General features: G+C 53.5%; 60 protein-coding genes, 1 other RNA gene and 1 riboswitch (1 of these 62 running past the window's edge). Of the genes, 2 read left to right on the top strand and 59 right to left on the bottom strand.

The genetic code is table 11. From position 1 onward, the window contains the following. From BM181_RS08095 to rnpB, 48 genes are all read right to left on the bottom strand, one after another. Positions 1 to 197, bottom strand: a 197-nt coding sequence (locus BM181_RS08095) for a helix-turn-helix domain-containing protein (RefSeq protein ID WP_143092145.1), incomplete at its 3' end; no start/stop codon positions are given. Positions 198 to 265: 68 nt separating this feature from the next. Then, positions 266 to 1,102 carry a hypothetical protein gene (locus tag BM181_RS08100; protein WP_143092146.1) on the bottom strand — a complete coding sequence of 279 codons (837 nt, stop codon included), beginning with the start codon at positions 1,100 to 1,102 and terminating at the stop codon, positions 266 to 268. Positions 1,103 to 1,107: 5 nt separating this feature from the next. Further along, positions 1,108 to 1,425, bottom strand: coding sequence for a hypothetical protein (locus tag BM181_RS08105; RefSeq protein ID WP_082336241.1), 318 nt, complete (start codon positions 1,423 to 1,425; stop codon positions 1,108 to 1,110). Positions 1,426 to 1,462: 37 nt separating this feature from the next. Further along, positions 1,463 to 3,136, bottom strand: coding sequence for a DUF342 domain-containing protein (locus tag BM181_RS08110; protein ID WP_075443736.1), 1,674 nt, complete (start codon positions 3,134 to 3,136; stop codon positions 1,463 to 1,465). A gap of 27 nt (positions 3,137 to 3,163) precedes the next feature. Further along, complete coding sequence (locus tag BM181_RS08115; RefSeq protein WP_075443876.1) at positions 3,164 to 3,916, bottom strand: FliA/WhiG family RNA polymerase sigma factor; 753 nt, start codon at positions 3,914 to 3,916, stop codon at positions 3,164 to 3,166. 52 nt (positions 3,917 to 3,968) lie between these two features. After that, positions 3,969 to 4,352 carry a hypothetical protein gene (locus BM181_RS08120; RefSeq protein WP_075443738.1) on the bottom strand — a complete coding sequence of 128 codons (384 nt, stop codon included), beginning with the start codon at positions 4,350 to 4,352 and terminating at the stop codon, positions 3,969 to 3,971. 35 nt (positions 4,353 to 4,387) lie between these two features. Next, positions 4,388 to 4,873, bottom strand: coding sequence for a chemotaxis protein CheD (locus BM181_RS08125; RefSeq protein WP_075429718.1), 486 nt, complete (start codon positions 4,871 to 4,873; stop codon positions 4,388 to 4,390). A 1-nt stretch (position 4,874) separates the two neighbouring features. Then, positions 4,875 to 5,489 carry a chemotaxis protein CheC gene (locus tag BM181_RS08130; protein ID WP_075443740.1) on the bottom strand — a complete coding sequence of 205 codons (615 nt, stop codon included), beginning with the start codon at positions 5,487 to 5,489 and terminating at the stop codon, positions 4,875 to 4,877. 65 nt (positions 5,490 to 5,554) lie between these two features. Further along, positions 5,555 to 6,022: a chemotaxis protein CheW gene (locus BM181_RS08135; protein ID WP_033169888.1), complete on the bottom strand. Its 468-nt coding sequence runs from the start codon at positions 6,020 to 6,022 to the stop codon at positions 5,555 to 5,557. A gap of 15 nt (positions 6,023 to 6,037) precedes the next feature. Next, the gene (locus BM181_RS08140) at positions 6,038 to 8,119 is read right to left on the bottom strand and encodes a chemotaxis protein CheA (protein WP_075443742.1); all 2,082 of its coding nucleotides are present in this window, start codon (positions 8,117 to 8,119) and stop codon (positions 6,038 to 6,040) included. Between the two features lie 22 nt (positions 8,120 to 8,141). Next, a complete protein-coding gene (locus BM181_RS08145; RefSeq protein WP_075443744.1) occupies positions 8,142 to 9,356 on the bottom strand; it encodes a protein-glutamate methylesterase/protein-glutamine glutaminase in 1,215 nt (404 codons plus the stop codon). A 24-nt stretch (positions 9,357 to 9,380) separates the two neighbouring features. Further along, positions 9,381 to 10,073, bottom strand: a complete 693-nt coding sequence (locus tag BM181_RS08150; protein WP_075443746.1) for a flagellar brake protein — start codon at positions 10,071 to 10,073, stop codon at positions 9,381 to 9,383. A gap of 18 nt (positions 10,074 to 10,091) precedes the next feature. Then, positions 10,092 to 11,006, bottom strand: a complete 915-nt coding sequence (locus tag BM181_RS08155) for a MinD/ParA family protein (RefSeq protein ID WP_075443748.1) — start codon at positions 11,004 to 11,006, stop codon at positions 10,092 to 10,094. 1 nt (position 11,007) lies between these two features. Next, complete coding sequence (gene flhF / locus BM181_RS08160; protein WP_075443750.1) at positions 11,008 to 12,378, bottom strand: flagellar biosynthesis GTPase FlhF; 1,371 nt, start codon at positions 12,376 to 12,378, stop codon at positions 11,008 to 11,010. Beyond that, positions 12,379 to 14,466, bottom strand: coding sequence for a flagellar biosynthesis protein FlhA (gene flhA, locus BM181_RS08165; protein ID WP_075443753.1), 2,088 nt, complete (start codon positions 14,464 to 14,466; stop codon positions 12,379 to 12,381). Positions 14,467 to 14,501: 35 nt separating this feature from the next. Further along, positions 14,502 to 15,620 carry a flagellar biosynthesis protein FlhB gene (flhB, locus tag BM181_RS08170; protein ID WP_075443755.1) on the bottom strand — a complete coding sequence of 373 codons (1,119 nt, stop codon included), beginning with the start codon at positions 15,618 to 15,620 and terminating at the stop codon, positions 14,502 to 14,504. Further along, positions 15,583 to 16,365, bottom strand: coding sequence for a flagellar biosynthetic protein FliR (gene fliR, locus BM181_RS08175; protein WP_075443756.1), 783 nt, complete (start codon positions 16,363 to 16,365; stop codon positions 15,583 to 15,585). Before fliR ends, flhB begins: the two co-directional genes overlap by 38 nt. Positions 16,366 to 16,376: 11 nt before the next feature. Further along, positions 16,377 to 16,646, bottom strand: coding sequence for a flagellar biosynthesis protein FliQ (fliQ, locus tag BM181_RS08180; RefSeq protein WP_075443757.1), 270 nt, complete (start codon positions 16,644 to 16,646; stop codon positions 16,377 to 16,379). A 26-nt stretch (positions 16,647 to 16,672) separates the two neighbouring features. Then, positions 16,673 to 17,374 (bottom strand): flagellar type III secretion system pore protein FliP, encoded by a 702-nt coding sequence (fliP, locus tag BM181_RS08185; RefSeq protein WP_075443878.1) that lies wholly within the window; start codon positions 17,372 to 17,374, stop codon positions 16,673 to 16,675. A 97-nt stretch (positions 17,375 to 17,471) separates the two neighbouring features. After that, positions 17,472 to 17,975 (bottom strand): flagellar biosynthetic protein FliO, encoded by a 504-nt coding sequence (gene fliO, locus BM181_RS08190; RefSeq protein WP_371263021.1) that lies wholly within the window; start codon positions 17,973 to 17,975, stop codon positions 17,472 to 17,474. A 20-nt stretch (positions 17,976 to 17,995) separates the two neighbouring features. Then, complete coding sequence (locus BM181_RS08195; protein WP_014423701.1) at positions 17,996 to 18,358, bottom strand: response regulator; 363 nt, start codon at positions 18,356 to 18,358, stop codon at positions 17,996 to 17,998. 92 nt (positions 18,359 to 18,450) lie between these two features. Then, a complete protein-coding gene (gene fliY / locus BM181_RS08200; RefSeq protein ID WP_075443761.1) occupies positions 18,451 to 19,677 on the bottom strand; it encodes a flagellar motor switch phosphatase FliY in 1,227 nt (408 codons plus the stop codon). After that, positions 19,670 to 20,674, bottom strand: a complete 1,005-nt coding sequence (gene fliM, locus BM181_RS08205) for a flagellar motor switch protein FliM (RefSeq protein WP_075443763.1) — start codon at positions 20,672 to 20,674, stop codon at positions 19,670 to 19,672. The genes fliY and fliM overlap by 8 nt, the downstream gene beginning before the upstream one ends. A gap of 34 nt (positions 20,675 to 20,708) precedes the next feature. Continuing rightward, positions 20,709 to 21,215, bottom strand: a complete 507-nt coding sequence (locus BM181_RS08210) for a flagellar basal body-associated FliL family protein (RefSeq protein ID WP_075443765.1) — start codon at positions 21,213 to 21,215, stop codon at positions 20,709 to 20,711. A gap of 62 nt (positions 21,216 to 21,277) precedes the next feature. After that, entirely contained in the window at positions 21,278 to 21,478 is a 201-nt protein-coding gene (locus BM181_RS08215; protein WP_075429692.1) for a flagellar FlbD family protein, read from the bottom strand. Positions 21,479 to 21,668: 190 nt separating this feature from the next. Continuing rightward, positions 21,669 to 23,672, bottom strand: coding sequence for a flagellar hook-basal body complex protein (locus BM181_RS08220; protein ID WP_075443767.1), 2,004 nt, complete (start codon positions 23,670 to 23,672; stop codon positions 21,669 to 21,671). A 110-nt stretch (positions 23,673 to 23,782) separates the two neighbouring features. Further along, positions 23,783 to 24,166: a TIGR02530 family flagellar biosynthesis protein gene (locus tag BM181_RS08225; RefSeq protein ID WP_082336236.1), complete on the bottom strand. Its 384-nt coding sequence runs from the start codon at positions 24,164 to 24,166 to the stop codon at positions 23,783 to 23,785. 36 nt (positions 24,167 to 24,202) lie between these two features. Further along, complete coding sequence (locus tag BM181_RS08230) at positions 24,203 to 24,724, bottom strand: flagellar hook capping FlgD N-terminal domain-containing protein (RefSeq protein WP_075443769.1); 522 nt, start codon at positions 24,722 to 24,724, stop codon at positions 24,203 to 24,205. Positions 24,725 to 24,745: 21 nt separating this feature from the next. Continuing rightward, positions 24,746 to 26,806 carry a flagellar hook-length control protein FliK gene (locus BM181_RS08235; protein WP_075443771.1) on the bottom strand — a complete coding sequence of 687 codons (2,061 nt, stop codon included), beginning with the start codon at positions 26,804 to 26,806 and terminating at the stop codon, positions 24,746 to 24,748. A gap of 109 nt (positions 26,807 to 26,915) precedes the next feature. Further along, a complete protein-coding gene (locus BM181_RS08240) occupies positions 26,916 to 27,557 on the bottom strand; it encodes a MotE family protein (protein ID WP_075443773.1) in 642 nt (213 codons plus the stop codon). A 52-nt stretch (positions 27,558 to 27,609) separates the two neighbouring features. After that, positions 27,610 to 28,254 carry a lytic transglycosylase domain-containing protein gene (locus BM181_RS08245; protein ID WP_075443775.1) on the bottom strand — a complete coding sequence of 215 codons (645 nt, stop codon included), beginning with the start codon at positions 28,252 to 28,254 and terminating at the stop codon, positions 27,610 to 27,612. Then, positions 28,251 to 28,715 carry a flagellar export protein FliJ gene (gene fliJ / locus BM181_RS08250; RefSeq protein ID WP_075443777.1) on the bottom strand — a complete coding sequence of 155 codons (465 nt, stop codon included), beginning with the start codon at positions 28,713 to 28,715 and terminating at the stop codon, positions 28,251 to 28,253. The genes BM181_RS08245 and fliJ overlap by 4 nt, the downstream gene beginning before the upstream one ends. Before the next feature lie 5 nt (positions 28,716 to 28,720). Then, positions 28,721 to 30,061 carry a flagellar protein export ATPase FliI gene (fliI, locus tag BM181_RS08255; protein WP_075443779.1) on the bottom strand — a complete coding sequence of 447 codons (1,341 nt, stop codon included), beginning with the start codon at positions 30,059 to 30,061 and terminating at the stop codon, positions 28,721 to 28,723. Then, the gene (locus BM181_RS08260) at positions 30,058 to 30,843 is read right to left on the bottom strand and encodes a FliH/SctL family protein (protein ID WP_075443781.1); all 786 of its coding nucleotides are present in this window, start codon (positions 30,841 to 30,843) and stop codon (positions 30,058 to 30,060) included. Before BM181_RS08260 ends, fliI begins: the two co-directional genes overlap by 4 nt. Beyond that, positions 30,836 to 31,864, bottom strand: a complete 1,029-nt coding sequence (fliG, locus tag BM181_RS08265) for a flagellar motor switch protein FliG (RefSeq protein WP_143092147.1) — start codon at positions 31,862 to 31,864, stop codon at positions 30,836 to 30,838. The genes BM181_RS08260 and fliG overlap by 8 nt, the downstream gene beginning before the upstream one ends. Then, positions 31,865 to 33,454 (bottom strand): flagellar basal-body MS-ring/collar protein FliF, encoded by a 1,590-nt coding sequence (gene fliF, locus BM181_RS08270; protein ID WP_075443783.1) that lies wholly within the window; start codon positions 33,452 to 33,454, stop codon positions 31,865 to 31,867. A 48-nt stretch (positions 33,455 to 33,502) separates the two neighbouring features. Beyond that, complete coding sequence (gene fliE, locus BM181_RS08275; protein WP_075443785.1) at positions 33,503 to 33,805, bottom strand: flagellar hook-basal body complex protein FliE; 303 nt, start codon at positions 33,803 to 33,805, stop codon at positions 33,503 to 33,505. Between the two features lie 45 nt (positions 33,806 to 33,850). Further along, a complete protein-coding gene (gene flgC / locus BM181_RS08280) occupies positions 33,851 to 34,297 on the bottom strand; it encodes a flagellar basal body rod protein FlgC (protein WP_075443787.1) in 447 nt (148 codons plus the stop codon). A 30-nt stretch (positions 34,298 to 34,327) separates the two neighbouring features. Further along, positions 34,328 to 34,750, bottom strand: a complete 423-nt coding sequence (gene flgB / locus BM181_RS08285) for a flagellar basal body rod protein FlgB (RefSeq protein ID WP_075443789.1) — start codon at positions 34,748 to 34,750, stop codon at positions 34,328 to 34,330. 192 nt (positions 34,751 to 34,942) lie between these two features. Beyond that, a complete protein-coding gene (gene codY / locus BM181_RS08290) occupies positions 34,943 to 35,719 on the bottom strand; it encodes a GTP-sensing pleiotropic transcriptional regulator CodY (protein WP_075443791.1) in 777 nt (258 codons plus the stop codon). 160 nt (positions 35,720 to 35,879) lie between these two features. Next, positions 35,880 to 37,271, bottom strand: a complete 1,392-nt coding sequence (hslU, locus tag BM181_RS08295; protein WP_075443793.1) for an ATP-dependent protease ATPase subunit HslU — start codon at positions 37,269 to 37,271, stop codon at positions 35,880 to 35,882. Continuing rightward, positions 37,271 to 37,813 carry an ATP-dependent protease subunit HslV gene (hslV, locus tag BM181_RS08300; RefSeq protein ID WP_075443794.1) on the bottom strand — a complete coding sequence of 181 codons (543 nt, stop codon included), beginning with the start codon at positions 37,811 to 37,813 and terminating at the stop codon, positions 37,271 to 37,273. Before hslV ends, hslU begins: the two co-directional genes overlap by 1 nt. Positions 37,814 to 37,817: 4 nt before the next feature. Further along, positions 37,818 to 39,152 (bottom strand): methylenetetrahydrofolate--tRNA-(uracil(54)-C(5))-methyltransferase (FADH(2)-oxidizing) TrmFO, encoded by a 1,335-nt coding sequence (gene trmFO, locus BM181_RS08305; protein ID WP_256211331.1) that lies wholly within the window; start codon positions 39,150 to 39,152, stop codon positions 37,818 to 37,820. A 2-nt stretch (positions 39,153 to 39,154) separates the two neighbouring features. After that, complete coding sequence (gene topA, locus BM181_RS08310) at positions 39,155 to 41,422, bottom strand: type I DNA topoisomerase (RefSeq protein WP_143092148.1); 2,268 nt, start codon at positions 41,420 to 41,422, stop codon at positions 39,155 to 39,157. Continuing rightward, entirely contained in the window at positions 41,385 to 42,482 is a 1,098-nt protein-coding gene (gene dprA / locus BM181_RS08315) for a DNA-processing protein DprA (protein WP_075443796.1), read from the bottom strand. The genes topA and dprA overlap by 38 nt, the downstream gene beginning before the upstream one ends. A 166-nt stretch (positions 42,483 to 42,648) precedes the next feature. Beyond that, positions 42,649 to 43,011, bottom strand: coding sequence for a dihydroneopterin aldolase (folB, locus tag BM181_RS08320; RefSeq protein WP_075443797.1), 363 nt, complete (start codon positions 43,009 to 43,011; stop codon positions 42,649 to 42,651). A 268-nt stretch (positions 43,012 to 43,279) separates the two neighbouring features. Beyond that, positions 43,280 to 43,930 (bottom strand): C40 family peptidase, encoded by a 651-nt coding sequence (locus tag BM181_RS08325; protein WP_173371176.1) that lies wholly within the window; start codon positions 43,928 to 43,930, stop codon positions 43,280 to 43,282. Between the two features lie 17 nt (positions 43,931 to 43,947). After that, positions 43,948 to 44,095, bottom strand: a riboswitch (cyclic di-AMP (ydaO/yuaA leader). 171 nt (positions 44,096 to 44,266) lie between these two features. Continuing rightward, an RNA gene (rnpB, locus tag BM181_RS08330) (RNase P RNA component class A) lies at positions 44,267 to 44,623 on the bottom strand. 206 nt (positions 44,624 to 44,829) lie between these two features. Here rnpB and deoD point away from each other — a divergent pair. Beyond that, entirely contained in the window at positions 44,830 to 45,540 is a 711-nt protein-coding gene (gene deoD / locus BM181_RS08335; protein WP_075443799.1) for a purine-nucleoside phosphorylase, read from the top strand. A 209-nt stretch (positions 45,541 to 45,749) separates the two neighbouring features. Beyond that, the gene (gene scpB / locus BM181_RS08340; RefSeq protein WP_177207186.1) at positions 45,750 to 46,559 is read left to right on the top strand and encodes a methylmalonyl-CoA decarboxylase; all 810 of its coding nucleotides are present in this window, start codon (positions 45,750 to 45,752) and stop codon (positions 46,557 to 46,559) included. Positions 46,560 to 46,627: 68 nt separating this feature from the next. On the opposite strand, the gene BM181_RS08345 is transcribed toward scpB, so the two are convergent. From BM181_RS08345 to BM181_RS08395, 11 genes are all read right to left on the bottom strand, one after another. Continuing rightward, positions 46,628 to 48,013, bottom strand: a complete 1,386-nt coding sequence (locus BM181_RS08345) for an aminopeptidase (RefSeq protein ID WP_075443801.1) — start codon at positions 48,011 to 48,013, stop codon at positions 46,628 to 46,630. An 18-nt stretch (positions 48,014 to 48,031) separates the two neighbouring features. Beyond that, positions 48,032 to 48,988, bottom strand: a complete 957-nt coding sequence (gene dusB, locus BM181_RS08350; protein WP_075443884.1) for a tRNA dihydrouridine synthase DusB — start codon at positions 48,986 to 48,988, stop codon at positions 48,032 to 48,034. Between the two features lie 2 nt (positions 48,989 to 48,990). Then, entirely contained in the window at positions 48,991 to 49,806 is an 816-nt protein-coding gene (locus tag BM181_RS08355; protein ID WP_075443802.1) for a type III pantothenate kinase, read from the bottom strand. 21 nt (positions 49,807 to 49,827) lie between these two features. Further along, positions 49,828 to 50,808: a biotin--[acetyl-CoA-carboxylase] ligase gene (locus BM181_RS08360; protein ID WP_075443804.1), complete on the bottom strand. Its 981-nt coding sequence runs from the start codon at positions 50,806 to 50,808 to the stop codon at positions 49,828 to 49,830. A gap of 103 nt (positions 50,809 to 50,911) precedes the next feature. Further along, entirely contained in the window at positions 50,912 to 52,954 is a 2,043-nt protein-coding gene (ftsH, locus tag BM181_RS08365) for an ATP-dependent zinc metalloprotease FtsH (protein WP_075443806.1), read from the bottom strand. A 61-nt stretch (positions 52,955 to 53,015) separates the two neighbouring features. Further along, positions 53,016 to 53,561, bottom strand: a complete 546-nt coding sequence (gene hpt, locus BM181_RS08370; RefSeq protein WP_075443808.1) for a hypoxanthine phosphoribosyltransferase — start codon at positions 53,559 to 53,561, stop codon at positions 53,016 to 53,018. After that, positions 53,548 to 54,960, bottom strand: a complete 1,413-nt coding sequence (gene tilS / locus BM181_RS08375) for a tRNA lysidine(34) synthetase TilS (protein WP_075443810.1) — start codon at positions 54,958 to 54,960, stop codon at positions 53,548 to 53,550. The genes hpt and tilS overlap by 14 nt, the downstream gene beginning before the upstream one ends. 83 nt (positions 54,961 to 55,043) lie before the next feature. Next, a complete protein-coding gene (locus BM181_RS08380; protein ID WP_075443812.1) occupies positions 55,044 to 55,523 on the bottom strand; it encodes a S1 domain-containing RNA-binding protein in 480 nt (159 codons plus the stop codon). Positions 55,524 to 55,602: 79 nt separating this feature from the next. Next, on the bottom strand, positions 55,603 to 55,899 hold the full coding sequence (locus BM181_RS08385) for an FtsB family cell division protein (RefSeq protein WP_075443814.1): 297 nt from the start codon (positions 55,897 to 55,899) through the stop codon (positions 55,603 to 55,605). A 76-nt stretch (positions 55,900 to 55,975) separates the two neighbouring features. After that, on the bottom strand, positions 55,976 to 56,476 hold the full coding sequence (locus BM181_RS08390) for a hypothetical protein (RefSeq protein ID WP_255449296.1): 501 nt from the start codon (positions 56,474 to 56,476) through the stop codon (positions 55,976 to 55,978). A gap of 74 nt (positions 56,477 to 56,550) precedes the next feature. Continuing rightward, positions 56,551 to 57,671, bottom strand: the 3' portion of a protein-coding gene (locus tag BM181_RS08395) for an MGDG synthase family glycosyltransferase (RefSeq protein WP_075443816.1). The gene runs 13 nt beyond the window's last position; 1,121 of the gene's 1,134 nt are visible here — the last part of the coding sequence; the start codon falls outside the window, past its right edge; it ends in the stop codon at positions 56,551 to 56,553.

The raw sequence follows: 57,671 nt of genomic DNA on the forward strand, positions 1-57,671 counted from the left end.
AATTGGAAAGAATAGGTTTCATTTTTTCTTGACCGTTGAAGCCCATCTTTCCCCATTTTACGATATTTTCCGACCCACGCTTGAATGCATTTTGAGGAAGGGATGTCATATTTTTTTGTTAAGGCAGTATATCCTATATGTCCATTCAAATACTCTTGGACTACCTTACATTTAAATTCTGCACTATATTTTGCCATAAAAAGACCCCCATAAGTTAGATTCCTTGGTCTAACTTATGGGGGTCTCTACATATCACGCGACTTTTTTATTTGTTTTCCAGTTCGCGGCGGTTCATCTCACGCAGCAGCTCAATGGCTCCCTTGCCGATTCCTGTCTCCCGCGCAGTTTCCTCCACACTGTAGCCACTCAGAAGCAACGCTCTGGCCTTGGCCGCATTCGGGGAAATATCAAGCCCTTCATCAGCAGGTGCAATCACCTCAGCACTTTGACCGCCCTCTTCTACGGGCTGCCGCTCATCCATAGCCTGGGCCGAGCGGCTGCTCATGGCCTCTGCCAGTCCGGCTGCCTGCTGGACACTCACAGGTGGCGTCTCAACAGGGGCAGCCTGCGCCAGCTCGTCCCGCTCCATCGACTGCTGCAAAACCTGCGCAAAGTCTTGGGCATCGACGCGCTCTGGCTCCCGTGCAACCACTGGCGAAGCAGCCATCGGCGCACTGGCTGCCGGAGCTGGAGCCGCCGGCATGACCGCGGATGGCATCACCGGCGGTACAGCCTGCCAGCGGGCGGCCAGCTCATCGGCTACGCGGCGTGCTGTCAGCGTATCCGATGAAAGCTGCCGCAGCTGCTGCTCAAGGTCAAGGCCAGCTCTCCTGGCCTCATCCAGCTGAGCTTCCAGCTTGCGATTGCGTTCATCCGCCTCCTGCAGCAGCCGCTCCAGATGCTTGATATGGCTGCCCATACGGCTGATAACGGCATCCGCCGAGCGCTCGAGTTCCGCCTTGAGCTGATCCGTCGACTGCCGGAGCGCCTCACTGTCGATCTGCTGCTGCTGGCGGTGTGACAACCAGCGTGCTCCCATGACGAGAATGAACCCTACGATAATAAGTAAACCTAATGTTAAGACCATGACTGACTGCAACATGCCTCCTATAGGCTGATATCCAGAAGATGTCCGCGCGATGGATCCTTGGCAAAATGCTCGGGCTCCGGCTCAGTCTGCTCGGCCGCCGCCATGTGCCGCCGGCGCGAACCGCCGCCACCGCCCTGCTTCTGCTGGCGATCTGGCTCGTCCTTGATGCGGCCATCCTCCAGTTCATCCTTTTCGCGGACCTGTTCCTGTTTCAGCTTATCTTCTTCTTTCTGTTTTACGGCTTGAAAATCCGACTGCATGGCATTTGCCTGATTCAGGTTATGCTGAACCTGTGTCGCATCAGCCGCCCGCGGAACCATCATTTGCAAACTCATCGGCGTGACATCCATCGGATTCCCTCGCTTTCTTCAATCAGTATGGACCAATGTCCACCCGTTCATCTTTGACGGTCAGCGTCGTGCGCTTGATTTCCGACTGCACATTCATGATGACCGAATTGATAGAAATCTTGACACCTGGATAGATTGTATCACTTACGCGGATTTTGCCATTCTGCATCTGCGAAAGCTCTTCGCCCAGTGCCTGTATTTCCTGCTCATCCCGCTTGATCTTGCCAGCCAGGGGGAACTGCGAACGCGTCAAAGCATTGATCTGGTTGATGCGCTCCTGCGGCAGACGGCTGATGTCAATCTTGCTGAGCGTATTGAGCATCTGATTGATCTGTCTGAGACGCTCCTTCGACTCTTTATACTCCCGGCACAGATCGCGGTATTTCTTTTCAAGCTGAGGATTAACACCCACAGACAACCGCGTGACTACCGAAGCTGGGTTCCCGACGATCTTGCAGCGGATCTCCTCACCAGCAGCACATCTGCCGCCCGTGAGCATGCCCCGCTTCTCCTCCATGTAGATGCGCTTCCCAGCCGTAAGCGCTGAATGCAGCGACACATCGCGGATATAGATATCACGGCCGGCTTCGATCTCCGCATTCTCCGCAAAGGATGCATGCACATCCTCATCTGCCCGGATCTTGCCTCGGTTCATACCATTCACGCCGCCATTGACAAATACATTCCTGCCCTCGACGTTGCCGCCGCTGACCATTCCGCCGATCTGGACATCGCCTGTGGCCTTGACATTGAAGCCTGCCTCGACATTTCCCTTGACCTCGACGCTGCCAATGAAATCGATATTGCCAGTGCCGACGCCGACACCGCCTTGAATCAGCAGATGCGGATCGACTGAAATCTTTTTGCCTGTATCGACAATCTGTCCATCGATCAAGGCAATGAGCTCATTGTCTCCCGTGATTTCCGTATTGTTTCCCTGTGGCATCGGAATGGGCTTACCATTGCGGGCATTGATTTCCCGGCCATATACATCCCGTCCTGGCTCTCCCTGAGTCTGCGGAATACGGACCGCCAGCAAATCACCTTTTTTCGCCAGCACGAACAGATTCATGTCCTTGAAGTCAACACGATCATATTCGTCAACCTTGGGACGTCCTTTGATACCTAAATCAAAATGACGCTCAATCCGAGCATTCTCACCATGCCTGGGAGACTGTCCCTTCGCCGCCACAAATGGCGACAAGCTTTCTATTCCCCTGCGGATTGCATCCACATCGATACCGAACACGACGCCAGTATCCGTCAACGCCTGCCGGACATCCTCATAAGTTGGCAGCTTCCGCCCCACATTCGTATCATAACGGATCGTTGCTATCATTTTATCATGACTGATGTCGACGATGATTCCCGCGGGCTTCTGCTCCTCTTCCACTGGATTTTCCTGCTCCGGCTGCGCCTGCTGATTTTCCTGTTCAGCAATCTCTTCCGGCAGTCCATATGAGGTTGCCAATTTCCGCGGCTCACCAGCTGCTTCGCGCAGAATCTGCGACAGCGTTATGATATCGTAATCAATAACACCATGGTCATGCAAAACCTGGCGTATATCCGACAACTCAAAAGCAAGGCCGTCAGCAGCATCGGGATAAATCGTCAGATAGACACCATCTTCCCGAAATTCAAACAAGTAGCCTGCTTCTTTGCTGCCTACCGCCGGGCGTAATGTCTGGTCATCCATGATACGTCCCCCCTAAGGCTGAATTTGCTATACCAAGCTTGCCTTCATCCGTGCCAAATATCCCCGCAACCTGAATACTGCCTTGGTATGCAGCTGCGAGATACGCGCCTCGGATAAATTCAAAATCAAGCTGATTTCTTTCAAGGTCAATTCTTCGTAATAATAAAGCGCTACAACCTTTTTTTCCTTCTCTGGCAAACGCTCAATCGCCGCTGCCAGTGTATTGCGGAGCTCCGCCTTTTCCAGGCGCTCAGTCGGCCCTTCTTCAGCCGAAGCTGGCGAATCGGTCCGCAGATAATCATCCAACGGAATCACAGTAGCCACGCTGATCTGGCTTTCCAGAGCACGAAGTTCTTTCTCGGTCAGACCTAATGCTTCAGCGAGTTCCTGGTCATTCGCTGGCCGCCCCAAACGGGTCTCCAGCTCATAGACGGTCTGTTCATAGCGCCGTATCTTCTGCCGGATAGCAACCGGAAGCCAATCCTTCGAGCGCAGGTAATCGAGCATCGCACCACGGATCCGTACCCCTGCATACGTTTCGAACTTATTCTTGCGCTCCATGTCATACCGGTCAATCGCATCCATCAGACCGAAAAAACCGCTGGAAAGCAGGTCGTCACGATCTACATGGGCGGGCAGACTGATAGCCAGCCTGCCCGCAACCAGCTTGACTAAGGGCAAATAATGCTCAGCCAGCTGATTGCGAAGCTCGACAGTCTTATTTTCCAGATAGCTATGCCAAAGGGAAGTGACATCGGCCAAATTTTCATCCTGGTTCATTCCCACAGAATCCAACGGAACGTCCTCCCTCCATCATTTTCTGGAGGCACCATCAATTCTGCGATGGAGCCTCCATATGCCTGAGATCCTCTGAGCCCAGCGGCTTGAATTCCGCCTGCTCATGTTCTTGTTCTTCTTCTGCCGACTGCGTTTCAGCTTCAGCAGCAGCTGCCGCATCCTCAGCCTCATACTCTTCCGGACTCTTGGGCTCCTCTTTTTCCATCTCTTCGATGAGCTCGAGATTCTTGTCGAAACCGACTATGTCCTTTGTCTCCAGGATGAGCGTCACCAGCCAAACCAACGCTCCAGTCAACAGAAAGCCAATCAGGCTGCGGAGCAGCACCGTTGTCAGTCTGGCCTCACTGCTAAGTCCTGTCAGGACGATGATCAAGGCCGAAATAACACCAAATACCAACGACATTCCCAATTTGAACAACGCTGCTTCACCTCCTAACGGCATTATTCCCTTGCTTAGATTTCCTTTTCACCTTTGTCTATGGTCTTGACTTTGTACACACCAGTCTCCATATCGATGGAAACCGTACGGCCATACGTGCCTCCCGTATCCTCGGCGATCAGCCGGATATTCAGATCCTTCAGGATCTTCTTTGCAGCCTCTGCATTGCGTGCACCCACGCGCATGATGTCCGTCGCATTGGCAAAAGCAAACATCTGCGCACCGCCAGCAATCTTAGCCACGAGACGCGTCCGTGAAGCACCTAATGCCAAGACATCTTTCAGCATCAGCGGCAAGCCGGTATCGGCAAATTTTGCCGGATTATCGGTTGGCCTGGCCTGGGTGCTGTCCGGCAGCATGATATGCAGGAGTCCGCCCACTTTTGTCTGCGGATCGTACAAGGAAATGCCGATACAGGAGCCGAGGCCATAGCTGATGATTGTCGACGGCGCCTGGCCTACTTTGTAGTCTGCCATGCCGACTCGGATAAGATCTGCCATATCACTCAACTCCTACCGCGTCAATAATTGTATTCAACGAGCCTGGATCAGGGACCAGGAAGAACTGGCCATTGATGCCATCATCCTCAGAAAGGAATTCTGTCTCAATGACGAGTGCCTGATCGCCCATCTGGCCAAGCTGTGCCAAAACGACGTTGAGGATTGCGCCTGCCATGTCCATAGCCAAGGCGGGGATGGATGGCAGCATCGTAATCTTCGTGAACGTAAAGAATGCATTGAGGTACGCACCGGATAGGATATTGCCGATCTCCATCAGTGCAGACTCATCCATGAATTCCAGCTTTGTAGTTGAACCATGCGGTTTCCCCATGAGCGTATCTACCAGATAGAAGGCGCTCTTCTGGGGCAGCAGGAACAAGATATTGCTCGGTGCTTTACCGTAAACGCGCAGGAAAATACCGACGACAACGGCATCCGGGCCGCCGACCAGATCTGGTACGGCTTCTAGCGGAACCAATGCCACCTTCGGTACATTCATATCAATGCGGCGGTTAATGACCTGTGACAGCGCCGTAGCGGAGTTGCCCGCACCAACGTTGCCGATCTCCCGCAAGGCATCAAGCTGATTGGCGGAAAGATTCAATTCATCTGTCATAGTTGGACCTCTCTTCTACAGGAAGGGGACGAGCCGCAGCCCTCCCCCTCACTGATACTGTCTAGTTATTTCCCGTCACCAACATTGCCGATGATCTCTTCAAGATTCAGCATGATGATCAGACGACCATCTACATTGCCGATACCGCTCAAGAAACGCGAACCGCTCTTGTCGTTGATTGCCTTCTTGGTATCCACCGGCTTGCTGTCGATCGTGAGTACTTCCGTCACTGCATCTACCAGCATACCGACATGGAGATCGTCGATATTCACCGTGACAATACGCGTGTCATCCGTATACGGTGTTTCCGCCAGTCCCAGGCGTTTCTTGAGGTCAATGACCGGCAGCACAGAGCCGCGCAGGTTGATGACGCCCTTGATGAAATCAGCGGAAAAAGGAACGCGGGTTATATCGGTGAGATTGCGGATCTCCTGGACATTCAGAATGCTGACACCATATTCCTCATCCCGGAGCTTGAAAGCGACTACCTGTCTGCCTTCATCCATCTCATTCATGTTCTCTTCATTTGCCATCTCAGCTACCTCCTCTTACTGCTGCATCATCGTAGCGACATCCAGGATCAGGGCAACACGGCCATCGCCGAGTACCGTCGCACCAGAGAACATCTTGAGACCTGCGAACAGGTTGCCCAAGGTCTTGATGACGATTTCCTGCTGTCCGATCAGATTGTCGACAACGATACCTGCTTTAGCCTCGCCAGCATGGACAACGACTACGAAAATCTCATCCGAATCCTTGACGTGCGGTACCTGCAGCGTCTCTTCCATGCGGATAATCGGGATGATCTCACCACGCAGGACAATGACTTCCTTATTCCTTACCGTCTTGATATCCTCCGGCTGGATATTGATCGTGCTGTCGATCGAGCCGAGCGGGATTGCATACATCTCTTCCTGTACCTTGACGAGCATTGCCTGGATGATAGCCAGCGTCAACGGCAGTTTGATCTTGAATACCGAGCCCTCATCGATCTTCGTCTCAACATCGACATGACCGGAAAGGGACTCGATCTTGCTGCGTACAACGTCCATACCAACGCCGCGGCCCGAGATATCCGTGATCTGCTCAGCCGTGGAGAAGCCCGGCAGGAAGATCAGGCGTACAGCATCGGCATCTTCGAGCTTATCTGCATCTTCCTGCGAGATCATGCCCTTCTCGACGGCCTTTTTGCGGATCTTATCCGCAGCAATGCCAGCACCATCATCCGTGACCATGATGACAACATTGTTGCCTTCATGACGGGCAATGAGGCCGACTTCACCAGTGCGCGGCTTGCCTTTAGCTTCACGCTCATCCGGATGCTCGACACCATGGTCGAGGGAGTTGCGCAGCAAGTGCATGATCGGGTCGCCGATCTCATCGATGACGGTACGGTCAAGCTCTGTCTCCTCACCCTCGATGGTCAGGTTGATTTCCTTATTGAGCTCTTTGGATACGTCGCGGACCATGCGCGGGAAACGGTTGAATACTGCGCTGACCGGGACCATGCGGACCTTCATGACAATGTTCTGCAGATCGGTCGTTACGCGGTCCATCTGCTCCAGCGTTTCCGTGAGCTCCGACAGACGATGCGTCTGGCCGATCTGCTCCAGGCGGACTTTATTGATGACCAGCTCGCCCATGAGGTTCATCAGCGTGTCGAGCTTATCGATATCGACACGTACGGACTGGCTCTGATGTGCTTTTTTCGGCGGAGCAGCCTTCGCCGGAGCTGCCTTCTTCGCCGGGGCTGCCGGTTTCGGAGCCGGAGCCGCAGCGGCTGGTGCTGCCGGTGCTGGTGCTGCTGCAGATGCCGGAGCAGCTGCCGGAGCAGCTGCCGGTGCCGGTGCTGCGGCTGCCTCGGGATCGACTACCTCGACGAGGATCTTGTCGATTTCCGAGATGCTGCTCAGCGAATCCTCAACCGCCTTCTTGTCTGCCCCCGTCACCACGAGGATATCAAAGCTATGGTCGAATTTCTCCTGCTCAAGATCCTCAGCCGGTGGTACGGATTTCACGACATCACCGATCTCATCGAGTGCATTCATTACCATGTACGAACGCGCCGATTTGAGCAGGCAGGTCTCGGACAGCGTGATCTGGACGTGAACGCCGATCATGCCACCCTCTTTGGCTTGGCGCAGCATATCGCGGTCAATGTCCGTAAGCTGCATGCCCCCCACAGTGGCAGCAGCTGCCGGTGCTGCAGCTGCCGCTGGTGCAGCCGGAGCAGCCGCCGGTGCCGGCTCGCCTTTGGAGATCGAGCTGAGTTTTGCCACGAGATCCGATACATCGACAACATCCTCCGATTCACCATCGGCGACACTGTTGATCATCTGCTCCAGCGAATCCAGGCACTTGAACAACGTATCGATGATATCCTCATCGAGCTTCAGCTGTTCCTTGCGGATCAGGTCAAGGACATCCTCCATCTCATGGGTCAGCTCGGCAATCTTGTTGTATCCCATAGTCGCCGACATACCTTTGAGCGTGTGCGCATTGCGGAAGATATCGTTGACGACAGACACATCCTCTGAATTCTCTTCCAAGCTCAGCAGTCCTTCGTTCAAAGACTGTAAATGTTCATGTGATTCATCCAAGAACATGTCCATATACTGATTTGTTTCCATTTGTATTCCCCCTATATCCTTTCTATCTCTTTACAGCCTCGACGATGGCCTGGGCAATGTCCTGGACCGGCCGTATCTCATCGGCCAGCCCTGCATCCACAACTGCTTTCGGCATTCCATAGACCACACATGTGGGTTCGTCCTGCGCGATGCTGTAGCCGCCGGAAGCCTTTATCTTCTTCATACCTTCACAGCCATCTGCGCCCATGCCTGTCATGATGACAGCCACGAGATTCTGGCCAATCGAGGCTACCGAATCGTACATCACGTTGACCGCTGGACGATGATTCCCTACCCTTGCTTCCTGACTAAGCTTGATCTTGCGCATCCCGCCGTCGTCCCTGACGCGCAGGTGGAAATCCCCTGGTGCAATATATACATGGCCAGCCCGAATCGGTTCTTCATCTTCAGCTTCCTTGACGGTCACCTGCGAGATGGAGTTCAACCGGTCAGCCAATGCTTTCGTAAATCCTGCGGGCATATGCTGAACGACCACGACGCCGCAGGGAAGATTCCCCGGCAGGCGCGTGATGACATTCTGCAGGGCTTGCGGCCCGCCTGTCGATGTGCCGATCGCCACCAGCTTCTTGCTGCTGCCGATGCCACCGCTGGCCATGGGTGTCGGCCGGCCGATGGACGACGGTACACTGGTACGGTTCTGCAGCAACGGATTCACCCGCTTGCTACCCACTCCAGCTGCTGGTACTGCGGGCACTGCTCCTGTCGTCATCTGTGGCAGTTTCATGCCTTGACGGCGCGGGAGCTCGCCCCGTTTCATATTTGGTGCTGCCTGCACCGGTGACACAGCCGGTTCAGGTCTTGGCGCTGCCAACGTCCGATGGACATGTGCTTTGGCAGCATTGCGGCATTTTGCGAGGATCTCCTCGGCAATGTCATCAATGCGTGAGATTGAACCTCCCGCCTTGCTGATGAAATCCACCGCCCCAAGGCTGAGCGCCCGGATTGTAGCATCCGTCCCCTTCTGTGTCAGACTGCTCAGCATGACGACTGGCACAGGCGACGACTCCATGATGACGGCCAATGCATTGATGCCATCCATGACAGGCATATTGACATCCATCGTCACCAGGTCAGGCTGCAGTTGTTTCACCTTGCTGACTGCATCCTTGCCGTTCATGGCCGTACCGACCACGTCAAAATCTGGCTGCTTTTGGAACAGGTCTGTTAAGACTTTGCGCATAAATGCTGAATCATCGGCAATCAAGACACGAATCATCCCGCTCCCCCCATTCAGAAGCCCTTACAAATCATTCTTGTTGATGCCCTTGGCAATCGTTGCCCGCTGCACTGCAAACAGATAATGGACAATCTGATTGCTCACTGCACGTGGCATATGCTGGAAAGCCGCCCCGATATGGTAGACGAACTCACCATCATCTTTCTCGATTTTCCGGCAGCTTGCAACCTTGCACATCTGCTCGATTGGTCCCACGCCAGGGATGCTGCTTAGCGACAGCGCAGCCTTGAGGCCAGGCTTCACTTCCTGATGCATGGCAAAGCAGATACCATTGCCACTGAGGTCGATCATCCGCGTCATCACCGGCGTCTGTATGGTACCTTCCTCATCGATGAGCCGGACCTGTACAGGCAGGTTGACCTTCACACGGACAAATTCGCGGTTCTGATGCCGCTCTACTTCCTCAGGAAAGCTTATGTACCAGACCGCAATGCGCTCATCGAGCATTCCTGTTTCATGGAACGTCGTGAAGAAACGATAACGGCACTGCTTGCCTATCGCCACCCCGTACAGGTGCGATCCACTGAGCGGTATGATTGGTACATGCTTGCTGTTCATAGGCATAGCCACGATCAGTTCTTCATCCGTCATGCCCTCGATACGGCTTGTATGGCGCTCATCGCTTGCCTCGACAAAAAACTCCACGCGCTGGCCAATCTTTAAGACATCCCTTGCTTTTATTAATTCGCCCGCCATAGTAAAGTTCCTCCATGTTTAACGCGAAAAACTAAAAATTTGTCGCAAAAATCCTCTCCACCCCTGCGTAACCTTCATCTTGCTGCCATAGAGAACACTGTTCGTCATCGCCTGCACGCACCTTGCAGCTGTACTGCCCGGATGCGCGACCAGGAATGGCGTCTGCTTGCGCACCGACCGCATGACTGCCGTGTCCTCAAAGATATATCCCAGACAATCGATCGGCATGTTGAGGAAACGCTCTGAGGTCTGCTGCAGCTTGGCTACAACCTCCCGGCTTTCTGCTTCATCATACACGCGATTGACAACCAGGCGGATATTCTGGTAGCTGGCATACATGCTGTAAGCCTTCATGACCGCATAGGCATCCGTCAACGCGGTCGGCTCCGGCGTCGTCACCAGCAGTACCTCGTCCGCAGCCAGGATGAAATCCATGACATTCTTGCCAAGGCCTGCTCCGGTATCGACCAGGATGATATCGGCTACGGCTGCGCAGCCTGCCAGCTTCTGCATGAGCCGCTGACGCTCCTCAAGAGTAAACTCCGCGGCCTTCTCGATTCCCGAACCGCCCGATATATAATTGACGCCATAGGGGCCCTGCATGATGACATCCTGCAGTTCCGTGCCATCCTCCAGCAGATTCAGCAGATGCTTGCGCGACATGCTGCCCAGCACCACATCGACATTAGCCATGCCAAGATCCGCATCGATGACGAGCACCCGCTGTCCAGCCATGCCAAGGGCGATGGCCAGATTGACTGTCAGATTCGTCTTGCCGACACCACCCTTGCCGCTCGTGATGGCCAGCACCCTGGCATCAGTCAGGCCCGTGCGTGCATTCGGCATGACGGCTGCGCCCCGCGCGCTGTAATCGGCCGGATATTCCGTTTTGTCGCCAACCAGCTGGCGAAGTCTTTGCGCCTGATCTCCCATATCATTCCCTCAGCAGCAGCTCCGCCAGCTTCTGCGGCGTTGCCGGTATGATGTCATCGGGTACACTCTGCCCATTCGTCAGGAAGGACAAAGCAATATCCCGCTTGGCTAACAGATTCAGGATGAGACCGACACTGCTGGTCTCATCGGTTTTCGTGAAGATCACCCGATCCGGCTCGCAAGCCGAGAATTTATCCAGGATTTCAGCTGCATCGCGGTTCTTCGTGGTCGCACTCATGACGAGATGGCACTCGATGTGCGAATTCACGGCCAAGAACTCCTGCAGCTCCTTCATCTGGTATTCATTGTGCTGGCTTCGCCCAGCTGTATCGATGAGTATCAGATCTTTGTCACGATGTTTATGGATTGCTACCTTGAGCTCATCTGGAGAATAGACGATCTCGAGCGGCAGTCCGATGATATCCGAATACGTCTTGAGCTGTTCGACAGCTGAGATCCGGTAGGTATCGGCTGTTATCAGCGCAGCACGGATGTTTTTTTCAAGCACGAAACGCGCGGCGATCTTGGCCAGCGTCGTTGTCTTGCCGACGCCTGTCGCACCAATCAGGGCGACAATGCGCACCCCATGCTTGTTGAGCGTGATGCCCTCGGAAAAATTCATCGCATCGCCCAGATAACCAGCCAGCACCTCTGCGGCCCGCTCATCCTGACTGTCGAGCAAGGTGTCCCCCGCCGGCAGCTGGGCAGCCATATCCTTCAAGAGCTCCTCATCCACTTCCTGGCGGCGCAAAGCTTCCTGTATCGATACCTTGTCCTTCGGCTGATCCTTGCTCATGACCTGGGCCAGCATCGCCTTCATCTGTGCCAGTTCATCTTCTAAGCGCTGGATCTTTTCCGTATCTTCCGGATTGGAGGCCATCGGTTCTGCTGCTGTTTTTTCCATAACTTGTACATCATCCTCTTGTTTCGCTGTATCGGCTGGATTTTCATCCGGCAAGGTCTGTACCGGCTGCGCAGACGGAACCACAGGCTGCGCCGGCTGGAATACCGGAGCTGGTATCGGCGACTCCGCCATGCGTACCCCGGCTTCCGTCCCATTCGTCTTGTACTGCGACAAGACCTGGTTTGGCATGACAGGCGCGGCTGGCGATACCACGTCAAGACGGCCGCCCATCGGCGCTGGTTTGGCCTGCTTAGCAGCCAGGCTGCGCTTGGCCCGCTTGTTAGCCTGCACCTCATCCGCCTCTTCGATTGCGGCAGTCACCTCAACCACCTCGGCGCTATGATACCCGAGGAAGCCGCCTTCCCGGTATTTTTTCGTATGCAGGATGACCGCATCCGGCCCGAGTTCTTCCTTTACCTGCTGCATGGCTTCCTTCATCGATGGAGCCTTGACTACTTTTATCTGCACTTAGATCTTCACCACCCCAAGAATCTGAATCTCGACGCTCTGTTCTATCTCAGCATGCGACAGGACGATAAGTCCCGGAACAGAACGCTCGACCAATTTGCGGAAATACAGCCGCACCGCAGGACTGGTCAGCACGATTGGCTGATAGCCCATATTCGTAAGTTTCGGCAGCTCGTTATTGAGCGCCGTAATGAGATTTTGCAGCGAATCGGGATCGAGGCTGACATATGAGCCATGATCCGTGCGCTGCACGCCCCCGGCAATGCGGTTTTCGAGTGCCGGATCGAGCGTGATGCATGGCAGGGTGCCATTCTGTACATTCTGCTGAGTGATCTGGCGCGCCATTGCATGGCGGACATACTCGGTAAGTATTTCCGTATCCTTGGTTGCCCGGGCATAATCGGCGAGCACCTCGAGAATCGTCGCCATATCGCGGATCGAGATGCGCTCCCGCAAGAGATTGGAGAGCACCTTCTGGATCTCGCCGACAGTCATAAGATCTGGTACGACCTCGTCGACCAGCGACTGGTTCGTCTTCTTGAGGTTGTCGATGAGGTTCTGGGTCTCCTGACGGCCGAGGATCTCATCGGCATGCTGCTTGATGACCTCTGTCAGATGCGTAGCCAGCACCGATACGGCATCGACCACCGTATAACCATTGAGCTCTGCCTGCTCGCGTTCATTCTCCGGAATCCAGAGGGCCGGCAGGCCAAAGGCCGGCTCGGTCGTCTCGATGCCCGGCACTTCCTCAAAAACTGTGCCCGAGTTCATCGCCAGATAGTGGTCAAGCATCAGCTCGCCCTTGGCGATCTCGATGCCCTTGAGCTTTATGATGTACGCATTCGGCTTGATCTGGATGTTATCACGGATGCGGATAGTCGGCACCACCAGACCGAGCTCCAAAGCACATTGCCGCCGGATCATGACGATGCGGTCGAGGAGATCGCCGCCCTGGCCCGTATCAACGAGCGGAATCAACGAATAGCCGATTTCCAGCTCCATCGGATCGACCTGCAGCAACGAGACGATATTCTCTGGCGTCGTGGCCTTCTTCTTCTCCTGCACCTTCTTCTCTTCCTTCTGGGTCTCAGTCTTGACCTCTGCCCCCTGCTTGAGCAGACGGCCGATGAAGAAGCAGAAGATAGCCAGCACCGTGAACGGGATTCCCGGCAAACCCGGAATGATAGCGAAGAACAACAGGACACCGCTCAAAATGAAGTAAATACGATCGTTGCGGACGAGCTGTGTGACAAGATCGCTGCCGATGTTGCCCTCAGCACCGGCACGCGTGACGATAAGGCCCGTTGCCGTAGAAATGAGGAGCGCAGGAATCTGGCTAACCAGGCCCTCACCGACAGTCAGCAGCGTGTAGGTCTGCAAAGCCTGTACAGCTTCGAGATTTCGCTGCATCATACCGATGATGAAGCCACCCGCGATATTGATGAACATAATCAGGATTGCGGCGATAGCATCGCCCTTGACGAACTTAGAAGCACCGTCCATCGCGCCGAAGAAATCCGACTCATGCTGGATTTTCTCACGGCGTATCTTAGCTTCAGCATCCGTGATAGCGCCCTGATTGAGATCCGCATCGATAGACATCTGCTTACCAGGCATTGCATCGAGCGTGAAACGTGCCGATACCTCAGCGACACGCTCCGACCCCTTCGTGATGACGATGAAGTTTACGGCAACGAGGATGACGAACATGATGAAACCGACAACCGGGTTACCGCCGACGACGAAGTTACCGAAAGCCGTGATGACCTCACCGGCGTAACCATCGAGCAGGATAAGTCGCGTCGATGAGATGTTCAGTGCAAGACGGAACAGCGTCGTCACGAGCAGCAAGGAAGGGAAAATCGACAGGTCGAGTGCTTCCTTGTTGTAGATGACCGCCATGACCAGCAGCAACGCAATCGTGATATTCAGACAGATCAACATATCCAGCAGCAGCGTCGGCAGCGGGATGATCATCATGACAACGATGACGATGATTGCCACCGCAATCATTACATCACTGTATTTTTGGATAAAACTGCCCTTGCCAAATGCATTTGACGCAGCAGCTGCCTGTGGTGCAGCCATATGTGACTCTCCTTACTTTCGAATAATTTTATGAATCAAGCCCGGCGGCGATTCTTCAAACGATATACATACGCCAAGACTTCAGCTACCGCCTGATAGAGCTCAGCCGGCACAATATCGCCAACCTCGGTGCTGGCATAAAGTGCACGCGCCAAAGGACGGTTCTCCACGATAGGTACGCGCGCATCACGCGCGATGTCCTTGATACGCTTGGCGACCAAATCCTGCCCTTTCGCCACGATAAGCGGCGCGACCATTCCCTTGCTGTACTGCAGGGCTACCGCGAAATGCGTCGGGTTCGTGACGATGACATCCGCCTTCGGCACTTCCTGCATCATACGGCTCATAGCCATCTGACGCTGTTTCTGTTTGATCTTGCCCTTGATCTGCGGATCACCTTCGGTCTGTTTCATTTCATCCTTGACCTCTTGCTTGGTCATCTTCAGATCCTGTGTCGTCTGCCATTTCTGATATCCGTAGTCCAGGATACCGAGAACAATGATGACAGCAATGACCTCAAAAGCCATACTGAAAACGATATCCGCAATCTGTGCCAGACTGTTCGGCAAATCAAAATAGATAAACTGTGGCATAGCCATCAGATGATCTTTTAGGAAATCATAAAGGAAATAACCAATGATTGCAATCTTGAATAGTGACTTGGCAAGCTCCACCAGCGACCGCTTGGAAAAAATACGGCCGAAGCCGTTGATCGGATTCAGCTTGTCCGGTTTGAAACCGATGGCCTCCGTATTGAAGTTCAACCCCACCTGGAAGACGTTGATTGCCAAGCCCATGAGCATGATGCCGATCATGATGGGCAGCGATGTCTGTGCCAGCAACTCGATGATGCCGATGAATATCCGCAGGATGTTCTCCGTATCGACCGGCTGGTTCAGGTGGCTGAATACATACGTCGTATAGGCCGCAATACTGCCATAGATATGCGCCCACATCACCTTGATGATGAAGAAACCAATGAGCAGGACAAAAGCCGTACTGAGCTCTGTACTCCTGCCGACCTGGCCTTTCTTCTTCGCATCAGCCCGTTTCTTGGACGTTGGCTCCTCGGTCTTGTCACCGGCAAAGAGCTGCAGGTCAAAGGCAAAGGGCCTGCTAACGTAAGGCCTGTAGAGCGATTGTAATATTTCCATACATCTCATTGAATAGCACATCCAGGAATAATACATAGAACGGCAGCACCATCGCCAAAATCAAGGTACCAATCGTCAGCTGCATCGGAATACCGACAACAAAGATATTCATCTGCGGCATCGTCCGCGCCAGTATTCCTAGCCCCACGTTTGTCAACAAGATGGCAAAGGTCACCGGCATGGCAATCTTCATGCCCGTCAGGAATATCCCCGTCGTGAAATTGGCAATGATGAGCGGCAATGACAAACTCATCTCCATCGATAGCAACGGCACCATCTTGAAGCTTTCGAACAAGGCATCGATAAGCATATGATGACCATTCACTACCAGGAAAATGATAACGGTCAAATTATAAAGAAAACTTCCGATAAGCGGCATCTGCTGACCGGAAGTTGGGTCCATAACATTGACAATGGCAAATCCGACCTGCATATCCATGACCTTACCAGCCATTGTGATCGCCGCAAACGAAATATACGCGACAAAGCCAATGAGCCAACCGATAAACAACTCGGACAAAACAGCACCTGCATAAGCCCATACCGACGGTGGCGCCTGAATGATTCCCATATTGTCGATCACAGGATAAAGTACGATAGCCATAACCAGCGACGCCCCTGCCCGAAAGTATACGGGAATATTCATACTGCCAAAAAACGGAGAAATAATGAACAAACCGCTGACCCGGGTCATGAGCAGCAGGAATACCGCAGCATGCCCCTCCAAAAGATCATAGAAATCCATTATTCACTCCTTTAACCGATATAAGACGGCAGATTGACGAGAACATTGGTCAGATACTCCACCATGATGCGCAGCATCCACGGTCCAAAAATCAAAATTGCCACAAACACGGCAATGATTTTCGGTATGAATGCCAGCGTCTGCTCCTGGATCGATGTCGTTGCCTGAAAGACACTGACCATAAGGCCAACCATAAGACCAAGTCCCAGCATCGGCGCTGCTACCAGCATGACGACGAACAAGGCTTCCTGGCCCAGCTGGACCACCAGATCTCCCGACATGCTACAACCTCCCTTTTATCCCCTTACTACTTGAAGCTGACAATCAGGGACTTGATAAGCAAATGCCATCCATCGACCATGACAAACAGCAGAATCTTGAACGGCAGCGATATCATGACCGGTGGCAGCATCATCATCCCCATTGACATCAAGGTACTCGCAACAATCATATCAATGACAATAAACGGCACATAAATCATAAAACCAATCTGGAATGCCGTTTTGAGCTCACTGATAATGAATGCCGGAATCAGGGTAAATGTTGATACATCCTCAGGGCCATTGGGCCGTTCGGCATCAGACAAATTGACGAACAACGCCAAATCCGACTCACGCGTCTGCTTGAACATGAATTCACGAATCGGCTCGACAACATTCTCAAGTGCCTGCTCCTGCGTAATCTGTCCTGACAGATACGGCTGAATGCCGTTTTCATTGGCCTGTCCCCAATAGGGAGCCATGATATAGAATGTCAGGAACATTGACAAAGCGATAACAATCTGATTGGGCGGTACATTCTGCGTCGACAGCGCATTGCGCAAAAAGCCGATAACCACGACGATGCGCACGAATGACGTCGTCATGATCAGGATTCCAGGTGCCAGCGTCAATACCGTCAGCAATGCCATGACCTGCAGCGTTACCGCTACATCCTGCGGCTTGTCTGAAGTTCCCACATCTACATTGACGGTGGGAATCAAAGGCGCCGCCAAGGCATTATTCGTCATAAACAGCAGGAAGGCCAAGCCTCCCAGCAAAATCAAAACCTCCCGACGTTTCAAGCGCCTACAATCCTTTCTCAATCACAGACATAAACATTGCCGCCTACTTGCGGAATATGGGTGGAATCTTCTGCACAAAATCGGACAGCGTCCCGAATTGTTGTGAAAACATCTCGGGAACTTTGGGACCTGTCAACTCCTCCCGATGCAGACGATCAATCTCATCGGGATCGTTGATTTCTGCCAGCAAGGTAACCGAATGCTCAGTCACCCCTAACATGAATATGCGGCCAGCCATCTCAATGATACAGACCGAACGATTCGGTCCGAGCGGCAGATGGGAAAGAATCCTCCCCCCATAGCCCATTTTCTGTTGGGCAAATCGCCCGCCCAGAAAGCGAGCAGCAAAATAAGCCAGCCCTACCACAAAAATAAAAATGGCAAAAAGGCTGACCAAATAAGCAATAGATGACCACCACGAAATCGACGACGGCTTGGGATCTGCATTCTCATAGCCTGACAAATACCCGCCCTTAGCCGCCTCCTCAGCGGCCAGGACGGGATCCATCATGACCAAAAATACCAGTACCCCAATAACACACGTCAAAAGAATGTGTTTTCTCTCCATTAGCCTACTGCTTTGCGGACAGCCTCCAGTACACGGTCTGCCTGGAACGGCTTAACGATAAAGTCACGGGCACCAGCCTGGATTGCCTCGATAACCATAGCCTGCTGACCCATAGCACTGCACATTACGATCTTGGCATTCGGATCAACCTTCTTGATTTCCTTGACGGCACTGATACCATCCATCTCCGGCATCGTGATATCCATCGTAACGAGATCCGGCTTGAGCTCCTGGTATTTCTCCAGAGCCTTCATTCCATTCTCAGCCTCGCCGACTACTTCGTAGCCATTCTTCGACAGAATGTCTTTAACCATCATTCTCATGAATGCCGCATCGTCAACGACCAATACTCGTACTGCCATGTTTCATCTCTCCTCATCTTAAAAAATCACTCGACTTGGTTCAATATATTTTTAATTATATAAGAAAGTCCTGCCTAAAACAAGAGTGGGTATCACTGAAGCTTAGCCGCTCTCTCAGCCGGACTTGCTATCTCCGTAATACGGACACCAAAGTTCTCGTCAATGACAACAACCTCACCTTTGGCCAAGAACTTGCCATTGACCTGGATATCTACCGGCTCACCAGCCAGCTTATCGAGCTCAACGATCGAACCATTTGTGAGCTCCAGGATCTCTTTGATTGACTTCTTCGTACGCCCCAATTCGACCGTAACCTGTAAAGGTACATCCAAGATCAAGCCGATATTGGCATCATTGACCTGTACAGGCTGCGTGTTAAGCGGCGTAAACTGCGCCGATTGAACAGGAACATTCGTAGCCACATGTGGCTGCATCGCCATCCCATAGCCACCAGCTGGTGCTGCCATTGCTGGTGCTGCCTGTGGTGGTGGCGCTGCTGCCGGTGCTGGTGCAGGCGTGGGGGCCGGTGCCGGAGCTGGCGCAGCTGCAGGAGCTGGTGCCGGTTCTGGCTCTTCTGCCTTGGAACTGTTCGTCAAGGCCTCAACCATTTCCTTCGCCACTGGCACAGGCAGGATCTGCATGATTTCACTATCAATCAGGCCATCGACCTCCATGCGGAAAGAAGTCCGCACTACAGGCTCGTCCTGGCCAACAATCTCAGTTACCTTATCCTCATTACCAAGATCGATCAAATTAACCTTTGGCGGCGAAATATCGATTTTCTTATTGAACATCGTGGAAAGCGAGGTCGCTACCGTGCCCATCATCTGATTCATGGACTCGCCCACGGCACTCATAGCAATCTCGTTGATTTCCGTGTCAGGATTCGTACCATCGCCACCCATCATGAGGTCGGCAATGATCGATGCATCCTGTGCCTGGATAGCCAGGACATTATTGCCATCAATACCGATTGTATAACCGACCTCAACAATGAGATACGGCATCGGATACTGCTCCTGAATGATGCTCATCGTGGCAACCGAAACAGTCGGTGTGGTAATACTTACCTTATGGCCAAGCAGTACGGAAAGCGTCGTAGCTGCACTGCCCATCGAGATATTACCGATCTCGCCCAGCGCATCCTTCTCCATATCAGTGAGTACATCGTCAAACTGAGATGAGCTACTGTCTGCGGCTGGCGCCTCAGCTGCTGCCTCCGACTCTCCCGCGGGTGCTGCATCGCCGCCTGCCTCTGGTATAGCACCACCATTCAGCAGGGCGTCAATCTCCTCTTGCGAGATCATATCGTCACTCATCAGTATCTTCATCCCCTTCGTTAATTATCTTAGTTATCTGTACCGCCATCTTCTTGCCGGATGTGCCGGGGCGGCAGTAGAACTTGGGCTTATGCCCGACCAGACAGAGCAGATTATCATCCACCTTGGCATCCATCTGCAAGACATCACCAAAGCCCAAAGTCAGGAACTCATTGATGGTAATATCGACGCCGCCCAGCTGGACGACAAACGGAACCTTGGTACGTTCAATCTTACGCTGCAGGATTTTGACCTGCTCCGGATCATCATCCTTGGAAACCGAGGATGCTACCCAGAACGTCGTGGTCAGCTTGGACATGATTGGCTCCAGTACCAGGTACGGGATGCAGATATTCATCATGCCCTCAACATCGCCCACCTTCATCTGAATCGTGACGATGACTACCATATCACTTGGAGGTACAATCTGCGTAAATTGCGGATTGGACTCCGTCGCTTCTAAACTTGGTTTGAACTCTATGACATTGGACCAAGCCTCTTTCAAGTGGCTCATTGCTGTATCGATGAAACGCTTCATGACGACTTCCTCGATTTCTGTGAGCACGCGTGGCTTGATACCCGATCTGCCCTCACCACCAAACACACGGTCAATGAAAGCAAAAGCTATCTCGGTGTTAACCTCCATGATGATGTTGCCCTTGAGCGGCGGAACCGCCAAGATGCTGATTACCGATGGATTGGCCAGCGATTGGACGAACTCCTGATAAGTCAGCTGTTCGACCGATGCCACCTCGACATTTACCAGTGTGCGGAGATGTGTAGACAAATATGTATTCAATAACCGGGAAAAACTCTCATGGAGCATGAACAATGTTCGGATCTGATCCTTGGAGAACTTATCCGGCCGCTTGAAATCATAGGTCTTGACTTTCTTCTGTTCTTCGTCTGCTTTGACTTCTTCTGCGGATACTGTTCCGTCTGAGAGCGCTGAAAGCAGTTTATCTATCTCAGATTGAGATAGTACATCATCTGCCAACCTTCGTCCTCCTTCCTGCTATGTGCCTATGATGTTACTGAAGCAGGAAGCTGGTGATGTAGACATCATAGACCGAACCTGCTCCCAGCTTCGTATTGAGCTCATCCTTGATCTTCTTCTTGAGCTCATCCTGCTTGGCTGCATCGAACTCATCGAGTTTCGCACTGCGCAGAATCTGCATCGTCGTGTCAAGGATCTTCGTCTCAGCCATCGGCTGGAGCTTTCCTTCTTCGATGTTATCCTTCTTGCCAGGATTCATCTCCAGGACAATCCCTGCTTTGAGGAACTTGCCTGCCTTCTGCCCGCCGACATTGACCATGATCCCTTCTTTAGCGTCGCCGAGCTTGATGAAGGTTCCCGGGTCATGATGCTCGCTCACAGACTCCGTAGCTGTCTCTTTCATCATCTTCGTGGTAATAAAGAACGAAATACCTCCGGCCAGAACAAGGCCGACCAGTACCAGAATTACCACCAGGATTATCGGTGATTTCTTTTTCTTCTCTTCCGGCGCTGCCTCGTTTTCCTTCTCTTCGTCTGCCATTTGATACTCCCTCCATTAAATCTGCTTTTCTAATTATACCAAGAGTTTTCAATTTGTCTACATCAAAATTGATGCAACGCCCGACGATATTTCATCACACGGCGGACAATCTCATCCATTGGCTCATCGACGATGAACTTTTTGCCGTTTGTCAGCGTGACAACCGTATCCGGCGTTTCCTCTATAGTTTCTATTATTTCGGCATTGAGGACAAATTCTCCTTTTTTATTTGTCTTAGAATTAAATTTTGTAAGCATTATCATTGCCTTGTCATCTCCTTATCCGCATCGCTATACATCTTCATTCTTTCTTTTTTCGTCGTCAAGCCCTCATTCTCCTTTTTATTTTCCCAGATTCTCTAAAAATCTGCAATATTTTTCCCTGACGCTACCAAACCATGAATAACGGCCGATGCATTTTCATGCATCGGCCGTAAAGATAGCTGATAAGCTATCACCGTTTCATATTGATCAAGGTTTCAATCATCTCATCGCCAACCGTGATAATCTTGGAGTTCGACTGGAAGCCACGCTGCGTGATAATCATATCCGAAAACTCATTGGCGATATCAACATTAGACATCTCCAAGGCATTTGCTGTAATCGTAACACTGCTTCCATCAGCTGTCACGTAATTACGATCACCAGAGTTATTCGACATCTGATAGAGGCTGTTTCCTGTCTTCGTCAAACCAGCTGCATTGTTGAACTGTGCCAGGACAACCTGTCCCTCACTGCGTTTTACACCATTCGAATAGGTCCCTGTAATCAAGCCAGTATTATCAATTGCCACACTAGACAAGGTACCGTATGCATTTCCGTCTCCAGTAACATTTGGCGTCGATGAACCAGAGTACTGTGTCATGCCCTCCAGATTCAAGGATACGCTTTGATTGGCCGGCAATCCAGATTCATAGGTGATATCCAGCGTAGCACTGCCGCTCTTGTACGACCCGTCAGTATCAAACAGCAAATCTTTTGCTGTAATCGTTACCGATGCCGTATTTCCACTAGGATCGGTAATCGTAGTCGTTGACATACCATCCTTAAGGGTCAACCCCCATTTATTATCACCAGTCTTGGTTATAAGAACCGGGATAGAATGAGCTCCCCCCTCTGAATCATATACAGTAACCGTCGTCGTGTTTGACGTATAGAATTTTCCACCATTTGCATAGCTCGACGCTTTCAAACTGCTAAGAGTCGTTCCATCCGTAGTCGTTACCTTAACCGAATCCACCGTCTTACCATTAAAGGTGTGCGTCTCTGTACCAGAACGGCTGATGGCCTGAACCATTTCGCCTGTCTGCCCAACCCTTGCATAAGTTTCGCCTGCAGTAGTCCAGCTCTTATCAGCATGCAACTCAGAAGCACCAGCTTCAGTTGTCACCGTTGCACCGCTTTTGGCATCTATCTGCGTAATCGGTAAAGAGAATGATACGCTCTGACCATCCTGATATGTAAAATTCTGCGGATTTGGTACGTTTATCGTATATTGCGTGCCTTTATCATCTGTAACTTTTAATTGCGTCTGCCCGCTGCCCGAACCACTTGTCGTCACACCATTGGTATCAATCGTAGCGTTCAGGGTGTAATATCCTCCCACCGAATAAGTTCCACTCGTTAAACCTGTAATTGTAGCCGGCGTAATCGAATAAACGCTTGATCCCGTTCCCAGCGTCAAATCAATGGTTCCCGTAGCCGTTGCTGTCATGGAACTAATTGGCGAGGTGTAAAGTGTCTTACCAGCTATGGACTGCCCAGTCTGAAAATCATACCCCGCTGTGGAATCCAGCGTCACCACAGTTCCATCGGTTAGGGTCAAACTCATCGTGCCAGCTGCAGTTTCCGTCGGCATATAGCTTGAAACCGTCTCACTCGTTCCGTCAGTATACGAAATAATAATGCTGGAAATATCATAAGCCGTCTCACTGGCATTGAGATTGCCGTTATAGGTGCCAAGCGTAGTTGCTTTAGCCGGCATCTTGCTATCCGATCCCACCTGAAGATCGCCCATTGCGCCAGTAGAAACACCATCCTTATATATATAACCTTGTACATGCATACCATTTGCATTTACCAAGTTGCCCTCAGCATCGAACTGAAAAGCACCATTACGCGTATAGTATTCCTGCGTTCCATTCTTCAAGACAAATAACGCATTGCCGGAAATAGCCAAGTCGGTATTCTTGCCTGTACTCTGCGTACTGCCGTCAGTAAACAACGTGTCAATGCTAGCAACGCCAGTACCAAGACCGACCTGTTTGGGGTTCGTTCCACCAAGATTACCTGCTGGTGCCGACGCACCAGACTGAGTCTGTGAAAGCGTGTCTGCAAATGTAACACGGCTTGATTTGAACCCTGTCGTATTGACATTAGCAATATTGTTGCCAATAACATCCATACGGGTCTGATGAGATTTAAGTCCGGATACACCGGAAAAAAGCGAACGCATCATAATGAATTCCTACCTTTCCCTACATGAAAGAATTTCTCTCTTCATTCTATTGATGCACAGCAGGATAACCTCTGTCGTTCAGTCATCCAAAGTTTCCGCTAAGTCCAACTTTATAGAATTGCTGCGCTGTCAATATTTGTTATTATATTTTCGTTTCCATTTGCGCTATCCATAGCAGTAATCACGGTACGATTCGTCACACTAACGACTAATGCCACATCATTCATATAAATGAGCGATTCCCGTGCTCCTTTTTGTGCCAGCCTTTCAACTGTATTGTCAAGCTTTGCCAAATCCTGATTGCTTAAGCAAATATTTCGCTGCTGCAAGCGATCGTTAGCATGTTTGGAAAAGCTAACCTTTTTTTGCGCCTCGCGCAAAAAAGAACCAAAATCAGCCTTTCCTGCACTATTTGCTGCTTGCTGCCTGACATTACCTGTCTGGTCAATTAGAAGAGGTGGCTGCGTATTCAACAACATCCTTGAAACAGCCATCGTTTGATTCCTCCCTTACCTGTTCACCTATAATGCTTACGTATTTTTCGTTCCCTCGCCAATACGCGTAATATCACTGATAGATACCTGATAAGTCTTGCCGCCAGACTCTGCTACAATCGTCGGCTTACCGTCAGAGATGCTGACACCTTTGACCGTTCCTTCCAGCGTATTCTTGGTCGTTTTTGTATTACCATCAGCATCAGTCGTCGATGTCGATGTCGTCCACTGAACCGATTGACCTATCATGTTGCTAAGCTGTCCCACAAGAACTGACGTATCAATGTTGCTGACAAGTTCTGATACATTGGACAAACCATCAGCGACATTTGTCATCTGCTCCAATGCCGAGAACTGCGCAAGTTGTGCCAAATACTCACCATTGTCTTGCGGATCAAGCGGATCCTGATATTTCATCTGCGTGACCAGCAGCTGCAAAAATGCATCTTTTCCCAAGGAATCATTTGCCTTGGTTGCTGAATTAGCCTGAGACTGCTGATAACTCTCCAGTGTCTGTGTTACGCCATTTGTCGTAATGGTATTAAGCGAATTTGCCATATACTCACTTCCTAACTAACTTTAAATACGATAATCTACACCCTCAGCAGCTGATTGGATTGAGCCTTGCCTGGAAGATGCGGCTAACAGGTCTGCATCTTCACCATATTCCTCAGCGTCCATTGCAATGCCGCGAATACTGCTATTCCTGCTGCCCTGCTGATTCTGCCATGCCTGCTGTCCTTGTTCCTGCGGCAGCTGCCCATCAGCCAAACCTGCATAAACCTCAACACTATCCACTTTAAGCCCCTGGTTGTTAAGTTCCTGCCGCAACTGTACGAGCGAATTTTCGATAATTGCCCTTACTTGCGCATTATCACTATGGAAAGATGCATTAACAGAACCATTCTGCGTAACCGAAACTTTCAACGTCAACTCGCCCAGATGCTCTGGATGGAGCTTGATGACCATCTGCGTATCCTCTGACCTGCGTACCAGGCGTACCTGATCGATAATCTGACGTGGGATATCGAAATCGTTCTGCGGTTGCTGCACATCCTGTACCTTTGGTGCTGCTGTGCCATTGATGCTTTCCTGTAAACTCTGCTGGAACAGATTAACTGTATTATTACCCGTAACCTGCTTAGAAAAAACTCTGTCACCTGCCGACTCTTCAGGAAGCTGCTGCATTGGCATTGTCTTACTGGAAGAAGATACATTTACCTGCTGACTTTCCTGTGAGACGGCTACGCTGTTGCGATCTGCCGGCTGCTGGGCAGCCCCCCTGCCGTCAGCCGTCTCTTGGGGAAGCTGCTCCAGCCCCCCAGTCTTGTCAGGCAAAGATACGCTTGCTGACTGTTCCCGCTGACTTGTCCCGAAGACAGTCGCCGTATTGCTGCCCGCAGACTGCGTGGCAACCGCTCTGTCAACAGTAGCCTCTTCTGAGCGCTGCTGGCTAGCCGGCTGATCCTGCTTCCCGGCTTGCTGTCCCGGCTCTCCCAGGGACTGCTTCGCATCCATACGAGAGAGAACCACATCCGTTTTTTGCTCTACCATCAGTTCAGCATCACCGAGCAGCGAAGCAACAGACTTATCTTCCTTGGCCACTTTCTGGGCTACGGGACTCTGCATCACAACCTGCTGTATAACAGGCTTATTGCGCAGTTCCTGTGTCTCAGCAGTATTTACAAACCGCTGATTATTATTCCATGACACTGCTTGCGTTGCCTGCTCCGACACAGCCAATTGATCTGTCAGCCGGATCTGCTGTACGCTTGCTGGCTTATCCGCGCGTAAAGCCGTATCATCAAATGTCAATGTCTCTGCCTGTTGTACGGCAAGTTTTGGCTCCCTGCCTGTCTGCTGTACGCCTGCTGGCTGCTCCACACGTAAAGCCGTATCATCAAAAGCCAATGTCTCTGCCTGCTGTACGGCAAGTTTTGGCTCCCTGCCTATCTGCTGTACGCCTGCTGACCGCTCTGCGCGTAAAGCCGTATCATCAAATGTCAATGTCTCTGCCTGCTGTGCAGCAAGTTTTGACTTCTTCCCCGTCTGCTGTACGCTCAAGAGCTGTGCTTCAAGCATTGTAGTTGCTTGCTGCGGCTTCGTCTCTGGCTTGACATCCACAGCTTGCTCATTTCCCGCACTGCTTTTAAGATGCTGTCCCGACAACATCTTAAGGAAATCCTGGTTCTTGCGCCCTGTTTCCGCCGGTTGCGGCAACAAGCTCTGCAGATTAGCTGCAGCATTTCCTTCCTCAGTTGCCGGTTTATTGATAAAAGCCGCCTGAGCCTCAGCAGAAACATCGACCACCGTGTCCGGCTCGGCTACCTGCGGCAGCGGCTCAACGATATCCTTACCCTGCGTATCATTCCTTTGTTGTGATGCAGCGAGCACTGCGGCCAGCGGATCTTTTGGCGCATCCTCCATGACATCGCCATCATCTGCTGTGCTTCCCTGCTCTTGCGTGGCTGTCTGCGTTAAGGCCTCCTTGACTTCCTGGTCAAGCTTCCCCAAGGCATCGCCAAAGGATTCCAGTCCCTTGCTATTGCCCTTGCCTGCTTTGGCGACGGGCTTTATTCCCTGCCCCTTCGCCTGCGCACCGGCCTGCGTCGCAACAGCCATTACATTTGCTGTATTCACAAACTTCACCTCCTTACTACATATGTATCGTAAGAATCTTCCATTCTCTTAAGTAAAAATTCTCACAGCCCGAAAAAAGTCCCTCCTGCCGAACAGGAAGGACTTGACTTTATGGATTTGCTGCCTCATTGCCCGCGGCCTCCGCATTCTCACCATTCTGCTTGGCCTGCTCCGCCTCGAGCATCTTGCGCACATCATCTTCAGTGTTCAGTTGCTTCTGCGTGCCTTCATACATGATCTGCGTCAGCCGAGCGGTCTTTCCCGCTTCAAACTCTGACAGTACCTTGGCCGCATTGCTTTCATCCATGCGCTGCAGGATGGCGATGCAGAGATCATCGTCAAGTTCATCCATGGCCTTGGCCGCATCTTTCGGTTTCATCGAGTTATACAGCCGCGCCAGCTTCGATACGCGCTTGCGTTCGCCAGCCTCACGTTCCTTCATCTGCTTCTCGATCTCCTTCTTGGAGATGGTGATCTTCTTGGACTGTTGCTTTTTCTCATCCTTGTCCGGCTTGACATCCTCCACCGGTGTATTCTCCATCTCGGCCTGTGTCGGTGCTGGTTTCACGAAATACTGACCCACAACCGGCAGATTGTGGAGCCCCAGCTTCTCATTCGCTTCCTGGGTATCGAACAGCCGCAGATAAATGCCCAGGGCAAATCCGCCAATGATAAGTACCAGCAACAGGAAGAGCATCAGCAGCAGCTTCACTATTTTCTTTCCTTTTTTCTTTGGCTTTTCCCCTGCCATCGTATTACCTGCCTTTATCTTGATCTATACTGCATATCTTTGGAACACACCCTCAGCGGTAGATATCCAGCACCTTGTTGACATAATTCTGCGTTTCCTGATAAGGCGGAACCCCGCCATAATCCTTCACAGCCTGCGGCCCAGCATTATAGGCTGCCACCGCCCGGCGGACATCGCCATCAAAGGCATCGAGCATCTGCCGCAGATACTTTGCACCACCCTCGATATTCGACTTCTTGTCGTAAGGATTGACGCCCAGTGCAGCCGCCGTATCAGGCATCAGCTGCATGACACCGACCGCACCTGCTGACGAAGCAGCATCCTGATCGCCTCCAGACTCGACTTCTGCCACTGCCGAAACAAGCTTTGGATCGACATTGTACTTGCGGGCCGCCGCGTCGATAAGCGACGAAAGATTCTGGTCGGCTACCGGCAGGCTGCTATTGACCGAATAAGACGCAAACGGATTGGCTGCGCCATTGCTGCCAGCACTATGTACCACTGCCTCTTTCGGCGTTTGGGCAGCAGCTTTCCCTGCTGCTCCAGCAGCTGCAGCACCAGCCGCACCGCCACGCTGCATTTCCTTGTCCAGCTTCTTCTGGAAATCCAGGCCTGGAACCGGGCCTGGCAGCCCAAACTGCTGCTGCAGCTGCGCAATTCTTGCCTGCACAGCCCTTACGCCCATCAGGTTTATCATGAAGCTTCCCCCGCTTTCCTTCTCATCGTCAATTGCAGGCCAATCTCATCGAGCATCTTCTGCTCCTCCTGCATTGCCTCTTCCTTGTATTCCTGCAGTCTTTTTTCCTTCAGCTGCTCGATGCTTTTCAGGTAACTCATGACTTCCATGAGTGCCTGCAGTTTTTTCTGCTTTTCTGCCCGCAGCTGCAGGACAATTCCCTGCTGCATCTCTATCTGCTCACGCTTCCAGGCAAAAAAACTGTTGAACGTCATCAAGCGGCCAATCGTCACCTTGGTGCCTTCCTGTGATAACGCCTCATAGTCCCGCTGGCCCTGCTGCATCTCTGCTATAAGATTCGCCAAGGCCTCTCTGCCCTCTTCCAGCTTGCGCGCCGACTCAGCGAAGGCAACCTCCGCGTCCTCTTTTTTCATGCGCGTGACTTTGAGCAGTGTCTCCAGCTGAAACTTGAATTTCTTCATGACGATCACCCGGATATGCCGATCAGCTTGTTCTCGGTATCTTCGTAAGTATCTACCTCAAAGATTCCCTGGCACAGGAAATCATTGATAGCATCTATCTTGGCAATGGATTCATCGATCTTAGCACTCGAACCTTTGACATACGCGCCGATATGGATGAGATCCTCCGCATCACGGTAGACCGCCATGAGCTGGCGCATCTGCTGCGCTGCCTTCAGATGTTCCGGCGATACCACTTCGTTCATGACACGGCTGACGCTCGGCATGACATCGATGGCCGGGAAATGGTTCTGGGCAGCGATCTTGCGGCTCAAGACGATATGACCATCAAGGATACTGCGAACAGCATCGGCAATCGGCTCATTCATATCATCACCATCGACCAGCACCGTGTAGATTCCCGTGATGGAACCCGTAGCACTTGTGCCGGCCCGCTCAAGCAGTCTTGGCAGCATGGCAAAGACCGACGGCGTATAGCCGCGCGTTGCCGGCGGCTCACCGATCGTCAAGCCGACCTCACGCTGAGCCATGGCAAAACGGGTAACCGAGTCCATCATCAAGATGACCTTGCGGCCTTGATCGCGGAAATACTCGGCGATGGCCGTAGCCGTCATGGCCCCCTTGATGCGGACCAGCGCCGGCTGATCGGATGTCGCCACAACAACGACAGACCGCTTCATGCCTTCCTCGCCAAGGTCGCGCTCAATAAAGTCACGTACCTCACGGCCACGCTCGCCGACTAATGCAATGACACTGATATCCGCCTCGGTGTTGCGGGCAATCATGGACAGCAGCGTCGACTTGCCGACACCTGAGCCAGCCATGATGCCGATACGCTGCCCTTCTCCCATCGTGATGAGTCCATCGATCGCGCGGACACCAACATAGAGATTCTCATGGATACGCGGCCGCGTGAGCGGCGCTGGCGGCTCTGCCTGCAAGGGATATTCCTCCTTGCATAAGAGCGGCCCCTTGTCATCCATGGGGTTACCCAGACCGTCAAGCACGCGCCCTAATAGCTCCGGGCCGACTTTCACCTGCAGCATCTTCTGGGCCGCCACGACTTCACAGCCTGGGCCTATCCCCTGCATCTCGCCGACCGGCATCAGCATGACATAGCCCTCACGGAAACCCACAACCTCAGCCGGAATCGGCGGGACATTGGGGAACCGCGAATGGACATAGCAGAGTTCCCCCACGCTGACCGTCGGCCCCTGTGCCTCGATGACCAGGCCGATGACCTGGGTGACCTTGCCCGTCAGCTTCATCGACGGGCAGGCAGCAACAGCATCCGTGAATTTTCCGATATTCAGTTGGAATCCCTTGCTATCCCTCACATCAGTCATAACATTACATCCCGTACCGCCTGTTTCAGCAATTCCATACGCGTCGCGAGGCGCGCATCGACACTGCCGTTTGGCGTCTCAATCAAGCAATCGCCTGCCTTGAGGCTTTCATCCGATTTAACCGTAAGTATAGCATCACCATATGTCAATATCGTACGGAACTCATCCCGCGCCATAAGCACCAAATCGTAACTGTCCGGTGGTACATGCACGATAAGCTCCTTTTGATTCTTGACCTTGAGAATCGCATCCTTGACCAGTGGCAATACCATCTGTGGCACATCGATGAAATGCTGCGGCAGTATTTTTTCAACCACGCTCATGGCAATCGTCACAACATCATGCTCAGCTTGCTGGACGTAGTCCCTGGAAGCTGCCTTGGCATCAGCCAGGGTCTTCTCCGCTTTGGCATTCGCCTGGCGGATGATATCCGCCAGCTCCTCGCGGACTTTCTGCTCACCATCGGCATGACCGGCTTCATAGCCTTCGCGTCTGCCTTCCTGTTGAGCCTTCTCCTTTAGTCCAGCGATTTCCTGCTGCGCCTCAGCGATGAGCCGTTCCTGCTCCGCCTGCGCTTCCTGCTTGATTATCTCTGCATTTACTTTGGCATCCTTGAGCATCTCCGATGCCCGCTGCTCCTTGGCAGCAATTTCTGCCATCATATGGGCAAGCGCCTCATCATCCATCGCTACATCTGCCGCAGCCTCTGTTTTAGGCGGCTCCGGCGTATCGATATAATGAGGGTTGTCTTTCCATACAGCGGCTTTGATAACCCTAGACAATCATCTCGTCTCCCTGTCCACGCGAAACAACAATCTCGCCCTTGTCCTCCAGCGTACGGATGACATTGACGACCTTCTGCTGTGCCTCTTCGACATCGCGGATCTTGACCGGTCCCATGAACTCGATCTCTTCACGCAGCATATCGGCAGCACGTTTGGACATATTCCTGTATACCTTGTCGGCAACCTCCTGTGGCGTAGCCTTGAGGGCCAGCGACAGATCTTTCGTATCCACCTCGCGCAGAACCATCTGCAGCGAGCGGTCGTCGAGCTGGACGATATCCTCGAATACGAACATGAGGCGTTTGATCTCCTCGGCCAGTTCCGGATTGTCCACTTCGAGTGTCTCGATGATGGATTTCTCGGTCGTGCGGTCGACGCGGTTGAGTACCTCGACGATGGCCTTGACGCCACCAGCCGTAGTGAAGTCCTGCGTGACCAGTGCCGACAGCTTGCGCTCGAGGACGCGCTCGACCTCGCGGATGATATCCGGCGAAGTGCGGTCCATCTGCGCGATACGCTTGGCAACATCAGCCTGTGCTTCCGGCGACAGCGATCCCAGGACGGTCGCTGCCTGATCGGGATCGAGATAAGCCATGATCAGGGCAATCGTCTGCGGATGCTCGTTCTGGATAAAGTTCATGAGCTGCGACGGATCGGTCTTGCGCAGGAAATCGAACGGACGGACCTGCAGGCTCGTCGTCAGACGGTTGAGTATCTCCATGGCCTTCTCGGAGCCCAGCGCCTTCTCGAGTACATTCTGTGCATACTCGAGACCGCCACTGGAAATGTAGTCCTTGGCCATCGCCATCTGATAGAACTCGCTGATAACAGCCGCCTTCTGCTCCGCACTCACCTGCTTGTGATTGGCGATCTCGAGCGTGATCTTCTCGATTTCCTCATCATCCAGGTGCTGGAACAGCTTGGCCGAATACTCTGGTCCCAACGCTATAAACAATATCGCAACTTTTTGCTGATTGGAGAGCTCCGACTCGCTTTCTCCATACATATCAAATGCCATTTATTCATCCTCCGAAAGCCAAGTCTTGATAAGCATAGCCACCTCGGCTGGTTTCTGATCGATGAGCTGCTGCAGCGTCTGCTTCTCGGTGAGCTGGCGCTGTTCTTCTTCGGTAAGCTCTTCTTCGCCCACTTCGCCTGCCTCCACAAGGGCTGCCCGCTCGGCAGCCAAGCGCTGCTTCTCTTCCTCTTCGAGACGTTTCTGTTCTGCAAGAGCTGCCAGTTCCTGCTGTTTCTTCTTGCGGCGCATCATGATGTATGCGGCAATCAGAGCCAGTACCAGCAGTACAGCTGCAATCTGCATGTAGAAGATGCGGTCTTCTCTGTCCTTGGCAGCCTGCTCCTCAGCAGCACGGCGATCTCTGAGCTCCGTGCTGAACGGCAACGGTTCGACCGAGATCGTATCGCCACGATCCTGGTTGATGCCGGCAGCACTGCTGACGGTACGCATGATGCTGTCCTGCTGGGTCGCATTGACATCCTCATTGACGAGGACTGCGACGTTCAGGCGGCGGATAGAGCCCGGCGCAGCTACGACCTTGGATTTCTCCTCGTTGATCTCGTAGTTCTTCGTCGACTCTTTTTTCTCATAATCTGCATTGGCATTGCCATTCTGAGCGACATAGCCTGGTACGTTCGACTGTACGCCAGCTGCACCACCCGGCTGCGTCGACGTACCGCTGTACGTCTCGCTGAGATCCTGCTGGCTGCGGATGATGCCGGCATCATCGACAACCGGCGTGAACGTCTGCTTGTCCGTCGTGCGGTCATCGAAGTCCAGCTCAACACTCACGCGGGCAAACGCACGGCCCTCACCCAGGGACTGATCCAGCAAGGACTGGATGTTCTTCTGGATATTGTCCTGGACCTTCTTGGTCATGTCGAGCTGCGTCATCGTCTTGGCACCGACGCTGTTCTCTTCGTTCTCATCCGGATCGTTGAGGATCTTGCCCGTATCATCGATGATTGTGATATTTTCCGGTTTTAGTCCCTGGACACTGTTGGCAGCCAGGTTCACGATGCCTTTAATCTCTTTCTTGCTCAATTCGACATGCGGCTTCAGATGCAGCATAATCGAAGCCGTCGCCGGCTTCTCATTCTTCTTATAAAGGCTATCCTCTGGCAATACGATATGCACGCGTGCCTTCTCGACGGCTTCAATCTGCTCAATCGTGCGCGTCAGCTCGCCCTGCAGCGCCTGCAGATAGTTCACCTTGTTCTGGAACTCCGTGACGCCCAGCTTGCTGTCATCGAAAATCTCGAAGCCCTTGTTGCCACGCGGCAGTCCCTGCGAGGAAAGTTCCAGGCGAACGCCGTGCACATTCTTCGAGGGGACGAGGATCGTCGTTCCCTGCTTGTTCTCCTGCACCTCATAATCTATCTTTGATTCTTTCAGTTTTGCCGCTACTTCGCCGGCATCCTTCGTCTCCATATTGGTAAACAGCGGAACCATATCCGGCTTATTGCCGTACCAGGCACTGACCCCGATAATAGCAACGAGAATAGCCAAAGCGGACCCCAGCATGATATACCGCTGGCGTTTACTGAACCTGTTCCACAGGTTCTCGTACCGCTCTTTCCAATCTCCCATGATCTCAATCCCTTCAAGTCAAGTTTATATTACGAATATACTGCATGATCATACCTGCATACGCATGATTTCCTGGTAAGCAGAAACCGCACGGTTGCGCAGCTGAAGGGTAAGCTGCAAGGCGAGGTCAGCCTTCTGGCTGGCAATGACTACCTGTGCAACATCATCAATCTGGCCAGCCGCCAGCAGCGCATTTTCACGGTCAGACTCCAGCTGAAGTTCATTTGTCTTCTTCAAGGCATCTGTCAGATATTCGCCAAAGCCTTTCACTTCTTTATGAGACTGGGTTTCACCTAAATGGCTCTCCGCATGCATGGGCACCGGAGTCATCTGTAATGCTGCTATCTCCATATCTTTACCCTTTCAATCATCTGAACTCTCATTTTCACGGCTATGTTATTTACCCATATCTAATGCCTTGGTCACCATGGACTTGGCAGCGTTGATGGTCGTCGTATTCGCTTCGTAGGCACGCGATGCCGTGATCATATCCACCATCTCGGCGACAATGTTGACATTCGGTCGCTCCACATAGCCCTGTGCATTGGCATCCGGATGTCCCGGGTCATAGACCAGCGGCCCTTGCGTATCATCCGCTTCGATGCCGATGGCACGCACGCCGTCACCAGCCTCCAGCTTGTTGACCGATCTCTGCAGGAAGCTCGAAAAACTGTTGCCGCCCTTCACTCTAGGCTCAAAGACTACATAACGGCGGTGATATGCACCGCCTTCCTGAGTCCGTGTTGTATTTGCATTGGCAATATTGTTGGAAATGACGTCCATGCGCAGCCGTTCAGCCGTGAGGCCTGAAGCTGCCGCATCAATTCCTAGAAACATGCTCATGATCTATCTCCTCTGTATCCCAATCCTTCATCAGCTCTGGCCACTCGTGATGACGCCCTTCATCCTGTTGATGAAGCTGCCCAGCTCCGTGGTCATCGCGTTGTAGTAGAGCTGGTTCTTCGCCAGTCCTGCCATCTCGATATCGATATCCACATTGTTGTTATCAACACGCATCGTCGTCGTCCCATCTTCCTCGATGACAGCGTGTACCTTACCCGGCAACGCCATCGGCAAATGGCGGTCATGCGTCCTTACCATGTCCAGTCTGCGGCCATCATTGTCCAGATGCAGTTCCTTTGCCAGCAGATTCTCAAAGTTCACCGCACTGCGCTTGAAGTTCGGCGTATTCACATTGGCAATGTTGTTGCTGATGACCTCATGGCGCATCGTCGCGGCTGCCAAGCCCCTGCCCAAGTAGTCGAAGTTCGACGAGTTCATGATTTGTTCCAGCATCTCCGGAATCACATCCTTTCTTGCACGTTTGCCCTGCGGCTATAGTTATCTTTTATTTATTTTCTACATAATACCCGCAATTCCTTTCAAGTTTATCATTTTTTTCTTTTTTTTAGAAGATGCCCTGTATATTTTTTTTGCGGGAATGAAAAAAGCTGGCACGAAATGGTGCCAGCTATAAGAAGCAAAAGCTCAATCCTTCAGTTTTCGCACGCCATCCAGCAGGTATTCGTTCAACACCTTGATGTACGTTCCCTTCATGCCCAGCGATCTCGACTCGATGACGCCTGCCGATTCAAACTTGCGCAGTGCATTGACGATGACCGAGCGCGTGATCTTGACTTCATCGGCGATCTTCGAAGCGACGAGCAGCCCTTCCGTATCCTGCAGAGCGGAAAGGATAGCAAATGCCGCCTTGCGTTCAGAGAAGGACAGCGTTTCCAGTGCAATCTGCACCGTTGCCTTCTTGCGGGCTTCGATCTCGATCTTCTCCGCATGGTCGCGCAGCATTTCCATGCCGACAACCGTAGCGCCATACTCGCAGAGCAGCAGATCATCATCGGTGAACTCTTCGTCATACTTGGCCACGATCAGCGTACCAATCCGCTCGCCGACGCCATAGATGGGAACAATTGTCGTGTTCTTGCCGTTGAACATGCATTTCGTATTCTCTTCATAGGCGCACATGCCGGATTTGGAACGCAGGTTGGCATTCGTCTCATCCATGCGCATGAGCCAGTTCACATAGTGTTTCGGGAATTCGCCCTGATTGATGACCTTATCGACCATGAGGTCACACTCAAAATCATCAATGAAAGCATACCCGAAAATCTTGCCCTTGCGATTCGTGATGTAGACATTAGCCCCCAGGACATTGCTGAGCACGCGGGAAATGCCATCGTATTCGACGTTTTCCGAACGCTGCAGCAGACGATTGATTTTTCTGGTTTTTTCAAGTAATGATGCCATTTAAGCTTACTCCTTTTTTCAAATATTCCGATATTCTCTCTGGGCCATAAATCAGCCTGATTATAACTATAATTATCTTATCACATTTTTCAAAATAATCATAGATGTTGAACAATATTTTTAATTAAATTTTCGAAATATTTGATAGGAGCCACAAAAATCAGAGAATGAACTGCGACAAATCGCGGTTCACGACGATATCCGAAAGCTGCTTGTCCACATAAGCAGCATCGATGCAGATCTCTTTTTCCTCAAGCTCTGGTGCTGTGAAACTGATTTCCTCCAGCAGCTTTTCCAGCAGGGTATGCAGACGGCGCGCTCCGATATCTTCAGCCTGCTCATTGACATCGCAGGCCAGCTGGGCCAGACGGGCAATAGCATCGGCGCAAAAGGTGATCTTCACACCTTCCGTCGCCAGCAGAGCCTCATACTGCTTGAGCAACGCATTGCGCGGCTCCGTGAGGATCTTCTCGAAATCTTCCTTGCGCAGGGATTTAAGTTCCACGCGGATAGGGAAACGTCCCTGCAGCTCCGGGATGAGGTCGGACGGCTTGGCCATATGGAAGGCACCGGCAGCAATGAAGAGCACATGATCCGTCTTGAGCGGGCCGTACTTGGTCATGACCGTCGAGCCCTCGACAATCGGCAGGATATCACGCTGCACTCCCTCGCGGGATACGTCTGCGCCGGAAGAGTTCCCCTTCACAGCCACCTTATCAATCTCATCGAGGAAGACAATACCGCTATGCTCTGCCACCTTGATAGCCTCATCCGCCACGGCATCCATATCGATGAGCTTGCCCGCCTCTTCCTGCGTGAAGATCTTGCGGGCCTGCTCAACCGTCACCTTGCGCTTCTTGTGGCGCTTGGGCATCAGATTGCCGATCATGTCCTGCAGGTTATCGCCCATGCCTTCAAGGCTGGAGCCAGCAAACATACCAACCATCGGTTTGCCCGACTCCTCGACATCGATTTCGATGGTCTCCTGTTCAAGCTCCCCATTTTTGAGCCGTTTGCGTACCCAATCACGGCCAGCCTGATATTTCGGCTCAGGCTGCTCCTCATCCTTCTCTTCGCTATCGGCGCCAAAAAGACGGCCAAGAGGGCTCTGGGCTTTGCGCGGCTCTGGGACAAATACATCCAGGATGCGCTCTTCGGCCAATTCAGCCGCCTTGTCCTGCACCGAATCGAGCCGCTGCTGGCGCACCATGCGCACCGAAGTCTCTGCCAGATCGCGCACGATGGATTCGACATCACGGCCGACATAACCGACCTCGGTGAATTTCGTCGCTTCCACCTTGATGAAGGGCGCGTTGACCAATTTAGCCAGGCGGCGGGCAATCTCTGTCTTGCCGACGCCCGTGGAGCCGATCATCAGGATATTCTTCGGAATGACTTCTTCCTGCATGTCACCGGCCAGCTGGCGGCTGCGCCAGCGGTTGCGCAGGGCAATCGCTACCGACCGCTTCGCCTCATCCTGCCCGACAATGTATTTGTTGAGCTCCTCGACAATCTGACGCGGAGTCTGTTCATTTACGCCAATTTCCTTCATTAGTCCAGCTCCTCCACCTTGATGTTGTGATTCGTGTAGACACAGATATCTGCAGCGATCGACAGGGCTTCCTTGGCGATATCGCCAGCGCTCATCTCCGTATGCTTGACCATCGCACGGCCAGCCGACAGGGCATAGAAGCCGCCAGAACCGATTGCCGCCACATCACCATCCGGCTCGATGACCTCGCCGTTGCCGGAAAGCATCAGCATCGTATCATGATCCGCTACCAGCAGCAACGCCTCAAGCTTACGCAGGACTTTGTCCGTGCGCCACTCCTTGGCCAGTTCGACCGCAGCCCGCTGCAGGTTGCCATTATAGGACTCCAGCTTAGCCTCGAATTTCTCAAACAAAGTGAAGGCATCGGCCACAGATCCGGCAAAGCCAGCCAGGATCTTGTTGTGGTAGAGGCGCCGTACCTTACGCGCATTGGCTTTCATTATCGTGTGTTCCCCGAAGGTCACCTGACCGTCGCCAGCAATGGCCGTTCTGCCGTTCTTGCGCACGGCACAGATTGTCGTTGCATGAAATTGTGTCTCCATCGCGTCATTCTCCAATCTTTGCTTTGAAGGATTCAATCGCGGCCAGCGCCCGCTCGGCCAGCCGCTGTTTCTTGAGTTTCTTGTCCTTGATGTATTTGCCGTTCTCATTGCGCATATCGATTTCCGGCAGGATGCCGAAATTGACATTCATCGGCTGGAAATGCTTGGCTTCACTCGTCGTGATATAGTGGCAGAGCGCACCATGGCAGCTTTCTGCCGGGAATACCAGCGGCGCCTTCCCCATGGCCAGCCGTGCAGCATTGACACCAGCGATGAGCCCCGATGAAGCCGACTCGATATAACCCTCAACGCCCGTCATCTGCCCGGCAAACAGCAGCGTATCCTCTCCGCGCAGCTGCAGGGTTGCCTGCATATGCTGCGGCGAGTTCAGGAACGTATTGCGGTGCATGACGCCATAGCGCAAGAATTCCGCCTGCTCAAGTCCGGGGATCATGCCGAACACCCGGCGCTGCTCCGGCCATTTGAGGTGTGTCTGGAAGCCGACGATATTGTAGAGCGTCGCACTGGCATTATCCTGGCGCAGCTGGACAACGGCATAGGGACGCACCCCCGTCTCGGGGTGTTCCAAGCCCACCGGCTTCAAAGGCCCATACAGCAGCGTATCCTTGCCCCGGCTCGCCATGACCTCCACCGGCATGCAGCCCTCAAAGAACTTCTCTTTCTCGAAATCCTTGGTCGGTGCTTTCTCAGCATTGACGAGTTCTGTCCAGAACGCCTCGTATTCCTCCTTGGTCATCGGGCAGTTGATATAAGCTGCCTCGCCCTTGCCATATCGCGAAGCGCGGTACGCCTTGCTCATATCGACCGAATCGATGCTGACAATCGGCGCTGCTGCATCGTAGAAATACAGCGAATCATTGCCCGTGCGGGCAGCAATGTCCTCCGCGAGCTTACCGGCCGTCAGCGGGCCGCTGGCCACCACGGTGATTGCATCGTCTGCCAACGGGATCGCGTCAAGTTCCTTATGGACGACCGTGATCTGCGGATGCTCCGTGACCTTTTTCGTCACATAGTCGCTGAATCCATGACGGTCAACAGCCAGCGCCCCGCCTGCCGGAACCTTTGTCGCATCGGCAGCTTCCATGATGATCGAGCCCAGCCGGCGCATCTCCTCTTTGAGTACGCCAACCGCATTCTCAAGACCCGCACCGCGCAGCGAGTTACTGCAGACCAGCTCCGCAAAACCGGCAGTCTTATGCGCCGGGGTCGATTTTTCCGGCCGCATCTCATACAACGTGACCTCAGCGCCGAGCTTTGCCGCCTGCCATGCGGCCTCAGAGCCAGCCAGGCCAGCTCCTACGATAATTACTTTTTTCACGTTTATTTTTCCTCTTCCGCCTCCTGCGCAGCCTTTTCTGCCTCCCGGGCTTTCTTGGCTTCTGCGCGCTGGCGCATTTTTTCTAATTCCTTGTTGATGGGATGGTCGATGCGCGTCTTGCAGTCATCGTTGCTGCAGTAGAGCAACGCCCGGCCATTCTTGTAATGGTGTTTGAGCATGAAGGCTCCGCATTCCGGGCATTTCTCCTGCTGCGGCTGATCCCAGGTCGTGTAATCGCACTCCGGATAATTCTTGCAGCCATAGAAATTGCGGCCGCGGCGCGTCTTGCGCTCAACGATGGCCCCACCGCATTTCGGGCACTTGACCCCCGTGTCCACGAGCAATGGTTTCGTATTGCGGCACTCGGGAAAGCCCGGGCAGGCCAGGAACTTGCCAAAGCGCCCCTGCTTGACCACCATCATGCGGCCGCAGAGTTCACACGGCACGTCCGATACCTCGACAGGCAGCTCAACATGTCCGATGGCCTCATCGGCTTTTTCGAGTGTTTCTTCAAACGGATCATAGAATTCACGCAGCAGATTGTTCTTCTTGACCTTGCCCTCAGCAATCTCGTCGAGTTCATTTTCCAGATTAGCCGTGAACTTGACATCAACGATATTCTTGAAATACTCCTCGAGCATATCGACAACGACAAAGCCGAGTTCCGTCGGCTGGAAATGCTTGTCGATGCGCTGCACATAGCCACGCGCCTGGATGGTCTCGATGATTGGCGCATAGGTGCTCGGACGGCCGATTTCCTTCTCTTCCAAGGTCTTGACCAGCGAAGCATCATTATAGCGCGGTGGTGGCTCGGTAAAGTGCTGCTGCGGCAGCGTCTTAGCCGTCGTGAGCATATCGCCCTCTGCCAGTTCCGGCAGGACGACATCCTTCTCCTTCTTCGTCGTATCAGCACCGGCATAAACAGCCGTGAAGCCGGCGAACTTGAGCTTCGAGCCGGCAGCGCGCACTGTGTATCGCTCGCCAGCCTTGATGGTGATGCTCATCGTATCGTAGACAGCTGGCGTCATCTGGCTGGCCGTGAAGCGCTGCCAGATCAGCGTATAGAGCTTCAGCTGATCCTTGTTCAGGAATTTCTCGAGCGCTTCCGGTGTCAGGTTGACATCCGTCGGCCGGATAGCCTCATGGGCGTCCTGCGCCTTCTTGCCAGCCGCATAGACATTAGGCTTGGCCGGGATATAGTCTGCGCCGAACTGCTCGCTGATATACGTGCGGGCCTCATCCTGGGCCAGATCCGACAGGCGCGTGGAGTCCGTACGCATATACGTGATAAGGCCTGTTGCGCCATGACGTCCCAGCTCGATGCCTTCATAGAGCTGCTGGGCCAGCATCATCGTCTTGCGCGAAGTGAAGCCCAGCTTGCGGGCTGCATCCTGCTGCAGGGAACTCGTCGTGAACGGTGCCGCAGGCTTGCGGCGGCGCTCACTTTTCTTGACGGTCTCTACCTTGAGTTCCTGCTTGCCAAAGTCATCCAGCAGCGCCTTGGTCTCCTGCTCATTGTGCAGGTCCAGTTTCTCGCCATCGGCATGGGTGAGTTCCGCACCGAACATGGCGGACTTATCCTTGCGCAGCTTGAGGCCTACCGTCCAGTACTCCACCGAATCGAAGGCCTGGATCTCCTTCTCGCGGTCGCAGATCAGCTTGACCGTGACCGACTGCACGCGTCCAGCGGAAAGGCCCTTGCGCACCTTGCGCCACAACAGCGGTGACAGCTTGTAGCCGACAATGCGGTCGAGCATGCGGCGCGCCTGCTGAGCATCGACCTGATCGATATTGATAGCCCGCGGATGCTTGACGGCATCCTGGATCGCTGGCTTGGTGATCTCATTGAACACGATGCGGCAGTCTTCCTCAGGATTGAGCCCCAGGATATACGACAGATGCCAGGCAATCGCCTCGCCCTCGCGATCCGGGTCACTTGCGAGATAGACTTTATCCGCATTCTTGGCATCTTTTTTGAGCGCCTTGATGAGGTCGCCCTTGCCACGGATGTTGATGTATTTAGGCTCGAACTCGTTATCTACGTCGATGCCGAACTGGCTCTTCGGCAGATCGCGCAGATGTCCCATTGACGCGCGAACCATGTATTTGCGTCCCAGATATTTCTCAATAGTTTTCGCTTTGGCCGGCGACTCTACAATGACCAAGGTTTTCTTTACCTTGGTCTTCGCCTTTGCTTTCGTTTTGGTTTTCGTTGCTGCTGCAGCCAAACCTTCACTCCCTCTCAGCACGCCGGTAAGCGTGCAGCTCATTCTCTATGACAAGGCCTTTAAGCTCCATCTGCAGAAGGATAAAGGCCAGATTCGACATTTCGCCATCCGGCAGGCTCTGGATGATCTCATCCAAGGACAACGGCCGCTCAAAAGAAAGTACCTGCCATACCTGGCGTTCCGCTGGCGTGAATCGGCGAACTTTCCTTGGCTTCGGCGGCGCCACCAGGCCGTATTCCTCGAGGATATCGTCCGGACACTGCACAAGCTTTGCCCCCTGCTGGATCAGCTGGTGGCAGCCCTGGCTCGTCGCCGAATAGATGCTGCCAGGGACTGCAAACACGTCGCGCCCCTCATTCAAGGCCAGCTGCGCTGTGATCAGCGACCCCGAGCGGCTGGCAGCCTCCACGACTACCGTCCCACGCGACAGGCCGCTGATGATGCGGTTGCGTGCCGGGAAAAAAGCCGGCAGCGGCTGTGTGCCCGGTCCATACTCAGAAATGACCACGCCGCCAGCTTCCACGATCTGCGCCAAGAGACGCCGGTTTTCTGCCGGGTAGGCCACATCCACGCCGCAGCCCAGCACAGCTACCGTGCGGCCGCTTTTCAGCGCGCCTTTATGGGCAGCCGTATCGATGCCACGAGCAGCACCGCTGACTACTGTGATGCCCGCAGAAGCCAGCCATTCGCCAAGCTCCAGGGCAATGCCCTCGCCATACGGGGTAAAGCGTCTGGCCCCCACCATCGCGATGCGCTCAGCCTGCGGCTGCAGTTCCCCACGATAGAAGAGAACCGGCGGCGGATCGAAGATTTCCTTCAATATATAAGGATATTCCTGCTGGCCAATCGCACACAGTCTCACCCCCGCCCGCTGGCAATCCACTGCCAGCTGCTCCGGAAGGTGTGGCTGCTTGCGGCAGAACAACGCCAGCCGCTGTGCCTGGCCAGAGGTCAGCTTTCCCTGCAGGACGAGACTTTCAGCCCCTGCCTGCCATACTGCCCGTGCCGAAGGGAAATGCCCCATCAGCTGCTGGAGCAGGCGGCTGCCTGCTCCAGGCGAGTGGGCCAATGCCGCCAAATAATATCTATCTTCGGATTCCATGCTATCGCCATCCTTAGACCTATACATTTATTCATCTTAGCGAATATTTAAATCGAATGCAACACTTTCCATTACATTTTCAGAAATTTTTACCAACCTGTTATCCTGCGGACATGACAAAAGGCCATCAGCCAAGATATGGCTGATGACCTCAAACGCGCTTCTATCAGTCCTGCACGCGGGTAGTCTCAACTTCGACATAATCGATAGGCCCGGAAATAGGCACAGAGGGTTTGCGGATACGCGCGGTGACCGAATGGAAATGCGGATACTTGGCGAGCAGCTTGTCGCCGATATGCGCAGACAAAGCGCCGAGCATCTGGAAACGCTTATTCTCCGTGACGTCCTTGACAATGTCATAGATAGCAGCAGGATCAACACCATCCTTGACATCATCGGTTTCAGCCATGCGGTCATCCTTCGTCTCAATCTCGATGTCGAGATAGAATTTCTGGCCCTGCTCACGCTCATATTCATAAACGCCATGGAAGCCATAGAACATCATGTTGAGAATTCTTACTTTTGCCATTATGGTCACTCCTCACAAACTGAATCCATCATTTACATCTTAGTCCCATCTACAGGTTCTCATTGTTTATGTATTTCGTGGCGCATGACAAAATTCCTGCTTGCGTATGCGAATATTTCAGATTAATTTGTAAACAGCTCGTCCCAAAACGTATAGGCTGCCATCAGAAATATCAGCAGTGCCAAAAAAAGATCGCCCATCCTGCCCTCCTCATTCTTATTAAAAAAATTGGAGAGGCTCTCAGCCTCTCCCAACCATACTGGTCATTTTACATCACCCGGCGTGCGCCGATGTAGCAGGAGCCCCAATAGGAGCTGTCAAGCGATGCTACGCTGACGCCGCGGCTCGACGATGCATTGATGAACTGACGGTCACCAAGATAGATGCCGACATGAGACGCACCTGCATCATACGTCGAGAAGAATACCAGGTCACCTGGCATGAGCTCACCGGAGGAAACCGGCGTGCCGCATTCATACTGGACATCTGCCGTGCGCGGCAGGGAGACGCCAGCATGAGCGAAGACATACTGCACGTAGCCGGAGCAGTCAAAGCCGTTCGGCGTCGTGCCACCGAATACATACGGTACACCAAGGTACTGCATGGACTCGGAAAGGATCGTGCGGTTGATGTAGTTGGCAGCATGTTTCACAGCCGGCATCGCTTTGCCGAGCAGCGCCACGTAAGTCGAGGAACCTACCTGCCCATCTGCATTCATACCGTGCGAAGACTGGAATGCCTTCACTGCCTCAGCCGTGGCCGGACCGAAGTCGCCATCAGCCGAAACGTCGTAGCCGAGACGGACTAATTGTCCTTGTATCTCTGCTACCTCGGTGCCCTGATCGCCTACACGGAATGCCGAAGCACCGCATACGGAAAACCAGCACATAAGGATCATGGATAGCGCAAACACGCGCATTGCTTTACTCAAAAAGCCACTCCTCTCTCTATTCGCCTACGAGGTTAGCTGCCGGGCTCGGGTAGAGAAGACCACCCGCGTCAATTTCACGCTTGCCGTGAGCCTGACGTTCGCCCCAAGAAATTGGTTCCCCCGCTCCTGGGTTGGATTCGGCTTGTTCCATCCTTTATAGAACCCAATGTATATAATACGACAAAAGCCGTCGTATTCCTGCTATTTTTTAAATATTCTCTTATTTAGTCTTAATGCGGCTTATTCTTTCATCTTCTTTTCAGAAAACATCCAGACATGAAAATTGGCTGCCATCACTGACAGCCACAGTATTCATTTCACGTTGCTATAAGCAATCAATAAGCCGAGTTTTGTTCCGCTTGCGCGGTGACAATCATTTATCTAGGCACGGCAGTTGCCTGCCGGCTCAAGCGACTCAACCCGGAAGGTTCCGCGGGCCGCATCATCCCTTCCCTATTTGGTCTTGCTCCGTGTGGGGTTTACCCAAGCCAGCCAGTCACCTGACTGCTGGTGCGCTCTTACCGCACCTTTCCACCCTTACCTGACAAGCAGGCGGTCTAAATCTCTATGGCACTTTCCCTAAGGTCACCCTCGCTGGACGTTATCCAGCACACTGCCCTGTGGAGCCCGGACTTTCCTCATCTGGCGTCAAGCGCCAGCCGCGATTGTCTTGACAACTTATATCAACGTACGTGATTATAGCACAATTAGCACGTCTTTGTCAAATCAGGTACTAAAGCCAGTATTTCCCCGTATTTTATACAGCTTTTAATGCTTTTATAATATTTTTTGGACATTTGCCCTTTTCTTATTTCCTATTTTTTTTTATAATTGGTTTATAGGTTTCAAATTTTCAAAAATCCGCTTTAGGAAAGAAGGAGTACATCATGGCTACACCACATATTGGCGCCGAAAAGGGCGATATCGCTGAGCGCATCCTGCTGCCGGGCGATCCGCTGCGAGCTAAATTCATCGCCGAGAATTTCCTCGACAATCCGAAACAGTACACGTCCGTCCGCAATATCCTGGGCTATACGGGTACGTACAAGGGCGTTCCTGTCTCCGTACAGGGCACAGGCATGGGCATTCCGTCCATCTCCATCTACGTCCATGAGCTCATCCATTCGTTCGGCTGCAAGAAACTGTTCCGCGTCGGTACCTGCGGTGGCATGCATCCGGACGTCAAGCTCCGCGACGTGCTGATTGCCCAGGGCGCCAGCACGGATTCATCCATCATCAAGAACATCTTCGGCGGTTCGATCAACTACGCACCGCTGGCTGATTTCGAGCTGCTGGAGAAGGCAGTAGCCAACACGCGTAAACTCGGTCTGCACGCCAAAGTCGGCAACATCATCTCCGTCGACCGCTTCTACGATGACGAGATTGATAACGACAAGCTCCGCAAATACGGCATCCTTGCCGTCGAGATGGAGGCAGCTGCTCTCTACACGCTTGCAGCGGAAGCGCATGTCCAGGCACTGGCTCTGTTCACGGTCAGCGACCATCTGCTGACAGGCGAAGCTTGCACAGCCGAAGAACGCCAGACGACTTTCAACGATATGATTAAGATTGCCCTCGAGACCGCTATCGAGGATTGATTTCCGTTTCCAACTGCATACACACTGTGGCTGTTGCCTGCGACAAAACGCCGGGGCAACAGCCACTTTTTTATCCGCGCGGTTTCTTTCCCGGCAAAATCGCAGCGTCAATCCTTTGCCAGCAGGGAAATAGCTGCAGACTGGCGAATTATGTAGTACAAATGGGCCAGGACTTGCCTGCCGGATCTATCCGTATAGGAGGAGCGCTTATGTTGGTAAATACAGAAATCAAGGACCGCATTGCCTATGTGGAAATGCAGAACGCTGACCACTTCAACTGTCTGAGTGAACAAATGTGCACAGAACTCATTGCCGCGCTGGACGAAGCCTATGCCAGTGAATGCGTCGGCGTTGTCTTGAAAGCGCAAGTCAAAAAAGGTGTCTGGAGTGCCGGCCACGATATCCGTGAACTGCCACTGGACGGGTCTGACCCGCTTGGCTTTGACGTGCCCATGGAAAAGCTCATGCGGGCAGTACAGGATGTCCCCATTCCTGTCATCGCTTGTGTCAGCGGTACCGTCTGGGGTGGTGCCTGCGACCTCTGCCTTTCCTGCGACATGATCATCAGTGCTCATACCGCCACCTTTGCCATCACCCCAGCCAAGATTGGCATTCCCTACAATGCCTCTGGCATCCTGCACTTCATCAACCAGTTGGGCATGAACAAGGCACGCGAGATGTTCTTCCTGGGCACCCCCATAACCGCCGACGATGCCTTGAATGTAGGCCTTATCAATCATGTTGCAGAAGCCTCCGATCTAGACCATATGCTGGAAACTAAATTCCTTGCACCGCTACGCCGCAACAGCGTGGTTTCTATCAGCGCCATCAAGCGCCAATTCCGCATTCTCTCTCGTGCCTCCACAGTCATCAGTGCCGAGAACTTCGAACACATCAATGCCTACCGCACCCGGGTATTCGAGGGCGAAGACTACCAGGAAGGCATCAAGGCTTTCTTGGAAAAACGGCCGCCTGAATACAAAGGCAAGGCCGCAGACCTGGATCGCCCGCAACCATAAAACTTACTCGTACCCAAAAAGGACTGCTGCACGCATTCTCTGCTGTGCAGCAGTCCTTTTTATCCGTTTTAAGCCTCGCTTAGGAAAGCCGTATAGGCCTTGCGGGCCTCATAGACATCAACTTTGCTCGTGACTTCCCATGGCGCGTGCATGCTCATGACGCCAACACCACTGTCTATGACCTGCATGCCATAGAGACTCATGATGTAAGCAATCGTACCACCGCCACCGAGATCTACTTTGCCAAGCTCCGCAAGCTGGTAGTGGACGTTGTTGCCATCCATGATGCGGCGCAGCTCCGCCAGGTATTCTGCATTGGCATCATTCGAACCCGACTTGCCACGCACCCCCGTGAACTTGTTGAACACCATGCCGCGGCCCAGATAGGAGACATTCTTCTTATCGTAGGCACTCGCATAAAGCGCATCATAAGCACTCGACACATCCGAAGACAGCATTTTGCAGTTAGCCAGCGTACGGCGCAGGGTAAGATCCGTATAGGCACCACAGGCATTCAGCAGCTCCGCTACGGCGTTCTCGAAGAAATGCGACTGCATGCCCGTCGCACCGACACTGCCGATTTCTTCCTTATCGACCAGCAGGCAGCAAGCCGTACGTTTCATACGGCCAGTCGCCAGCATAGCCACCAGCGAAGTATACGCGCAAACGCGGTCATCCTGACCATAAGCCAGGATCATGCTGCGGTCAAAGCCAAGTTCACGTGCTTTGCCAGCTGGCACCAACGCGAGCTCAGCCGACTGGAAATCTTCCGCATCGATATCGTATTTATCCTTGATGAGTTTCAGCACACCATCCTTGACCGATTCCTTATCGTCTTTCTTGAGCGGGTAATTGCCAACGAGGATATCGAGATTCTCACCCTCGATGACCTTGGCCGCATTCTTCTTCAGCTGTTCCTGGGACAGATGTATCAGCAGGTCCGTGACACAGAATACCGGATCTGCCTCATCCTCACCAATGCAGATATCGATGACACGGCCATCCTTCTTGGCGACAACGCCATGCAGTGCGAGCGGCAGGGTAACCCACTGGTACTTCTTGATACCACCGTAATAATGCGTATCAAGATAAGCCAGGCCACCATCTTCATAAAGCGGGTTCTGCTTGACATCGAGCCGGCAAGTATCGATATGGGCCCCAAGGATATTCATGCCCTGCTCGAGAGGCTCATCACCGATATTGAACAGCACGACAGCCTTCTTCATATTGACCGCATAGACCTTGTCGCCAGCGGCTAGCGTCCCGCCATTCTTGACGACCTCATAGAGGTCGCGGTATCCTGCTGCCTCAGCCTGCCGTACAGCCTCAGTCACACTTTCACGCTCCGTCTTGCAGTTCGACAGGAACTCGCGATACCCTCGGTTGAGCGCCTCGAGTTCCTGCTTTTCCTCTTCACTGTACTGATTCCAGATTGACGTCTTTTCTTCTGCCATCTATATCCTTCTTTCTCGTCAGAAAAACTCCTCAATGATATCCACAAAGTCCTGCCGCGTCTCCGCCTTGTTGAAGCGGTCGCGCAGAATCGCCCCGTGCTTTATCCCGCGCGTATACCAAGTCGCATGCTTGCGCATCTCGCGCGGGCCAACGTAGTCACCCTTGTATTTGAGCAGCAGATCCAGATGCCGGAGGATTACCTCTGCACGCTCCTGCATCGTCGGACCTGGCAGCTCCTCGCCAGTCTGCAGATAATGCGTGAGCTGCCGGAAGATCCACGGATTGCCCTGTGCCGCCCGGCCGATCATCACGCCATCAGCCCCAGTCACCACCAGTATCTTCTTGAGGTCGGCACAGCTGCGCACGTCACCATTGGCAATGACCGGCACATTTACCATCTGCTTGACGGCCGCGATGATCTCCCAATCCGCATTGTCCCGGTAGAATTGCTCGCGCGTGCGGCCATGGACAGCAATCGCATCGACACCAGCCTCCTCGGCCAGCTTGGCGATCTCCAGCACGTTGACATTGTCGTCATCCCAGCCTTTGCGCATCTTGACCGTGAATGGCATCTTGACCGCCTTGCGGATGGCCGACAGGATTGCAAAAGCCTTGGCCGGCTCGCGCATAAGTGCCGAGCCCTCGCCATTCTTGACGATCTTTGGTGCCGGGCACCCCATGTTGAAATCCAGGATGTCCGCCGTGCCGAGGTCTTCGACATACTTGGCCGCCTCAGCCGCCATCTCCGGCGTATTGGCAAAGATCTGCATGGCAATCGGGCGCTCGCCGCTCTCAGTCTTCAGCATCTCAAGCGTGCGCTCGTTGCGGAAGTGGATGCCCTGGCTGCTGACCATCTCCGCATAGCAGAGCGGACAGCCCATATCATGCGCGATGATACGGTAAGCCGTATCGGTCACACCAGCCATCGGTGCCAGGAATACCGGCTGCTCGAAATGGAAATTGCCGATATCCATGCTCATGCTTCGTTCTCCTTCTTGAGGCGCTCAGGATTATGCCCCTCGCGGCGGTCAGCATTGCGTTCGTAGAGTGCCTGCAAGCCCGTCAGGGTCAGGAAGTGATCGACCTTATCGATCGTCGCCGATTCCTTGGCGATCATGCGCGCCAGGCCGCCCGTAGCGATGACCTTCATGTCCTTGCCATATTCCGTCTTGATGCGCCGCACGATCTCGTCGATCTGGCCGACATAGCCAAAGATGATGCCAGCCTGCATCCCCTGGATCGTATTGCGGCAGATAATCTGCTTCGGAGGGACGAGCTCGATGCGCGGCAGCTGTGCAGCGCTCTGGAACAGCGCATCGGCACTCGTGCCGATGCCCGGTGCAATGACGCCGCCGAGGAAATCGCCGGTATCGCCGACCACATCAAAGGTCGTCGCAGTGCCGATATCGATGACAATGAGCGGGCCGCCATACTGCTCATAAGCACCGACGACATTGACGATACGGTCAGCACCGATGGAGCGCGGATTCTCATAATGCAGCTTGATGCCCGTCTTGATGCCCGGGCCGACCACCAGCGGCCGGATGTGGAAATAACGCTCGCACATCTTGACCATCGGCACGACCAGTGGCGGCACGACCGACGAAATGATGATGGCATGGATATCCGTCATGCGGATGCCCTGATAGCGGAACAGGTCATTCATCAGCATACCGTATTCGTCGCCGGTCTTCTGCCGGTCCGTCGAGATACGCCAATGCTTGATGAGTTTCTTCCCCTCATACGTTCCCATAACGATGTTGCTGTTGCCAATATCGAATACTAATAACAAAGGATACTCCTCCTGAATCTCTTACTTCTTGGGCCGGATGGACACGTCGCCAGCCAGTACGCGGTGACGTCCATCCGCTGCGTCGACAAGCAGGGCACCATCTTCATCGATGTCTGCCGCTATGCCGGTATATTCTTCGCCATCACGCACACCGATGACACGCACTTCCTGCCCCAGCGTGATCGTATACTTGCGCCAGGCGGCCAGCACCGGTGCAAAGCCCTGAGTTGCCACTTCAGCATAAAGCGCATCCAGCGCTTCGAGTACAGCCTGGAAGAACTTCACCCGCGGCACAGGCTTACCGCCATTCACTGCCTGCAGGGAGGTAGCCGTCTTGCGTATCTCAGCAGGAAACTCCTGCGGCAGGATGTTGACGTTGATGCCGATACCGATGACGATGTGATTGATGCGGTCCATTTCGGCACTCATCTCCGTCAGGATGCCGACGAGCTTGCGGTTCTCATAGAGCAGGTCATTGGGCCATTTGATTCCAGCCGGCAGGCCGAACCGCTCCATGGCCTTGGCCACTGCCACTGCCGCCAGCAGCGTGCACTTCGGTGCCTCCTGTGGCATGAACGGCGGACGCAGGATGACGGAAAACCAGATCCCCTTGCCAGCTGGCGAAAAGAAGCTGCGCTCCAAGCGTCCCTTGCCCCCGGTCTGCTGCTCGGCCACGACGATGGTGCCATCTGCTGCGCCAGCCGCCGCCAGCCGTTTGGCCACGTTGTTGGTCGAATCGAGGACCTCCTCGAAGTGAATTTCCCGCCCCACGCACTGCGTCTGCAAACCGTGCCGGATCTCATTCGGCAGCAGCCGGTCCGGCGCTTCGCGCAGCGAATAGCCGCTGCGCGAATGGCTGACGATATCGTAGCCGTTCTCGCGCAGCTCCCGGATGTGTTTCCAGATTGCCGTCCGCGAAACGCCGAGCCGGCTCGCCATCTCTTCGCCTGATATATATCCATCACCTGCACTGCGCAGGATCTCGAGTATCTTAGTCCGCAATGGCATTTCCTCCTTTGCCCATTCACACCTGTCCATTATACAACGAATCCAGCCATTAAAAAAGACCTGCCCTCAAAGCAGGGTAGGTCTTTTTTCCGCTTGCTCAGCGATCATAATGGGTAACGTTGAATTTCGGTTCCGCTTTCTCTTCTTTCTCTGCGCCCGTCTTCTCCTCCGTCACCGTTTCTTTTGCTTCCTCGTCTTCCTTTTTGGCAGCCGTTGATGCATCCGCATCATCCTGCTGCTCGATCTTCCCAACAGGTGCTGGATCAAAGAACGACCAATCGTCCTTCTTTTCTTCAAAATCCAAGGAATCCGTTTTCTTCTCATCCTCATCAGACAGCTTGCCGTTCGTCAGCAGCTCTTCGAGCTGTTTGGCCGTCAGCGTCTCACGTTCCATGAGTGCCTGGGCAATGAGCTCAAGCTTGTCCCGGTTCTCCGTGATGAGCTTGCGGCAGGCTTCATAAGCCTCTTCCAGATACTTGCGGACTTCCTTATCGATCTCGCCGGCAACCTCTTCCGAGTAGTTGCGTTCATGATTGAAGTCGCGTCCCAGGAATACCTGATGGTTCTGGGCTTCGCCATAAGCCACCGGGCCGAGCACATCGCTCATGCCGTACTGCATGACCATGCCGCGTACCATGCGCGTCGCCTGCTGGATATCCTGGGAAGCACCCGTGCTGATTTCCTTGAGCACGATCTCTTCAGCTACACGTCCGCCCATGGCGACCTTGAGACGATCCAGGAGCTCTGACTTCGTCGCATAGTTGCGGTCTTCCTTCGGCAGCATCAGCGTATAGCCGCCGGCGCGGCCGCGTGGGATAATCGTGACCTTATGGACCGGATCGGCATGTTTGAGGAGCATCCCCACAAGAGTATGGCCGCCCTCATGATAAGCCGTCAGGCGTTTCTCCTCATCATTCATGATATGCGACTTGCGTTCCGGACCAGCCATGACACGCTCGATAGCTTCTTCGAGTTCACCCATGAAAATCTTTGTTTTGTCGCGGCGTGCTGCCAAAAGTGCTGCCTCGTTGACAAGATTGCTGAGATCCGCACCCGTGAAGCCCGGCGTACGGCGTGCAAGGATATCCAAATCGACAGCATCATCAAGCGGCTTGCCCTTCGTATGTACCTTGAGGATAGCCAAGCGGCCACGGACATCCGGACGGTCAACGACGACCTGACGGTCGAAGCGGCCCGGACGCTGCAAAGCGGGGTCAAGAATATCCGGACGGTTGGTCGCAGCAATGATGATGATGCCTTCATTAGCAGCAAAACCATCCATCTCGACCAGCAACTGATTGAGCGTCTGTTCACGTTCGTCATGTCCACCGCCAACACCAGCACCACGCTGGCGGCCTACTGCATCAATCTCATCGATGAATACGATGCAGGGCGCATTTTTCTTGGCCTGATCGAACAGGTCACGGACACGCGAAGCACCGACACCGACAAACATCTCCACGAAATCCGAACCGGAAATCGAGAAGAACGGCACACCAGCCTCACCAGCGACCGCACGGGCCAGAAGGGTCTTACCAGTTCCCGGGGGGCCTGAAAGCAGCACACCTTTCGGGATGCGGGCCCCGAGATCGTTGTATTTCTTCGGATGCTTGAGGAACTCGACGACTTCTTCGAGCTCCTGCTTGGCTTCATCAGCACCAGCAACATCCTTGAAATTGACCTTGATCTTATCCGCACCGCTCATGCGCGCACGGCTCTTGCCGAACGACATGACACGGCCACCGCCGCCCTGCGTCTGCTGCATGATAAAGAACCATACACCGACGAGCAGCAGGATTGGCAGTACCGACGAGAACATCGTCGACCACCAGGGGGGCTCGGGCGGATTTTCCGCCGCGATATCCACATTCTTGCTGCTCAGTTTCTGGTAGAGCTGCGGGTCATTATTTGGAGCATCCGGTGTAATGGTCGTAAACTCGGTACCATCGGTCAGCTTACCGCGGATCGTGTTCTGGATGATCACGACTCTGGCCACTTCACCATTATCCACCTGCTGCAGGAATTTGGTGTACTCCACCTCCTGCTTCGTCGTGTTCTTTGTTGAGAAATAATCGATGATCGATATGGCGACCAGGATAATCAACAGGTAGAACCCTACATTGCGTAGAAACTTATTCAATCCATTGCCCTCCCTTTCGGGGGCCTTTCAAAGGCTCCTCCGGTCTTTTTCTTTTACTGGCTCAGGCGTAAATCTCCGGCTTCAGGACACCGATATACGGCAGGTTGCGGTATACCTCGGCATAATCGAGGCCATAGCCGACCAGGAACTCATCCGGTACTACAAAGCCGCAGTAGTCAATATCGACATCCACCGTACGGCGGGACGGCTTGGAGAGCAGCGAGCAGAGCTTGACGCTTTTCGGCTTGCGCTCACGGAAGTACTTCATGAGATAGTTCATGGTCGTACCCGAGTCTATTATATCTTCAATAACGATGAGGTGTTTTCCTTCAATATCGTAGTCAAGATCCTTCAAAATTTTGACCGAGCCCGTCGTCGACGTGCCATTGCCATAGCTCGAAGCGATCATGAAATCGAAATGTACCGGCAGATCGATCTGACGGACCAGATCCGTGTAGAACGTCACTGCCCCCTTCAAAATACCGACACAGTAGATCTCTTCTTTGACATCCTTATAGTCTTCCGTGATCTGGCGGCCCAGCTCGGCTACTTTTGCCTGGAGCTGTTCCTCCGAATATACTACCTTCTCGATATCATCGTTCATCATGATAAATTTCCTCTCTTCTTTCCAGTCTGAGATATAAAACTCTTCTTTTCAATGGTCTATCGAAAGCCACCGCACAGCGTGTGCTGCGCCGATGGCCTGCCACCCATAATACTTCATGGCCAGCCGCCAGAATCGGCAGCTGGTCGCGTTCCTGCTGGGGGATCTTGTCATCGATCAGCAGTTTTTTCAGCTTTTTGCGGCCGCCAGGCAGCTGTATCGCATCGCCAGACTCACGCTGGCGGATGACCAGCGGCTCCGCAAGATCATCAGGCTGCAGGTAGAGCTCCCACGGTGTGGGCGCTGGTGCGATCTCCGCACACCACTCAGCCGTGCAGAGGTAGCTGCCCCATTGCGTGCAGCCAGGTATCTGCAAGTCTGCTGGCGCAGGCGCCGCTGCGGTCTCAGGCCGCTGTGCACAGGTCAGCCAGCCATAGGCCAGCCGGGCCACAAAGCCATGGGGAAGTTCCAGCTGGCTGCTTGTCTGCCCCACTCGCAAAAGTAAGCGCAGCTTCTCCGCCTGCCCAAACCCCAAGTCCTGCCGGCTGCCAGCTGCGGCCTGCCAGAAACGGCGCACCAGGCCGCGCTGCAACGCCAGCGGCAGCTGGCTGAAGCCCTGCTGGTTCAGGGCCAGCGGCTGCTGGCGCACACGCGCGGTATCCTGCCACAGTGCTTCGACCTGCGCCTCGATGTATTCCGTCTCGGCAGCGGCTACCTCTGCCAGCTGGCACAGGGCCCGCGCAAGTTCGGGGTTGTACGCCTGCTTGAGTGCCGGCAGCGTCGCCAGCCGCAGGCGGTTGCGCGTGCATTCTGCCTGCTCATTGGTGGCGTCCTCGCATGGCTGCAAGCCCTGCGCCGCACAAAACGCGCGTATCGCCGCCTTCGTCACCCCCAATAACGGACGGATGATCGTGCCCCCCTTGCCACTGCGCGGACGCATCGCCGCCAGCCCCTGGGTTCCCGTGCCGCGCAGGATGCGCATGAGCACAGTCTCTGCCTGGTCATCGGCATGATGCGCCACAGCGATGGCATCAAAGCCTGCCGTCTGCCGCACCTGCTCCAGAAAACGGTAGCGCAGTTCACGGGCCGCTGTCTCCAGCGAAAGCCCCTGGGCCGCAGCCTCCTTGGGGACATCAGTCGCAGCCAGCTGCACCGGTATCCCCCGCTGCTGGCAGAAAGCCTGCACAAAATCAGCATCGGCCTTTGATGCCGCCCCGCGGATACCATGCTCGAAATGCGCCGCCACGATCTGCAGATCATATTTGCGGCGCAGCTGCCACAAGATCACCAGCAACGCCAGCGAATCAGGGCCGCCCGAGCACGCTGCGACAATGCGGTCCCCACGGTGCAGCAGCCCATGTTCCAAGCAGAATTGCTCGACCTGTTCCAGCACACCTGTCACCTGACCTTCCTCGAATCTGCGGGCAAACGAACAAAAGCACCCTTATGCAGAGTGCTTTGAAACTACGAACTACGATCGTCCCATCAGTCCGAACGGCGGGAACCACGGCCTCCGCGTTTCGAGTCCGTCTTGCGGCGCAAGTCCGTTAGACGCTCATCGCTGTCCTTGAGGAAGCGCGAGAGCTTATCCTCAAAGGATGCCGAGGTATTGTTGAAACGATTATTCGGTTTCCGGAAATCACGCGGCCCGCGTGCAGGACGCGGCGTCCGGAAGGAAGAATTATTCGTGGCGGCATGCTGCTGGGTAGTGGCATGTTCCTCTGGTTTCTTCTCCTGAGTCTGCTTGATGGAAAGACCGATCTTGCCCTTCTCATCAATCGTCAGGACCTTGACTTTTACCTTATCTTTTTCTGCGAGGAAGTCATGAACATCCTTTACATAAACATCTGCGACTTCCGAAATGTGGACGAGACCAGTCTTACCCTCTGGCAATTCGATGAATGCACCAAAGTTCGTGATGCCGCTTACGACACCCTCAACCACACTGCCAACTTCAATGGACAAATTAATTCTTCCCCCTTAAGTATTAAAGAATACACGCTTTATTATACCCTTGCACGCTAAACAGTGTCAAGGAACATAATCATTTGCTGCGCCCGGTCGTATAGGGCAATTCCCCCGCCCGGGTCATCCCGAGTTCTTCCCGGGCAATCTTCTCGATATACCCCAGTTCATTGAGTTTTTCTTTCTCCTGCCGCAGAGCTTCATTCTCCTTCTGCGCGGCGGCCAGCCGGGCCTCTGCTGCGGCCTGGTCCTGGCCTACCTGGCGCAGGTAAAGCTGCTGCGAGATGAGAATCGAGGAAAAATAGACTACACTGCCAACCATCAGGATAAAAAACCAGCTGAACCGGCGTTTTTTCTGTTGTCTTTGGCGCTGCATCACTATCCCCCCTTCAAAAAACATCAATCTCCTTAATGATACCGATATTTATGGACGGATGCAAGCAAAACTGCAATTATTTTTCTGACCACTGGAAATAATCGGTTGATGCTATCCGGCGGAATTTTGATGAACAATGCGGACAATCAAAATGATCTTTGACGTTTTCCATATCCGCACGGCCATCCACGATGCGGACGGCCTGTCCCTCAACGAAATCCATCTTCTGGCCGCAACGCGGGCAGACACATTGATTGTTGACATCCTTCTTGAGGATCATCGGCTCAAGATCGCCAGTACGGCGGACATTGAGCACCTTGGTTTTAGGCTGCTGCGGCAGATCGTGCTCATCGAAGAACCCCGATCCCAGCAGCTCCTGAAAATATATGCCACAGTGATGGCACTCGTATTTCGGCAATATGGCAGACATATCCGCCCGCCCATCGACAATCTGTACGGCCGTGCCATCGACAAACCGAAGATTCCCCTGGCATTTCGGACAGAGATATTGCCCCTTATCATTTTTTGCTAACTGGTAAACGGCCATTTCCATCACCATATCTTTCCCAACCAACATATCGGGTGCTCAGCAGACTATCTATATATATTCCCCATATCGCAGAAAAAAACCTGCCTGGTGATGAATTATTTTTACTGACCACTGTCCGCCTGGATGAAAGCTGCAATCGCGCAGGCAATCTTCTGCGCAGCTTCAGGCCGCGCACAGGCAAGCGCCCGCTCAGACATCGCTTGCAGGCAGCCCTCGGCAAACAGTTCCTGTACCGCCGGTGCCAGCTTCTCGCCGGGATGGAGCCAGACAGCCGCACCATGACGTGTCGCATAGACGGCGTTTTCAGTCTCCGGTCCGGGGATGGGATCGTGCAGCAGCATCGGCAGCCCGAGCACGAAGGCTTCACTGATGGTCAGTGCCCCTGGCTTGGTGATCAGCAGGTCGGCTGCCCGCATGAGCTCATGGGCCTTATCGGTATATCCCCAGAGCTTCACCAGATGATGCGAGGTGCGGGCAAACGCCCGTACCTCATTGAGCAGCCGTGCATTGCGCCCGGCAATCACCAGCAGTGTCAACTGCTGCGGCAGCTTCTCCAAAGCCTGCAGGGTGGCTTGGATGCCTCCCAGTCCCAGGCCGCCGCCCATCAGCAGCACGGTCGGCTGTTCCAGCGGCAGCGAAAAACGCTGGCGCAGCTCTGCCTTCGGCGGCAGGCTGCGCAGATTGCTGTCCACAGGAATCCCTGTTGCCTGCAGTGTCTCCGCCGCAAAGCCACAGGCTGTCATCTCTGCCTGCATCGCCGCCGTCGCCATGAAATACTGATCGACCTGCGGGTACAGCCAGATCTGATGCAGCGAGTAATCCGTCATGACCACAGCCAGCGGCAGCTGGCTATGCTGGCGTCGTTTCCATAGGGATACCGCTCCCTCTGGGAACGGATGCGTGCAGATGATGGCCGTCGGCTCATATCTGCGGATGAGGCGCTTCACCACCGGCTGCATGACAGCAGCAAAGGCACTCTGCACCAGCGAACCGCTCGCCGCCCCGCCAGACACCTTGTAGAATACATCATACAGATTCGGGACAAAGGCCAGCATGACAAGATAGATCTTCTTCATCAGCCAATGGAGCCAGGCCGTATCGCGCGCCATGAAATCCACCGTGGTGAGCACGGCTTCCGGCAGCTGCCGCTGCATCTCCTTGGCCACGGCCTCGGCTGCCTTGATATGGCCTGAGCCGATCGATGCCGTCAGTATGAGTATCC

The organism is Pseudoselenomonas ruminantium (assembly GCF_900113715.1).
In the GTDB taxonomy this organism is placed as follows: Bacteria; Bacillota; Negativicutes; order Selenomonadales; family Selenomonadaceae; genus Selenomonas_A; species Selenomonas_A caprae.

Bases quoted from the DNA above. Each gene is read 5' to 3' on its own strand.
- BM181_RS08135 (WP_033169888.1), bottom strand. From the start codon at position 6,022: ATGGCAAATGAAGAGAACATGAATGAGATGGATGAAGGCAGACAGGTA.
- fliJ (WP_075443777.1), bottom strand. From the start codon at position 28,715: ATGAAGAAATTCAAGTTTCAGCTGGAGACACTGCTCAAAGTCACGCGC.
- BM181_RS08140 (WP_075443742.1), bottom strand. From the start codon at position 8,119: ATGGAAACAAATCAGTATATGGACATGTTCTTGGATGAATCACATGAA.
- BM181_RS08110 (WP_075443736.1), bottom strand. From the start codon at position 3,136: ATGGATGACCAGACATTACGCCCGGCGGTAGGCAGCAAAGAAGCAGGC.
- codY (WP_075443791.1), bottom strand. From the start codon at position 35,719: ATGGCATCATTACTTGAAAAAACCAGAAAAATCAATCGTCTGCTGCAG.
- BM181_RS08325 (WP_173371176.1), bottom strand. From the start codon at position 43,930: ATGCGCGTGTTTGCGCTATCCATGATCCTTATGTGCTGGTTTTCCGTA.
- flhB (WP_075443755.1), bottom strand. From the start codon at position 15,620: ATGGAAATATTACAATCGCTCTACAGGCCTTACGTTAGCAGGCCCTTT.
- BM181_RS08195 (WP_014423701.1), bottom strand. From the start codon at position 18,358: ATGGCAGTACGAGTATTGGTCGTTGACGATGCGGCATTCATGAGAATG.
- BM181_RS08230 (WP_075443769.1), bottom strand. From the start codon at position 24,724: ATGGCAAATTCGCTTAATACCATTACGACAAATGGCGTAACACAGACA.
- BM181_RS08215 (WP_075429692.1), bottom strand. From the start codon at position 21,478: ATGATAATGCTTACAAAATTTAATTCTAAGACAAATAAAAAAGGAGAA.
- fliG (WP_143092147.1), bottom strand. From the start codon at position 31,864: ATGGCATTTGATATGTATGGAGAAAGCGAGTCGGAGCTCTCCAATCAG.
- BM181_RS08245 (WP_075443775.1), bottom strand. From the start codon at position 28,254: ATGATAAACCTGATGGGCGTAAGGGCTGTGCAGGCAAGAATTGCGCAG.
- BM181_RS08105 (WP_082336241.1), bottom strand. From the start codon at position 1,425: ATGAGTTTGCAAATGATGGTTCCGCGGGCGGCTGATGCGACACAGGTT.
- BM181_RS08225 (WP_082336236.1), bottom strand. From the start codon at position 24,166: ATGGCTGTTTCAAGGATGTTGTTGAATACGCAGCCACCTCTTCTAATT.
- flhA (WP_075443753.1), bottom strand. From the start codon at position 14,466: ATGGCTGCACCACAGGCAGCTGCTGCGTCAAATGCATTTGGCAAGGGC.
- BM181_RS08240 (WP_075443773.1), bottom strand. From the start codon at position 27,557: ATGGCAGGGGAAAAGCCAAAGAAAAAAGGAAAGAAAATAGTGAAGCTG.
- dusB (WP_075443884.1), bottom strand. From the start codon at position 48,988: ATGGATATCGGCAATTTCCATTTCGAGCAGCCGGTATTCCTGGCACCG.
- dprA (WP_075443796.1), bottom strand. From the start codon at position 42,482: ATGGAATCCGAAGATAGATATTATTTGGCGGCATTGGCCCACTCGCCT.
- fliI (WP_075443779.1), bottom strand. From the start codon at position 30,061: ATGACTGATGTGAGGGATAGCAAGGGATTCCAACTGAATATCGGAAAA.
- BM181_RS08220 (WP_075443767.1), bottom strand. From the start codon at position 23,672: ATGATGCGTTCGCTTTTTTCCGGTGTATCCGGACTTAAATCTCATCAG.
- hslU (WP_075443793.1), bottom strand. From the start codon at position 37,271: ATGAAGGAAATTGGCGTAAATGAACAGACTCCGCGTCAGATTGTCGAG.
- BM181_RS08345 (WP_075443801.1), bottom strand. From the start codon at position 48,013: ATGGCAGAAGAAAAGACGTCAATCTGGAATCAGTACAGTGAAGAGGAA.
- fliR (WP_075443756.1), bottom strand. From the start codon at position 16,365: ATGGATTTCTATGATCTTTTGGAGGGGCATGCTGCGGTATTCCTGCTG.
- topA (WP_143092148.1), bottom strand. From the start codon at position 41,422: ATGAGCTGCACGCTTACCGGCGTGCTGAGAGGGAGTGAAGGTTTGGCT.
- BM181_RS08150 (WP_075443746.1), bottom strand. From the start codon at position 10,073: ATGGCGGGCGAATTAATAAAAGCAAGGGATGTCTTAAAGATTGGCCAG.
- folB (WP_075443797.1), bottom strand. From the start codon at position 43,011: ATGGCAAAAGTAAGAATTCTCAACATGATGTTCTATGGCTTCCATGGC.
- BM181_RS08390 (WP_255449296.1), bottom strand. From the start codon at position 56,476: ATGTTGGTTGGGAAAGATATGGTGATGGAAATGGCCGTTTACCAGTTA.
- BM181_RS08385 (WP_075443814.1), bottom strand. From the start codon at position 55,899: ATGCAGCGCCAAAGACAACAGAAAAAACGCCGGTTCAGCTGGTTTTTT.
- BM181_RS08210 (WP_075443765.1), bottom strand. From the start codon at position 21,215: ATGGCAGACGAAGAGAAGGAAAACGAGGCAGCGCCGGAAGAGAAGAAA.
- BM181_RS08145 (WP_075443744.1), bottom strand. From the start codon at position 9,356: ATGATTCGTGTCTTGATTGCCGATGATTCAGCATTTATGCGCAAAGTC.
- BM181_RS08130 (WP_075443740.1), bottom strand. From the start codon at position 5,489: ATGACAGATGAATTGAATCTTTCCGCCAATCAGCTTGATGCCTTGCGG.
- BM181_RS08125 (WP_075429718.1), bottom strand. From the start codon at position 4,873: ATGGCAGATCTTATCCGAGTCGGCATGGCAGACTACAAAGTAGGCCAG.
- deoD (WP_075443799.1), top strand. From the start codon at position 44,830: ATGGCTACACCACATATTGGCGCCGAAAAGGGCGATATCGCTGAGCGC.
- BM181_RS08155 (WP_075443748.1), bottom strand. From the start codon at position 11,006: ATGGGAGATCAGGCGCAAAGACTTCGCCAGCTGGTTGGCGACAAAACG.
- hpt (WP_075443808.1), bottom strand. From the start codon at position 53,561: ATGATGAACGATGATATCGAGAAGGTAGTATATTCGGAGGAACAGCTC.
- BM181_RS08115 (WP_075443876.1), bottom strand. From the start codon at position 3,916: ATGAACCAGGATGAAAATTTGGCCGATGTCACTTCCCTTTGGCATAGC.
- BM181_RS08100 (WP_143092146.1), bottom strand. From the start codon at position 1,102: ATGTTGCAGTCAGTCATGGTCTTAACATTAGGTTTACTTATTATCGTA.
- fliP (WP_075443878.1), bottom strand. From the start codon at position 17,374: ATGACGAATAATGCCTTGGCGGCGCCTTTGATTCCCACCGTCAATGTA.
- flgB (WP_075443789.1), bottom strand. From the start codon at position 34,750: ATGCTGGAACAAATCATGAACTCGTCGAACTTCGACTACTTGGGCAGG.
- fliE (WP_075443785.1), bottom strand. From the start codon at position 33,805: ATGGAGATAGCAGCATTACAGATGACTCCGGTGCCCATGCATGCGGAG.
- hslV (WP_075443794.1), bottom strand. From the start codon at position 37,813: ATGGAGACACAATTTCATGCAACGACAATCTGTGCCGTGCGCAAGAAC.
- flgC (WP_075443787.1), bottom strand. From the start codon at position 34,297: ATGAGCATGTTTCTAGGAATTGATGCGGCAGCTTCAGGCCTCACGGCT.
- scpB (WP_177207186.1), top strand. From the start codon at position 45,750: ATGTTGGTAAATACAGAAATCAAGGACCGCATTGCCTATGTGGAAATG.
- fliQ (WP_075443757.1), bottom strand. From the start codon at position 16,646: ATGTCGGGAGATCTGGTGGTCCAGCTGGGCCAGGAAGCCTTGTTCGTC.
- fliY (WP_075443761.1), bottom strand. From the start codon at position 19,677: ATGAGTGACGATATGATCTCGCAAGAGGAGATTGACGCCCTGCTGAAT.
- fliF (WP_075443783.1), bottom strand. From the start codon at position 33,454: ATGGGAGATTGGAAAGAGCGGTACGAGAACCTGTGGAACAGGTTCAGT.